This window comes from Myxococcaceae bacterium JPH2, from assembly GCA_016458225.1.
Taxonomy (GTDB): domain Bacteria; phylum Myxococcota; class Myxococcia; order Myxococcales; family Myxococcaceae; genus Citreicoccus.
Genome location: JAEMGR010000001.1, coordinates 340918 through 398130, shown reverse-complemented (window position 1 = coordinate 398130; position 57213 = coordinate 340918). Strand labels below are relative to the sequence as shown.

The 57213-nt window shown below is 69.2% G+C and carries 46 protein-coding genes (2 of these 46 cut by a window edge); 21 read left to right on the top strand and 25 right to left on the bottom strand.

From position 1 onward, the window contains the following. Both JGU66_01715 and JGU66_01710 read right to left on the bottom strand, forming a co-directional pair. Positions 1-125, bottom strand: partial view of a DoxX family membrane protein gene (locus tag JGU66_01715; GenBank protein ID MBJ6759460.1) — the start only. 343 nt of this gene lie to the left of the window's left edge; 125 of the gene's 468 nt are visible here — the first part of the coding sequence; it begins with the start codon at positions 123-125; the stop codon falls past the left edge of the window. 7 nt (positions 126-132) lie between these two features. Beyond that, positions 133-582, bottom strand: coding sequence for a cupin domain-containing protein (locus tag JGU66_01710; GenBank protein MBJ6759459.1), 450 nt, complete (start codon positions 580-582; stop codon positions 133-135). Positions 583-683: 101 nt separating this feature from the next. Here JGU66_01710 and JGU66_01705 point away from each other — a divergent pair, with 101 nt between their 5' ends. Beyond that, a complete protein-coding gene (locus JGU66_01705; GenBank protein ID MBJ6759458.1) occupies positions 684-2123 on the top strand; it encodes a PLP-dependent aminotransferase family protein in 1440 nt (479 codons plus the stop codon). 10 nt (positions 2124-2133) lie between these two features. On the opposite strand, the gene JGU66_01700 is transcribed toward JGU66_01705, so the two are convergent. Continuing rightward, positions 2134-2559 (bottom strand): hypothetical protein, encoded by a 426-nt coding sequence (locus JGU66_01700; GenBank protein MBJ6759457.1) that lies wholly within the window; start codon positions 2557-2559, stop codon positions 2134-2136. A gap of 245 nt (positions 2560-2804) precedes the next feature. On the opposite strand from JGU66_01700, the gene JGU66_01695 reads away from it, so the two are divergent. Next, complete coding sequence (locus tag JGU66_01695; protein MBJ6759456.1) at positions 2805-3074, top strand: hypothetical protein; 270 nt, start codon at positions 2805-2807, stop codon at positions 3072-3074. 78 nt (positions 3075-3152) lie between these two features. Here JGU66_01695 and JGU66_01690 read toward each other — a convergent pair whose 3' ends face one another. The 4 genes from JGU66_01690 to JGU66_01675 all read right to left on the bottom strand — a co-directional run bounded on the left by JGU66_01690 (position 3153) and on the right by JGU66_01675 (position 8018). Then, entirely contained in the window at positions 3153-4202 is a 1050-nt protein-coding gene (locus JGU66_01690) for a helix-turn-helix domain-containing protein (protein ID MBJ6759455.1), read from the bottom strand. A gap of 49 nt (positions 4203-4251) precedes the next feature. Beyond that, positions 4252-5109, bottom strand: a complete 858-nt coding sequence (locus JGU66_01685) for an AraC family transcriptional regulator (protein ID MBJ6759454.1) — start codon at positions 5107-5109, stop codon at positions 4252-4254. A gap of 48 nt (positions 5110-5157) precedes the next feature. Continuing rightward, entirely contained in the window at positions 5158-6267 is a 1110-nt protein-coding gene (locus JGU66_01680) for a hypothetical protein (GenBank protein MBJ6759453.1), read from the bottom strand. Positions 6268-6407: 140 nt separating this feature from the next. After that, positions 6408-8018 (bottom strand): PKD domain-containing protein, encoded by a 1611-nt coding sequence (locus JGU66_01675; protein ID MBJ6759452.1) that lies wholly within the window; start codon positions 8016-8018, stop codon positions 6408-6410. A 208-nt stretch (positions 8019-8226) separates the two neighbouring features. Between JGU66_01675 and JGU66_01670 the strand changes: the two genes are divergently transcribed. The 5 genes from JGU66_01670 to JGU66_01650 all read left to right on the top strand — a co-directional run bounded on the left by JGU66_01670 (position 8227) and on the right by JGU66_01650 (position 12581). Then, positions 8227-9414, top strand: coding sequence for a GNAT family N-acetyltransferase (locus tag JGU66_01670; protein MBJ6759451.1), 1188 nt, complete (start codon positions 8227-8229; stop codon positions 9412-9414). A gap of 87 nt (positions 9415-9501) precedes the next feature. Beyond that, positions 9502-10497, top strand: coding sequence for an NAD-dependent epimerase/dehydratase family protein (locus JGU66_01665; protein MBJ6759450.1), 996 nt, complete (start codon positions 9502-9504; stop codon positions 10495-10497). A 61-nt stretch (positions 10498-10558) separates the two neighbouring features. Continuing rightward, positions 10559-11413, top strand: coding sequence for a WGR domain-containing protein (locus JGU66_01660; GenBank protein MBJ6759449.1), 855 nt, complete (start codon positions 10559-10561; stop codon positions 11411-11413). Positions 11414-11442: 29 nt separating this feature from the next. Continuing rightward, positions 11443-11868 (top strand): hypothetical protein, encoded by a 426-nt coding sequence (locus tag JGU66_01655; GenBank protein MBJ6759448.1) that lies wholly within the window; start codon positions 11443-11445, stop codon positions 11866-11868. After that, on the top strand, positions 11865-12581 hold the full coding sequence (locus JGU66_01650; GenBank protein ID MBJ6759447.1) for a hypothetical protein: 717 nt from the start codon (positions 11865-11867) through the stop codon (positions 12579-12581). The genes JGU66_01655 and JGU66_01650 overlap by 4 nt, the downstream gene beginning before the upstream one ends. 1 nt (position 12582) lies before the next feature. Here the strand turns inward: JGU66_01650 and JGU66_01645 are convergent, their stop codons facing one another. Further along, positions 12583-13443, bottom strand: coding sequence for a hypothetical protein (locus JGU66_01645; GenBank protein ID MBJ6759446.1), 861 nt, complete (start codon positions 13441-13443; stop codon positions 12583-12585). A gap of 227 nt (positions 13444-13670) precedes the next feature. Here JGU66_01645 and JGU66_01640 point away from each other — a divergent pair, with 227 nt between their 5' ends. The 3 genes from JGU66_01640 (at position 13671) to JGU66_01630 (ending at position 17423) form a co-directional block, all read left to right on the top strand. Then, the gene (locus tag JGU66_01640; GenBank protein ID MBJ6759445.1) at positions 13671-15371 is read left to right on the top strand and encodes a substrate-binding domain-containing protein; all 1701 of its coding nucleotides are present in this window, start codon (positions 13671-13673) and stop codon (positions 15369-15371) included. Positions 15372-15432: 61 nt separating this feature from the next. After that, positions 15433-16242: a hypothetical protein gene (locus JGU66_01635; protein MBJ6759444.1), complete on the top strand. Its 810-nt coding sequence runs from the start codon at positions 15433-15435 to the stop codon at positions 16240-16242. Further along, positions 16239-17423, top strand: a complete 1185-nt coding sequence (locus JGU66_01630; protein ID MBJ6759443.1) for a substrate-binding domain-containing protein — start codon at positions 16239-16241, stop codon at positions 17421-17423. Before JGU66_01635 ends, JGU66_01630 begins: the two co-directional genes overlap by 4 nt. Positions 17424-17480: 57 nt before the next feature. On the opposite strand, the gene JGU66_01625 is transcribed toward JGU66_01630, so the two are convergent. From JGU66_01625 to JGU66_01610, 4 genes are all read right to left on the bottom strand, one after another. Further along, entirely contained in the window at positions 17481-18083 is a 603-nt protein-coding gene (locus JGU66_01625; protein MBJ6759442.1) for a TetR/AcrR family transcriptional regulator, read from the bottom strand. Between the two features lie 172 nt (positions 18084-18255). After that, entirely contained in the window at positions 18256-18771 is a 516-nt protein-coding gene (locus tag JGU66_01620; protein MBJ6759441.1) for a hypothetical protein, read from the bottom strand. A gap of 28 nt (positions 18772-18799) precedes the next feature. Next, positions 18800-19783, bottom strand: coding sequence for a HEAT repeat domain-containing protein (locus JGU66_01615; protein ID MBJ6759440.1), 984 nt, complete (start codon positions 19781-19783; stop codon positions 18800-18802). A 5-nt stretch (positions 19784-19788) separates the two neighbouring features. After that, positions 19789-21006 carry a hypothetical protein gene (locus JGU66_01610; GenBank protein MBJ6759439.1) on the bottom strand — a complete coding sequence of 406 codons (1218 nt, stop codon included), beginning with the start codon at positions 21004-21006 and terminating at the stop codon, positions 19789-19791. A gap of 194 nt (positions 21007-21200) precedes the next feature. Here JGU66_01610 and JGU66_01605 point away from each other — a divergent pair, with 194 nt between their 5' ends. Then, positions 21201-21635 carry a GFA family protein gene (locus tag JGU66_01605; protein ID MBJ6759438.1) on the top strand — a complete coding sequence of 145 codons (435 nt, stop codon included), beginning with the start codon at positions 21201-21203 and terminating at the stop codon, positions 21633-21635. A 7-nt stretch (positions 21636-21642) separates the two neighbouring features. Here JGU66_01605 and JGU66_01600 read toward each other — a convergent pair whose 3' ends face one another. From JGU66_01600 to JGU66_01585, 4 genes are all read right to left on the bottom strand, one after another. Continuing rightward, complete coding sequence (locus JGU66_01600) at positions 21643-22758, bottom strand: ankyrin repeat domain-containing protein (protein ID MBJ6759437.1); 1116 nt, start codon at positions 22756-22758, stop codon at positions 21643-21645. 12 nt (positions 22759-22770) lie between these two features. Then, the gene (locus tag JGU66_01595) at positions 22771-23583 is read right to left on the bottom strand and encodes a hypothetical protein (protein ID MBJ6759436.1); all 813 of its coding nucleotides are present in this window, start codon (positions 23581-23583) and stop codon (positions 22771-22773) included. A 103-nt stretch (positions 23584-23686) separates the two neighbouring features. Beyond that, positions 23687-24136: a periplasmic heavy metal sensor gene (locus JGU66_01590; GenBank protein MBJ6759435.1), complete on the bottom strand. Its 450-nt coding sequence runs from the start codon at positions 24134-24136 to the stop codon at positions 23687-23689. 122 nt (positions 24137-24258) lie between these two features. Next, positions 24259-25188, bottom strand: coding sequence for a LysR family transcriptional regulator (locus JGU66_01585; protein ID MBJ6759434.1), 930 nt, complete (start codon positions 25186-25188; stop codon positions 24259-24261). Positions 25189-25271: 83 nt separating this feature from the next. Between JGU66_01585 and JGU66_01580 the strand changes: the two genes are divergently transcribed. The 3 genes from JGU66_01580 to JGU66_01570 all read left to right on the top strand — a co-directional run bounded on the left by JGU66_01580 (position 25272) and on the right by JGU66_01570 (position 28284). Further along, positions 25272-26507, top strand: a complete 1236-nt coding sequence (locus JGU66_01580) for an acyl-CoA dehydrogenase family protein (GenBank protein MBJ6759433.1) — start codon at positions 25272-25274, stop codon at positions 26505-26507. A gap of 107 nt (positions 26508-26614) precedes the next feature. Then, positions 26615-27532 (top strand): hypothetical protein, encoded by a 918-nt coding sequence (locus JGU66_01575; protein MBJ6759432.1) that lies wholly within the window; start codon positions 26615-26617, stop codon positions 27530-27532. After that, positions 27529-28284, top strand: a complete 756-nt coding sequence (locus tag JGU66_01570) for a hypothetical protein (protein MBJ6759431.1) — start codon at positions 27529-27531, stop codon at positions 28282-28284. The genes JGU66_01575 and JGU66_01570 overlap by 4 nt, the downstream gene beginning before the upstream one ends. Before the next feature lie 80 nt (positions 28285-28364). Here the strand turns inward: JGU66_01570 and JGU66_01565 are convergent, their stop codons facing one another. The 4 genes from JGU66_01565 to JGU66_01550 form a co-directional block, all read right to left on the bottom strand. Next, on the bottom strand, positions 28365-29267 hold the full coding sequence (locus tag JGU66_01565; protein ID MBJ6759430.1) for an acyl dehydratase: 903 nt from the start codon (positions 29265-29267) through the stop codon (positions 28365-28367). A 15-nt stretch (positions 29268-29282) separates the two neighbouring features. After that, complete coding sequence (locus JGU66_01560; protein ID MBJ6759429.1) at positions 29283-32966, bottom strand: efflux RND transporter permease subunit; 3684 nt, start codon at positions 32964-32966, stop codon at positions 29283-29285. Beyond that, the gene (locus tag JGU66_01555) at positions 32963-34084 is read right to left on the bottom strand and encodes an efflux RND transporter periplasmic adaptor subunit (GenBank protein ID MBJ6759428.1); all 1122 of its coding nucleotides are present in this window, start codon (positions 34082-34084) and stop codon (positions 32963-32965) included. Before JGU66_01555 ends, JGU66_01560 begins: the two co-directional genes overlap by 4 nt. 130 nt (positions 34085-34214) lie before the next feature. Beyond that, on the bottom strand, positions 34215-34850 hold the full coding sequence (locus JGU66_01550; GenBank protein MBJ6759427.1) for a hypothetical protein: 636 nt from the start codon (positions 34848-34850) through the stop codon (positions 34215-34217). 136 nt (positions 34851-34986) lie between these two features. On the opposite strand from JGU66_01550, the gene JGU66_01545 reads away from it, so the two are divergent. The 6 genes from JGU66_01545 to JGU66_01520 all read left to right on the top strand — a co-directional run bounded on the left by JGU66_01545 (position 34987) and on the right by JGU66_01520 (position 49250). Beyond that, positions 34987-35691 (top strand): TetR/AcrR family transcriptional regulator, encoded by a 705-nt coding sequence (locus JGU66_01545; protein ID MBJ6759426.1) that lies wholly within the window; start codon positions 34987-34989, stop codon positions 35689-35691. Positions 35692-35953: 262 nt separating this feature from the next. Next, a complete protein-coding gene (gene dnaE, locus JGU66_01540) occupies positions 35954-39502 on the top strand; it encodes a DNA polymerase III subunit alpha (protein MBJ6759425.1) in 3549 nt (1182 codons plus the stop codon). Next, a complete protein-coding gene (locus JGU66_01535; GenBank protein ID MBJ6759424.1) occupies positions 39502-40323 on the top strand; it encodes a crotonase/enoyl-CoA hydratase family protein in 822 nt (273 codons plus the stop codon). The genes dnaE and JGU66_01535 overlap by 1 nt, the downstream gene beginning before the upstream one ends. Positions 40324-40380: 57 nt before the next feature. Beyond that, entirely contained in the window at positions 40381-41184 is an 804-nt protein-coding gene (locus tag JGU66_01530) for an SDR family oxidoreductase (GenBank protein MBJ6759423.1), read from the top strand. Positions 41185-41312: 128 nt separating this feature from the next. Beyond that, positions 41313-47087 carry an Ig-like domain-containing protein gene (locus tag JGU66_01525; protein MBJ6759422.1) on the top strand — a complete coding sequence of 1925 codons (5775 nt, stop codon included), beginning with the start codon at positions 41313-41315 and terminating at the stop codon, positions 47085-47087. A gap of 210 nt (positions 47088-47297) precedes the next feature. Next, the gene (locus JGU66_01520) at positions 47298-49250 is read left to right on the top strand and encodes a Zn-dependent oligopeptidase (GenBank protein MBJ6759421.1); all 1953 of its coding nucleotides are present in this window, start codon (positions 47298-47300) and stop codon (positions 49248-49250) included. A 54-nt stretch (positions 49251-49304) separates the two neighbouring features. Here JGU66_01520 and JGU66_01515 read toward each other — a convergent pair whose 3' ends face one another. Then, positions 49305-51812, bottom strand: a complete 2508-nt coding sequence (locus tag JGU66_01515) for a glycogen/starch/alpha-glucan phosphorylase (GenBank protein MBJ6759420.1) — start codon at positions 51810-51812, stop codon at positions 49305-49307. A 261-nt stretch (positions 51813-52073) separates the two neighbouring features. Here JGU66_01515 and JGU66_01510 point away from each other — a divergent pair, with 261 nt between their 5' ends. Further along, a complete protein-coding gene (locus tag JGU66_01510) occupies positions 52074-52658 on the top strand; it encodes a DUF2378 family protein (protein MBJ6759419.1) in 585 nt (194 codons plus the stop codon). A gap of 25 nt (positions 52659-52683) precedes the next feature. Here JGU66_01510 and JGU66_01505 read toward each other — a convergent pair whose 3' ends face one another. The 4 genes from JGU66_01505 to JGU66_01490 all read right to left on the bottom strand — a co-directional run. After that, positions 52684-53868, bottom strand: coding sequence for a peptidoglycan DD-metalloendopeptidase family protein (locus tag JGU66_01505; GenBank protein MBJ6759418.1), 1185 nt, complete (start codon positions 53866-53868; stop codon positions 52684-52686). Between the two features lie 96 nt (positions 53869-53964). Continuing rightward, positions 53965-55458 carry a SpoVR family protein gene (locus JGU66_01500; GenBank protein ID MBJ6759417.1) on the bottom strand — a complete coding sequence of 498 codons (1494 nt, stop codon included), beginning with the start codon at positions 55456-55458 and terminating at the stop codon, positions 53965-53967. 35 nt (positions 55459-55493) lie between these two features. Beyond that, positions 55494-56603 carry a DUF444 family protein gene (locus tag JGU66_01495; GenBank protein MBJ6759416.1) on the bottom strand — a complete coding sequence of 370 codons (1110 nt, stop codon included), beginning with the start codon at positions 56601-56603 and terminating at the stop codon, positions 55494-55496. Between the two features lie 24 nt (positions 56604-56627). After that, positions 56628-57213, bottom strand: partial view of a serine protein kinase gene (locus tag JGU66_01490; protein MBJ6759415.1) — the end only. 1478 nt of this gene lie beyond the right edge of the window; 586 of the gene's 2064 nt are visible here — the last part of the coding sequence; its start codon lies off the right edge, out of view — the gene reads right to left on this strand; it ends in the stop codon at positions 56628-56630.

Below are 57213 nucleotides of genomic sequence, written 5' to 3'. Positions count from 1 at the left end.
GCCACGCCCAGGGCGATGCGCGCGTAGCGGATGGCCCAGCGCTCCAGGGTGTCCTCGCGGGTGGAGGTCGCTGGAGCCGATGCCGAAACAGAAGCGGAGGAGGAGGAGATCGCGGTGGTCGTCATGGCGGGCTTACTCCAGGGTGGCGAGGAACTCGGCGCCGTTCGTCTCGCACCAGCGCCGGTAGGTCTCCAGCCGGTCATCCGACGTCACGCGCTTGGTGACCGCTCCATCCGGGCCCATGTACTCGATGGCCCCGAAGATGGTGATGAGGATGACCACGGGCTCGTCGCCCACCGCCATCCAGCTGTCGACATTGCCGACGGGCTCGTAGACGTACGTGCCCGGGCCCACCACTTCGCCGGTGTCGAGCAACTGGCGCTTGCCCACGAGGTTGAAGGCATGCACCTCGCCCGTGTGGCGGTGGCGCGGGATGACGGTGCCCGGCTCGACGCGGAACATGTACGTCCAGCCGCGGTTGTCCTTGTAGAAGCGCAGCGGCTTGAACGAGAGGCCCGGGGGGCCCATCGGAATCCAGGGGATGCGGTCGGAGTGGACGGGGAGGGAAGCGAGGGCGGTCATAGGTTTCTCCGTGGGAAGTGACGGCACTGTGCGCCCGATGCTGGCCCGATGGGAGAGCCAGGATTGACGAATCTCACTGGGCCAATCTATGGGCAGGGTCCATGGACCTTCACGTCAACCTCCAGGACCGCCGAGACCTCGCGGGGCAGATTTACCGAGCGTTGCGGGCGGCCATACTCGATGGCCGGCTGAAGCCTGGGGAGCGGCTCCCTCCCACGCGTGACCTGGCCCGGAGCCTGTCGGTGTCCCGCAACACCGCGAGCGTGGCGTACGAGTGGCTGACCGCCGAGGGGCTCATGGCGGGGCGCACGCGCGCGGGGAGCTTCGTGCAAGGGGCCGCCGCCTCTCCGGGCGCGAGCGCGAAGGCGGAGCCCGGAGTGCACCTGCGCGCGCGGGACATCTGGAGCACGCTTCCCCCCGAGCGTGTCCGTGAGGCCGCCGTACCCTACGACTTTCGCGTGGGCGTCCCCGACACGCGGGCCTTCCCCTTCGAGGCGTGGCGCCGGCTCATGGCGCGCCAGTTTCGCGCCACGACCCGGTCCGAGGGCTACGCCGAGACCGCCGGCCTGCGCGGCCTTCGCGAGGCGGTGTCGCGCCACGTGGGGCTCGCGCGAGGTGTCCGCGCCAGTCCCGATGACATCCTCATCACGAGTGGAGCCCAGCAGGCGTTGGATCTCATCGGCCGCGTCTTCATCGAGCCGGGGGACTGCATCGCGTTGGAGGAGCCCGGCTATTCACCAGCGCGCTTCCTCTTCCAGTCCATGGGCGCGCGCATCGTCCCCGTTCCGGTGGACGCCGAGGGGCTCGTGGTGAGCGCGCTCCCGGACTCGGCGCGCCTCGTCTATGTGACGCCCTCGCACCAGTTCCCGCTCGGCATGGCCTTGTCGCCCGCGCGCAGGCTCGCGCTGCTGGAGTGGGCGAAGCGGCGCGACGCCGTCGTCATCGAGGACGACTACGACAGCGAGTTCCGCTTCGGTGGCCGCCCGCTGGAGACACTGCACGGATTGGATCGCTCGGGGCGAGTCTTCTACGTCGGCTCGTTCTCCAAGGTGATGTTGCCGGAGCTGCGGCTGGGATTCCTGGTCGCTCCGCCGTCTGTGCAGGGCGCGCTGCGCGCGGCGAAGCGGGTAACGGACTGGCATACCCATCTGGCTTCGCAGGCGGCGCTGGCTCGCTTCATCGACACGGGCCTCCTCGCGCGGCACATCCGGAAGATGCGTCGCGAGTACGAAGACCGCCACGAGCGCATCCTGGAGGAACTGGACCGCGCAGGGGGCGAGTGGCTCCAGCCGTTGCCCTCGACCGCCGGTCTGCACCTGAGCGTGCTGCTCCGGAAGGGTGGCTTGCGATTGGAGCGCGACGTCACGACGCAGGCGCGCGAAGCCGGCGTCGGGATTGTGAACCTCTCGCGTTACTTCCTGGGCAAGCCCGCGCGCCCAGGTTGGGTGCTGGGCTTCGGCACGCTCCCCGCGGAGCGCATTCGCGAGGGCGTGCGTCGTCTGCGCGGCGTCCTCGAGTCCTCCGTGGCCACCGACGATTGAGGTCGGCCCGTCAGATGTCGCCGCACGCCAGCACGCGGCCACTCGCGTCGGTGGAGCTGTCTCCATACGCGTGGACCGCGAAGGCATGGTTGTCTTGAAAGGCGTCCAGGTGCTCCAGGTGGAAGGAGTGCCCTTCTCGCGTGGCGTAGGCCTGGCGCAGGAAGCTGTCGGGCTCAAAGCCCTCGGTGTGCTCGTGCATGCCCAGGTTGGCGCAGCTTCCCTCGTGCACATATCCAATCGTCTTCACGCCTTGGGGGTTGTCCAAGGTGAAGGCGAAGCGGACCTCGCCGAGTCCGGCCTTGCCCTCGGTCTCCTCCACCGTGAGGGTCCCCGAGATGCCCGAGTCCTCGACGGGGAAGAGAGACACCGTGGCGGACTCCTCCTGGCCGCAGCCCATCGCGCACAGCACGAACACCAGCCAGCTTCCCTTGCGCATCGTGAATGCTCCTCCCGGCACCGAAGGGGGGTGCGATATCACGGCTCGGTGTCATGACTCATGGCCCGGTGAGGAATCACACCCGCCCTGGTTCCAGTCAGACCTCATTTCGCGGTGCCCGCAGGGGGCGCCAGGAGGTGAGAGGTCCGAGTCATGGGTCTGTCGTGCCTCGGATTGCCAGCGAGACATTGACTCTTTTTATTCTCGCGCCGCCGTACAAGCTCAACACAGGAACCGGAGCGTTCATGCGCAAGCAGATCATGGGTGGATGCATTGTCGTGGGGCTGTTGGCTGGATGTGGAGGGGCCGCGGTCGAGGAACCGACGGATTCGTCCAGCATCGGCGCTCGCCAGGATGCTGTCGCGTACTGCTCCGGTGACTTCAAGATTGTCTATTACAGCGATGCGTCCAAGACGGTCGAGGTGGGGAGCACGACCTGTTACTGCCACGCCCCCGTCATCGTGCGAGGCCACCAGACGCCGTACTGGTCCGAGCTCTACAACGAGTCGTGCTGACGGGCTCCGAGGGCGGCTCTTGCCGCGCCTCGGCTCACTCCACGGCCGGGTCAATGGCTCCGAGCCGTGGAGAACCTCTCACCGGGCGCGCCGGCAGACGAAGTTGCTGTAGAAGCCGTTCGCCGTGGGGCGGACCTGCTCGACGCGCAGCTCGGCCCGCTCCAGGAGCGCGGTGAACTCAGCGGCGGTGCGCTCGCGTCCGCCTGTGTTGACCAACATGTTCAGGTCGCTGAACGCGACGATCCACGCGAAGGCCGGCGGCACGGACGCGCCCGCGGGCTGTGCGGTGGGCTCGATGACCACGAGGGTTCCGTCGTCGCTCAACGCCTCACGGCAGCGCTGGAGAATCGTGAGCGAGCGCGCATCGTCCCAGTCGTGGATGACGCTCTTCATCAAGAGCAGGTCCGCCGTGGGGGGCCGCTCGCGGAACAGGTCTCCCGCGCGGAAGCTGGCTCGCGTTGACAGTCCACGACGCGCGAGGAGCGCGGTGGCGCCGGGCTTCGCATGCGCCAGGTCGAAGACCTCGCCGCGCACTTGGGGATGCGCCTCGAGGGCCGCGCACAAGAGTTCGCCGTGCCCACCGCCCACGTCCACGATGTTCCGGACGCCTTTGAAGTCCAGGGCCGCGATGATGTCCGGAGCCACGCCGCGCGTGCCGTCCGCCATGGCGCGGTGGAAGACCTCGGCGGCGACGGGGTCCTCCGCCAGCGCATCGAAGGTCTCGGTCTCCGAGGTGCGCCGTTCTCCCGCCGCATATGCGGGAGCGCCCGTGCGCACGCAGTCGGTGAGCTTGCCCCAGGCGCGCCACACGGAGTCACCCCCCATGAGCCGAGCCCAGGCGCGCCGCGACTTGGGTGAGTCCGAGCACAGGAACGCCCCCTGCTCGGTGAGCCCGAAGGTTCCATCGCTCACGCTGACGAGGTCGAGCACGACGAGCGCGTTGAGCAGGCGATGCGTGGCATCCGCGTGGAGGCCGAGTCGCTGGGCCAACTGCGCGGGGGTGGCGGGGCCTTGCGCGAGCGCATCCGCGAGGCCCAGCTCCGCCGCCGCGTGGACGGCTTGGGGCACCCACAGGCTCATCATGTGGCGGCCAATCTGATACTCGGAGACAGGTTTGGGTTCGAGCATGACGGTCGTGTACCGCCGGGGCTCTCGGACCGTCTTGAACGAATGTGACCTACGGCAACGGCTCGGCGAAGGGCCCCGCCAACAGGGCGCGCGCCTCGGTGGGCGAGACGCCCGCGAAGCGGCGCACCTCGCGCGACAGGTGGGCCTGGTCCGCGAAGCCCAGGTCGAACGCGAGCGTGGCCCAGGACTCGCGTGCGCCTGACTTCAGTCGCTGCGTCAGCGACTCGAAGCGCACCAGCTCCGCGTACAGCTTGGGCGACAGCCCGACGTGTTCCTGGAACAGCGTGTTGAGGTGCTTGCGGCTATAGCCGAGCGCCTCGGTGAGCGCGCCCACGCGCACGCGCCCCGTCGTGGCTTCAATGCGTTGCACCGCCCAGGTGATGGGCGCGCAAGGCGTTCGCGCCGAGTCGAGCCGTGCCAGCAAGGCCTGCTCGACCGCATCCAGGCGCGCGTCCCAGGACGGCGCGTTCGCGAGGCGGTCCGCCAGTCCTCGCTGTTCCCGGAGCACGTCGGGCAATGCGACCACCCTTCGCGCCAGCTCACGCATGGGCACGCCGAGCAGCAGCCTCCCGCCCAAGGGCGTCAGGTTGACCTGGACTCCCGCTTGCCGGCCGTCGTGTTCGGTGACGGTGAAGCTGTCATCCACCCCGGCGATGAACCCGCCCGCGTGGTGCTGGACGCAGGCTTCGGAGCCGCTCGACGACACGCGCAGCGGTGGGCCGAACTCGAAGATGACGACGACCTGCGGGGCGGGCAGCTCGCGCCGCCGACTCAGGAGGGGCGCGGACTCGGAGTAGCCGAGCCACGAGCGCACGTAGGGCCGCAGCCGGAGGGAGATGGGGCGCCGGGCCAGCTCCCAGCAGGAGGACCCGTCGGTCCCCAAGGTGACGGATGTCTCCGGTGGCACGCGGCGAGCCTAGCAGGTCATCGCTCGCGCGCGCCGAGGCAAGGCGCGTCAGTAGTAGAGCTGGAGCTGCGCGGTGCCCGCGATGCCCGTGCGCGCCTGGGAGATGTCGCCCTGCCAGGACACGGCGACCTCGGTCTTCAGGTTGAAGGTGTGTTGGTTGAACCAGAGGTTGAACCCGGGGCGCAGCGCGAGCAGGTCCCTCGCGTCGACGCGCGAGGCGAAGTACTCGGCGGAGAAGAGGGGCTCGACGATGCCGTGGCGCCAGCCCAGCTCCGCGAAGAACCCCGTGCCGCTGCGCGGGTTGTCGAAGCCCTGCTGCCACGACAGCACGTCGGTCTGGAAGATGAGTTCGTCCTGCTCGCTCCAGGGAACGTCGACGAAGACATCCGCCGCGAGCGCCAGCGCGTCGTGCACGCCGGAGGCTGTCGCGACAGAGGCGAACTGGTAGTCCGTGCCCACGCCCACGGACACGAGCGGCGCCTTCGCGAAGTAGATGCCCTTGAGGAACATGTCCTCCTCGCGGCCGAGGAAGTTCCAGCGCGCCATGCCCACCACGCGCGGCAGGTCGTCCGGGTTGACGGTCTGCCCGGAGTCCAGCACCGCGCCCTCCACGCCTTGGAGGATGGCGGCGCGGAAGGACAGCGGCCCGACGAGGCCGCGGACCTGGACGCCTGCATCGCGCAAGGCTTTACCCGCGGTGGGCGGGTAGCGGATGAGGTCGGCGTGGAGGTCGAGCGTATTCAGAGACGCGGCGCCCTGGACCGTGTGGTGGGCGAGCGGTACGAGGAAGAAGCCTGTGTCCACCCAGACCTTCTCGGTGAACTCGTAGGACACAAAGGCATCCTGGATGAAGAACGCAGGGTTCCAGTCGCCGTTCTTCCCGAAGTTGGGCTGCTCCGTCTCGACGAAGAACGACAGCTTCTTCGTGAGCGAGCCTCCCACGATGAGCCGCACCCGACGCAGGAAGAAGTCGGTCCCCACGTGGCCCACGGGGGCGCCGTCCTTCGTGAGCTGCAGTTGCGGCTGAATCAAGACGCCGACGTTGAGGTTCGCGTCGTCGCCCAGGGGAATCTTGGCGGCGGACGCGGACGCGAGAGGAAGCAGGACCAGGGCCGTGAGCACGGCCACGCACGACGAGCAGAGAGGAGAATGCGCCATGGCTCCTATCGAGCGCAGTCGTCCTTCCCCTCCCAGTCACGCGCTTTCTCGCGCCGTCGTGAGGCGCGCGCGCCCGAGCGTCAGGTCCTCGACACTCTCGGGCGGCGAATCCCTCTCATATATGGCGGTGGAACGGCAGGTCAGGGGCCCTTGGCGCCCGCGAGGATCCACGAGCGCACCCGGACGAGGTCGCCCGGCTGTGTGTCGAAGAGGGTGGGGTTGTTCTTCGCCATGCGGTCACCGCAGGTCGTGCCCGACATCTTCCGGATGAGCACCGAGTTGTTGGGATCGCCAGCGCTCACGCGCGCCAGGGTGTTGCAGTTCGGGTTGCGTGCGGTGATGCCCACGAGGTTGGTGTGGCTGCTCCCGGCCGCGAGCACCAGTCCGTTGGTGCTCTGCGTGTCGTGACATCCCATGCAGTTCTGCGTCCACACGCGCTGCACGTCCGCGTACGTCGGCACGCGCACGGGCACGATGACGGTGCGCTCCACGGGGGCGCTCTGCCCATCGGTGACGGACACGCTGAAGGTGAACGACGTCTCGGTGCTCAGGTCGGGAGAGAACCACTTCGCGCTCGCGCCGCTCGTGCCCGCGACGAAGTGTCCCTGGCTCGCGGGGGCGGTCTGCGTCCACGCGTAGGTGAGCGTGTCCCCGTCTGGATCCGTGGCCGCGATGTCGAGCGTCGCGGTGTCGCCCGCCACGAGCGAGTCCGGCGCGGTGATGGCCGGAGCCACGGTGGGCGGCCGGTTCAAGTCCCGCACGCTGACGGTGACGTCGCCTTGAGTCACTCCGCCTCGGCCATCCGTGACGGAGACGCGCAGCGTGTACGTCGTGGTGCTGCGCACGAGCGGCGCGGTCCACGTCACGTGGTCGCCGAACATATTCGCGAAGGTGCCCGTGGGACTGGCGGGTGACACCTGGGTCCAGAAGTAGGTGAGCACATCGCCATCCCCATCCGTGGCGGCGGCGGACAGCGTCACGGCCTTGCCCTCGTCCACGGTGGCCGCGCTGGCCACGGGCGCCTGACTCAGCGTGGGCGAGGTGTTGCCGGCCACGGGCGGCGTCACCTCCACGTCCACCACGCCTTGCGTGCTGCCGCCCCGTGCGTCGGACACCACGACCTTCAGGGTGAAGCGCTGAGCGGTCGTGACGGCAGGCGCGCTCCAGGCCGGGGCGGGGACGTGCGTGTCGGTGAAGCTCCCCGCGGGAGTCGCCGGCGCTTGCGTCCAGGCATAGCTCAACGCGTCTCCGTCCTCGTCCGAGGCCGTGACGCCGAGCACGACAGGCGCGGGGCCCGCGACAGAGGTCACGCTGCCGCGAGGTCCGTCCGTGATGCGAGGCGGGCGGTTGACGATGGGGGCCGCGTGGACCAGCACCTTCACGGAGCCTTCCACCGTCCCGCCCTTGCCGTCCGACACCGACACCGCGAGGACGAACGAGGTGTCCTGCGTCACGGACGGCGCGGACCAGGTGGGGCCCGCCTCCGTCGTGCTGCTGAACGTCCCCGCGGGTGCGGCGGGCTCCTGGGTCCACGCGTACGTGAGCGTGTCGCCTTCCTGGTCCGTCGCGGTCAGCGACAGCGCCACGCGTTCGCCCGAGGCAAACTCATCCGAGGGTGCGGTGGGACCAGTCAGGCGCGGGGCCGAGTTGGCGGGCTGCGGGGGCTTGTTGTTGTCACCACAGCCCGTCGCCACGAGCCCCCCAACAACGAGTGCCGCGACGAGCCAGGGATGGACCGAACGAGGGTGCATGTCGCCTCCGACGAGGTGTCGCCTTAAAGTGGAAATTCTTGAAAAGCCTCGAAGTCAAGTTCGCACGCGGGAGTGCACGCGGGCAAGCGGCGGGGTGGGTGGTTTGCCCGATGGCGAACGGCCGGAAGGCAGCGGCGTGGTGGGCTGACCCTCCGGTGGCGCCGTGCTAGGCAGGTGGCGGCGTGGGACTGCCGTGAGGAGGCGGGTCGTGGAGCAGACGCAGGCGGATTTCAGTCCACCTCGGGATGAGCAGGAGCAGGCCGCGGTGGCGGACATCGTGGCGCAGGCGTTCGCGATGTCTCCGGCGGACTCGCTGGCGCTGGTGCAGCGCGTCGGCGCCGCGGGCTATCGCGTGCTCCGCGAGGGTGGCAGCGTGGCGTCCACGCTGTCGTATCTGCGCATGGGGCAGTGGCTGGGCGGGCGTTCGGTTCCCATGGTGGGCGTGGGCTCGGTGGGCGTGTCCCCCGCGCACCGAGGTTCGGGCGTGGCCACGCGGATGATGCAGGCGCTGCTGCGCGAGGTGCGCGCGGAGGGGGTGCCCCTGTCCGTCCTGTACCCCGCGACGCAGCCGCTGTACCGGCGCGTGGGATACGAGCTGGCCGGCTCTCGCTTCGAGGTTCGCGTGCGCGCTGGCGACCTGGAGCTGGGCGAGCGGAGCCTGAGCGTGCGCCCCGTACGGCCCTCGGACGAGGCCGCCATCGTCGAGTGCTATCGCCGCGTGGCCCGGCACCGACAGGGCTGGCTGGATCGAGGCGTGAACGCGTGGAGCCGGGTGCGGCAGCCGCGCGGTGAGGTGGCGTACGGCTACGTGGTGGAGGGCGCCTCGGGTGTGGAGGGCTATGTCTATCTGGTGCGTCGCGCGCCGCCTCCTCCGCTGCTCCGACAGGAAATCTTCCTGACGGACCTGGTGGCGAGCACGCCCGAGGCGGCTCGGCGGTTGCTGCGCTTCCTGGGCGACCACCGCTCGCTGGTGCACGAAATCGCCTGGTTCGGCGGGTCGAATGATCCGCTCCTGATGCTGCTGCGCGAGCAGACCTATCAGGTGAAGCTGCACATGCACTGGATGCTGCGGCTGGTGGACGTCCGAGGGGCGATGGAGGCGCGCGGCTGGCCCGAGGAGGTCTCGGGCGCGCTGCACCTGGAGGTGGAGGACGACGTGTTCGCGGAGAATCGCGGGCGCTTCGTGCTGGAGGTCTCCGGAGGGAGTGCGCGCGTGCGCGCCGGAGGGGAGGGGCGCATGCGGCTGCACGTGCGCGACCTCGCTTCGCTGTACACCGGCTTTCAGTCAGCCGAGGCCCTGCGTCAGGTGGGGCTGGTGCAGGCGGATGACGGCTCGGTGCGGACGGCCTCGGCGCTCTTCGCGAGCGTCGCGCCGTCGCTCTGCGACATGTTCTGATTCACGGGAGAGACTGAGCGGCGGAGACCGGCGCGCCGCTCGGAGTCGTTCCATCGCTGGGGGCTTCACGGCAGGAAGGACCAGGACGTGCGCGCGTTCATCACCGGCGGTTCAGGCTTCGTGGGCAAGCACCTCATCGCGGAGCTTCAGCGGAAGGGGACGCCCGCGCGTGCGCTGGCCCGCTCTCCGGCGGCGGTCGAGGCCGTGCGCGCGGCGGGCGCGGAGCCCTTCGAGGGCGACCTGTCCGACGCGGACCGCCTGCGCCAGGGCATGGAAGGCTGTGACACGGTCTTCCACTCGGCGGCCTACGTGAAGACGTGGGGTCCTCGCGCGGACTTCTTCGAGGCCAACGTGCGCGGCACCGAGCGCGTGCTGGAGGCCGCGCGCATGGCGGGCGTGAAGCGGCTGGTCCACGTGGGCACGGAGGCCGTGCTGCTGGATGGCGAGCCGCTCGTGCGCGTGGACGAGACGCGACCCATCCCGGAGCGCCCCATCGGGAACTACGCCTCCACCAAGGCGGAGGCGGAGCGGCTGGTGCTCAGCGTCAACTCCGCGGAGCTGACCACGGTGGTGGCGCGCCCCCGCTTCATCTGGGGGCCTGGGGACACGACCGTGCTGCCGGGCTTCGTGGAGGCGGTGCGCACGGGGCGCTTCAAGTGGATCGACGGCGGGCGCTACCTCACCTCCACCTGCCACGTGGAGAACTGCGTGGAGGGCTTGCTCCTGGCGGCGGAGAAGGGGCGCGGGGGGCAGTCCTACTTCCTCACGGACGGCGAGCCGGTCGAGTTCCGCGAGTTCATCACCGCGCTCCTGAAGACGCAGGGCGTGGAGCCGGGGACGGGCTCGTTCCCGGGGGCGCTGGCGGCCACGGTGGCGCTGCTGGGGGACGTGACGTGGAGCTTCCTCGGGCTGTCGCGTCCGCCGCCGCTCAGCCGCACGGAGTACCTGCTGGTGGGGCGCGAGGTGACGGTGAGCGACGCCAAGGCCCGGATGGAGCTGGGCTACGAGGGGCGGATGACGCGCGAGGCGGGCCTGCGGGGCCTGACGGCGGAGGTCCGCGAGCAGGCCCCGAAGGCCGCCTGAGCCAGAAGGGCCCGTCGTGCGGTAGCCTGGAGTTCACGAGGTTCGCGGGAGGAAGCGCGGCATGCGCAGGTTCGAGTTCGTCGAGGGCAGCAGCTCCAAGTTCTGGGAGCCGGAGCAGGCGGGCAACGTCTTCACGGTCACGTTCGGTCGCATCGGCACGGCGGGCCAGCGCAAGGAGAAGGCGTTCCCCGACGAGGCCAGCGCCCGGCGGGAGTACGAGAAGAAGGTCGCGGAGAAGCTGCGCGAGGGCTACCGCGAGGTGTCCGGGGACGGTGCGCCCGCCGCGCCGCCCGCGCCCGCGGGGCCGCCGCCTCGGCCTGCGTTGCCTCGCCGCGTGCCCGCGCTCACCGCGCGTCCGGAGCAGGTGGCCGCCGCCGCCGCCGCGCTCATCGGGTTGGACAAGAGCCTGGGCCGGCGAAGCTGGCGGGTGACGCGTGAGGCCCTGCGTGCGCGCAGGACGCTGCGTGCCCTGGGCGGCGTGGACCCCGCCGCGCACGCCGAGCTGTCGGGCCCGTTCGCTTCGCTGATGGAGCGCGTGGTGGCCACGGGCCGGGCGCGGCTGCCGGTGCGCCATGCGCTGGCGCTGCTGTCGGCGGTGGATGTGGCGGCCTTCGTGCGCACGCTCGATGTCTGGCGTCGCGCGGCCACGCCGGTGCCGGGTGCCAGCGTGGTGGTGAAGCAGGCGGACGCCCTCTCAGAGCCCGAGCTGGCGCTGCGCGTGGGCACGCTGCTGGTGGAGCGGCCGGAGCTGCGGGGCAACTCGGAGGATCGCTGGGGCAAGCGCTGGACCGAGCTGCGCCCGCACGTGGAAGCGCACCTGACGGACGCGGGTGGCTCGTTCGCCACGTGGCTGGGGGCGCTGGATACCCAGGGTGACGCGCACGTCGCCAAGCGTCGGACGCGCCTGGAGGCGTGAGCCCGGGCCCAGTGCTAGCCTGGGCGGGCATGAACATCTCGTCACGAGGGGGGCTGGCGGCGCTGTGCGTGCTGCTGGCGACGGTGGGCTGCGCATCCCGGAGCGCTGGGCGCAACCCGAACATGGCGTCCGACGCGAGCATGGAGAAGCGCGCGGACGCGCTCGAGGAACGCAACCAACAGCTGCGTGAGGAGCTGCGCCGCAAGGAGGCGGAGGTCGAGCAGTCCTTCGCGGCGGTGACTCGCGCGGAGGATGCCGCGCAGCTCGGCACGCTGGGCTGTGCGGGTGCGACGCCCGCGGCCTCGCCCGCGCGCGGACTGCCTCGCTCTGGCGCGGTGCACGCGAAGCTCGCGCTCCAGCGCCAGAGCTATCGCGTGACGACTTCCTTCACGCCCGCGCGCACGGTGGGGACGTGGAAGGTGTCCCAGGGCACGTGCCAGGTGGCATCGCCATGAGGGCCGCGAGTCGCTGGAGCGCGATGGGACTGGCCGCGTGGATGGGGCTGGTGGGCTTGGGCTGCGCGTCGGATCCGCGCGCGCGCATGATGGCTCTTGAGCAGGAGAACGCGCGGCTTACTCAAGCCGCGAAGGCGGCCGATGAGGCCGTGCGCGCCTCGGCGGAGTACACCGAGGAGCTTCAGTCCCCGGCGAAGGCGGGCAGCACCTTCTCGCTGTACTACGCGCCCGCCACGCTGGAGCAGGCGGCCTCGCGGATGGTGCCGTACCGGATGCCGGGTCGGGACTTCCACAGCAAGCTCACCGGCGACATCGTCGTCGAGCGCCTGACCGACTTCCGCCCGCTGTCACGCAACCGGCTCGCCTGTCGCGCCCACCTGCGCGGCGACAACGTGCGCTACACCGGCAAGGTGCCGTCCTTCGCCAAGGGGCAGGTGCGCGACTTCGAGCGCGCGGTGGCCGCGGGCGCGGTGGCCGACCTGGAGGTGCAGCTCACGCTGGAGGGGTCCACCGTGCAGGCGCGCGCGCAGGCGGTGCAGGCCCGCTTCAACTCCAAGGAAGGCGCGGGCTACGAGCGGCAGCTCACGGACGAGATGAACCAGCGCGCGCTGCGCCTACCGCTCGTGTTCGACCTGGCCATCCAGGGCACCTCGGCGACGCCCCGACGGCTGATGGTGACGGGCAACCACGTCATCGTCACCTACACGCCTTGAGTCAGGGCGACTCGAACGGCGGGGCGGGCTCCTGGGCGGCGGGAGCCTCCGGAGTGGGCGCCTCGGTCTTTGGCGCCTCGGCGGGCACGGTGCGCGGCGGCCGGTCGATCTCCTCGGACGGATAGTCGCGCGCGGCCTCCAGGTAGCGCTGGGCCTGGATGCGCTTGCGCTCCTGGCGGCTGAGTCCATCGGGGCTCACCAACTGCAGCGCGCCGTCCTCGCCCTGCTCCACGCGGTGCCCGTCGCAGAAGAGCCACTCGATGCGCTCGTTGGCGGCCAGGTGCGCGAAGTAGAGGTCCGGCTCGCCCATCTGCGGCTTCTTCGAGCACCAGGTGCGCCGGGCCGTGGCCTCGCGGTCCGGGGACTCGTCCCGCCACTTCTGTCGGGCCTCGCTCAGGGCCGCCGCCGCCGCGGCTTGGGGGGCCTGGGCCAGCCGCTCCTGGGACTCCTTCACCAGGGCCGCGCCACGCTGGGCGATGTCCGGGAAGGCTCCAGCGCGCCGGAAGCGGCACTCCTGCAGCTTCATGAGGTTGCGCTGGTGCACCGTGAGCACCGAGGGCAGGGTGCGCGCGGCCTCCTGCAGGAGCGCCAGGTGCTGGGGATGCTCCACCGCGTCCGGGTGCGTGGCGTCCGCGGTCTCCTGGAGGAAGCGCGCCAGCATCCCGTTCACCGCGGACAGCTCGTCCGACAGCCACCGCGGTTCGGCCTTGCAGAGATTGGACTTCGCCGCCGCGTAGTCCCGGTAGTCCACGCGCGCCATGCCCAGGGAGTACCGCTGGACAGGGGGCGCGGGGGTCGTCGCGCAGGCACCCAGCGCCGCGCCCAGGCCCAGGAGGGCCATCCGCCGCCAAATCACCTTCATCGAGCCACTGTGCCAGCCGGTTGGAAGGCAAACCAACGACGAGGAGCCTGCGTGGAGGTCGAAATTCACCCACACCCCGTATGAGCAAGCGGGCACGACTGCCACGGACAGGTGACGCCCGTGTGACGAGGGGGTGAGAACGGCAGCGGAGCCGGGGGGCCGGCTTGTGGCGCGACGGCGGGGCCTTTCACAGTGGGCAGCGACTCACCGAAGGGGGAGAAACGTCGATGCGGAAGGTCCACATCGGGATGCTGGCGCTGGTGCTGCTGAGCGCCTGCAAGTGCGGGACGGGCGAGGGGACCCAGGGCGAGGCCACCGCGCGCGCCTCGGCCATGCCAGACCGCGCGCTGGTGCTGACCGTGGCCTACGGCAGCGAGAAGAAGACGTGGCTGGAGGAGCAGGCCCGGGCCTTCGAGGCCAGCAGCGGCGCCGTGACGGCGAGCGGCCGGCCCATCCGCGTGGTGGGCAAGGCCCTGGGCTCGGGTGAGGCGGTGCAGGAGATTGCGTCCGGGCGGCTCAAGGCCCACGTGTTCAGCCCGGCCTCGACGGCGTACCTGCCGCTGCTCAACAGCGCGTGGATGGCCACGTCGGGCCGCACCCAGCCGCTGGTGGGGCAGGGCGAGCCGGTGCTCCTGTCCCCCATCGTCATCGCGATGTGGAAGCCCATGGCGGAGGCGCTGGGCTGGCCCGGCCGGCAGCTCGGCTGGGCGGACCTGCTCAAGGTGGCGGCCAGCCCGCGCGGCTGGGCCGACTCCGGGCACCCCGAGTGGGGAAGCTTCAAGCTGGGGCACACCCATCCCGAGTTCTCCAACTCAGGGCTGTTGGCCGTGCTCGCCGAGGCCTACGCGGGCGCCGGCAAGACGCGCGGGCTGACGGCGCAGGACGTGGGCTCGGACGCGACGCGGGCGATGCTCCAGCGCATCGAGTCCACGGTGGTGCACTACGGCAAGTCCACCGGCTTCTTCGCGGACAAGATGCTCCAGCGTGGCCCGGGCTACATGTCCGCCGCCGTGCTGTACGAGAACCTGGTCATCGAGTCCCAGGGCAAGGCCTCCGATGCGCCGTTCCCGCTCGTCGCGCTCTACCCGGTGGAGGGCACCTTCTGGTCGGACCACCCCTACGCGGTGCTGGACGCGGAGTGGGTGGGACCGGAGGAGCGGGCAGCGGCCGGGGCGTTCCTCGCGTTCCTCAAGGCCCGCCCCGCGCAGGAGCGGGCGCTCGCGCTCGGCTTCCGTCCGGCGGACCCCGCCATCGCCATCACCTCGCCGGTGGACGCCGCGCACGGCGCGGATCCCCGCCAGCCTCAGACGCTCCTGGAGGTCCCCGAGGCGAATGTGCTGGAGTCGCTGCTCGCCACATGGCGCCAGACGAAGAAGGCCACCGACATCGTCTTCGTGTTCGACAAGTCCGGCAGCATGAAGGGGCGCCCGCTGGCCGAGGCGAAGGTCGGCGCTCGCCGCTTCCTCGAGACGCTCTCCGACCGGGACGAGGTGGCCCTGCTCTTCTTCGACAACAACGTCTATCCCGTGGTGGGGCCGCGTGTGCTCGATGCCGCGGGGCGCGCGGAGCTGGGCAGCCGCATCGACCTGGCGCTCGCGGATGGTGGCACGGCGCTGTACGAGGCCACGCTGGCCGCATACCGGGCCTCCCAGGCGCGAGCGAAGGTCGCGCCCGGTCGCATCCACGCGGTGGTGGTGATGACGGACGGTCGGGACGAGAGCAGCGTGCTATCGCTCGCGCAGCTCAAGGCGGGGCTCACGGGAGACGGCGAGCGGGAGTCCGCGGTGCGCGTCTTCACCATCGCCTACGGCAACGACGCGGAGGGGCAGGTCCTGGAGCAGATCGCCGAGTCGGGCAAGGGCTCGTTCTCTCGCGGCAACGTGGAGGACATCGTCCAGGTATACCGGGACGTTGCCTCGTTCTTCTGACCATGCCTCGTTCTTCTTCCACCGCCGACTCTTCCACGGCCGACCTCTGGGAGGCGCCTCGATGGCCGAGCGCGGCGTGAGCACCTTGCTGCAGCACCTGCCCCGCGTGCTGGGGCGCGCGGCGGCGGCTCCCCTGAACCTGGGGGTGGCGGGGGCTGGAGCCCTGGGTGCGGCGGCGCTGCACTCGTGGCCGGTGCTCGCGCTGGGCGGCGCGGCCTACGCGGCCATGGTGGCGTGGGACCTGGCCTCGCCCGACTTCTGGCGCGGGGTGCTGTCCAGCCCGAAGGGCGCGCGGGCGGGCGGTCCGCTGGACGCGCGGGCCTTCGTGGACCCCCGGGTGCGCGAGGCGATGCTCGGCATGCTCGGCGCGCGGCGCTCGTTGGAGAACGCGCTGGAAGATGCGCCCGAGGGCGTGCGTGCCCACCTGGGGCTGGCGCTGACGTCGCTGAAGGAGCTGGAGGAGCGGGCGTGGCGGCTGGCTTCGCGCGGCGACGAGCTGTCCGCCTTCCTGCGCGCGACGGATGCCCAGGCGGTGCGAGAGGCCGTTCGCGTCACCTCCCAGCAGGCGACGCAGGCGGGGGACGCCGAGGCGCGGGCTCAGTATGAGAGCGCCCGGGCGGCGCACGAGGCGCAGCTTAAGGCGCTGCGGGACATTGGCGCGGCGTATGAGCGAGTGCTGGCCAACCTGACGCGCATCGCGGCGACGATGCAGGGGCTGCCCGCCCAAGTGATGCGCCTGCGCGCGTTGGATGCGCAGGCAACCGAAAGCATGTACGGGGACCTCAACGAGGAACTGGGCCGGATGAACGGCGAGCTTGGTGCCTTCGAGGAGTCCCTCCAGTCGTTCCAAGCGGTGGGAGTCGCGTCATGAAGCCCAAGGTCCTCATCATCATCGGATTCCTCGCCGCAGTGGGCGGCGTCTTCTACCTGACCTCCAAGCGGGGGGACGAGGTGCCGGGCGCCAGCACCGCGAGCGCGGCGACGCCGTCTCGGGACGTGACGGAGATCTCCTTCCTCTACAGCACGGAGAAGAAGGACTGGGTAGAGGCCGCGGCGGCGGGCTTCCAGCAGGAGCACCCGGACATCAAGGTGACCTTGGTGGGGCGGGGCTCGCTGGACGCGGCGCAGGCCATCCTGGATGGGCGAGAGAAGCCCACGGTGTGGAGCCCGGCGGACAGCGCGGTGTTGCGGATGCTCTCCTCGGACTGGGCCACGGACCCCTCGCGAGGTCCGCTGTTCGCCACGGATGGAGACGCGGCGCCGCAGCCGCTGGTGATTACGCCGCTCGTCTTCGTCGTATGGGAGGACCGCGCGCAGGTGCTCCAGAAGGCGAACGCGGGGCAGGGCGTGTCGTGGAAGACGCTGCACAAGGCGGTGGCGAGCGACCAGGGCTGGCCCGCGATTGGCGGCAAGGCGGACTGGGGTTTCGTGAAGCTGGGCCACACGGACCCCACGCGCTCCAACTCGGGGTTGCAGGCGTTGTTGCTGGCGACGATGGAGTTCTACGGCAAGCGCACGGGCCTGACGGTGGGGGACCTCTTGGACCCCAAGTTCCAGGACTGGGTGAAGCAGTTGGAGAAGGGCGTGACGCGCTTCGAGCCATCCACGGGCACGTTCATGACCGACATGGTCCGCTTCGGGCCGTCCAAGTACGACGTGGCGGTGGTGTACGAGAACCTGGCGATTTCGCAGATCGCCAACGCGCAGGGCCGATGGGGAAACCTCAAGGTGTATTACCCGTCGTTGACGCTGTGGAGCGACCACCCCGCGGCGGTGTTGCAGGCGAGCTGGGTGACGCCGAAGCAGAAGACCGCGGCGGCCGAGTGGCTGCGATATCTGCACAGCCGTCCGGTGCAGGAGCGGGCGCTGGCGTTTGGTTTCCGTCCGGCGGACCCCTCGGTGCCGTTGAAGACGCAGGACCCGGCGAACCCCTTCACACGGCTGGCGGAGCAAGGTGTGCAGGTGGACGTGCCCCCCGTGGCCGAGATTCCCGAAGGCCCCGTGGTCCGCAACCTGCTCACGCTGTGGACGCGCCTGATGTCCAGCCGGTAGTCGCAGGCGCGCAGTGCGGATGTGGGTTGGGGGCCGTGGCCCGACAGCCGTGCTTCGCTACGCGGCGGACGGCGGTGTGCGCAGGCCTTCGAGCATGATGGCGAGCAGTCGGTCCGCGCGGGCGGGATCCACGGGGGATTGCTCCGCGGCCCAGGCCACCGAGTTGGCGAGTGCCATCACATCCGGTGCGCTGACATCCGCGCGGATGACTCCCGCCGCTTGGGCCCTGGCGAGCACGCGCTGTCCTGCTTCGCGCATGTCGTGACACGCGCTGGTCAGGTCCTCGTCCGCGCACAGCAACTGGAGCATCGGCCCCGCGAGCCCTCGGTAGGTCGCGCTGTGCTGGACGAGCGCTCGCAACCAGATGGCCAGCGCCTCGGCGGGTGAGGGCGACTCGAGCAGCTCGGTCGCTCGCTGTCCCAGCACGCGGAGCCGGTCCTGGAGCAGCGCCGCGAGCAGCGCGTCGCGCGTGGGGAAGTGGCGATACAGCGTTCCAATGCCCACCTCGGCGCGGCGGGCAATGTCCTCCAGCGAGGCGTCCGTGCCGCGCTCGACGAAGGCGGCCTCGGCCGCGGCCAACAGGCGCTCGAAGTTGCGCCGCGCATCCGCGCGCGACGGGCGGTGGTCCGCTGAACGGGGGGAAGAAGTCTGTGGGCTCATCGGGGCTTCATCGCGGGGCTGGGGAGTACAGCGGGCGCCTTCGCTTCAGGAGCGAGGGCGTCCGCCGGGGCTGGGAGCGGGGCTCCGGAGCGACAGCGAAATGAACCGTAGCACGGGGGCCAGGGGTCTCCTCGCGGGCGCGCCGGATGGCGCTCGACGTCACGACACAGAGCTAGCGAATGCTGCCCACGTTCGTGCTGCGGTTGACACTCTGGCCCTTCGACACGCTGTACCAAGACGTGACGTTGGTCCCGTAACGGTCGTACTGAAGGTGGGCGTGCGGGCCCGTCGCGTTGCCCGTCCCGCCAATGTTGCCCACCTGGCAGCGGTCACACGTGCGGTCGTAGGAGTCGCTCGTGTTGATCCAGTGCCACTGACGGAACGTGTAGCCATCCGACCAGGCGTGCTTCGCCTCGTTCTGGTTGCCGCTGCCGTTGCCGTTGCAGACAACGCCCGTGGTGCGGATGGAGACGTCCCACGACAGGGTGGCCACCACGCCCGTCTCGGCGCCCCAGTAGTTGCAGCTGCTCGCGCCGATATCCACCGCGCCGTGGAACGTGCCGGACGAGTAGTACGTCGTGGCCGTGACGGTGCCAGGGAAGGGCGAGCGGACGCTGTACGCGCTCGAGGCCGTGGGAAGGAGCGCCAGGGACGTCAGCGCCGCCAGCATCATCGTCGTGTTGCGCATCGTGGTTCCTTGTTCCTTTCGGGTCGTTTCACCGAGCCTGACTCAACCGCTGCTTCTCCCTCAGGAGCAGGCTCCACTCCTGGAGGCCCATGCCGAGCACCCGCGTCCAGGCGTCCACCTCGGGCGCCAATCGTGGGTCCACCTCTCGCAAGCGCTGGAGGTCGGGTACCGCGCCGGAGAACCCCAACCGGGCGATGCTCTGAAGAATGGCTTTGCGCACCCCGGGGTCCTCCTCCTCGCGATACATGGCGAGCAAGGACTCCCGAGAGGTCTTCATGCCGGAGGCGGGAACGCCCCCCAGCGCGGTGACCGCGGCCGCGCGCACGCTGGCGTCTCCACCGCGCAGCATCCGCTGGAGTCGCGCCTGCGAGTCCGCGCTGATGGCCTCGGTGGACACGGTGCCGAGGATTCGCGCGGTGAGGCTCGGATCCGTCGAGCCCACCGCCGCCGCCACGGCCGCGTCCGCCGCGGGGCCGTGGTGGCCCGAGTAGACGAACTGGTTGTCCTCGATGAGGTTCGTCGCCGCCTCGCGCCGCACCTCGGGCGAGGCATCGCGCATCAATCGCTCGTACATGTCCCCGGTGCGCTCCAGCGCGCTGCTGCGCCGCATGGCGCGCACGGTCGCGGCGCGCACCGCGGGGTCGGCGTCTCCCAGGGCTCGCTCACGGACCGCGTCCAAGGCGCTCGACTCCAATCCGCGGTCGGTCCTCGCCACCAGCGCGGCGGCCAGGTGCTCGACCATGGCCGGGTCCCGCTCACGCGCGAACGCGTCGCGGAGCTGCGCCTCCGGGAGCGTGACGGCGGTCTCCCGCAGCAGCGTGCGCAGATAGCTTCGATAGGCCTCTGACTTCGAGCCAAGGCCCCGGCGGATGGAGTCCATCAGCCCGTCGAGCGAACACGTCTCGGCCTTCAGCGCCGGAGGCGAGGACGTCTGCGCGTGGGCGCCTGCGAAGGGGGAGAGCATCAGCAGCAGCCCGGCGACGCTGGCTCGACAGGAGTGGGGGACGGTCATGGGGCTCACTCGTCGTGGTGGAGGCAGCCGAAGGGGTCCTGGGTGGAGAGGCTCAGCCACACGCGCTCGAAGTCGAGGACGCCGCTGGCGTAGATGCGCTCGAAGTCCTGGTACGTCGGCTGGAAGCGCGGATCGACGAGCGCCATGGTGGCCATGACAGGCAGGGCGTCGCGGCCCGCGGCGCGCGCGGCGAAGCGGAAGATCGCCCAGCGCACGCAGACGTTCTGCTCGCCAGGGAAGGCCTTCGCGTAGAGGTCCAACACGTGGGCCTTGTCCTCGGCCAGCGAGAGGTCGTGCGCCGCCGCCTGCCGTCCGTCCTCGCTGCCCTCGGAGGTGAGGATGCGCGCGTAGCGCTCGGTGCTCTTCGCGTCGAGCACGGGGTCCGCGTGCAGCGGCATCGTCAGCGCGAGGTAGCGGATCTGCTCATCGGGGGACTCGGTGCTCACGGTGAGAAGGCTGTCGAGATACGGCCGGACCTCGCCCGTGCGGTGCGCGTCCTCGGCCATCACCGTGCCCAGCGTGCGCGTGGCCACCCAGCCCGCCTCGCCCGAGGCCGGGTCCTTCGCGAACGCGGTGAGCCGCGTGAGCACCGCGGGCTCGAAGTGGCGCTGCGTCTCCAGCGCGAGCAACAGGCCCGTGCGCCGCTCGGCCTCCAGGCTCGCATCCAGGCTCATGGCCGTGAGGCGCGCGGCGACCTGTGGCAGGTGCACCGCCTCGCTGTCCTTGAGTCCAGACAGCAGCACCTCCAGCTCGTCGGTGGGGGCCTCGCGTGCCCAGTCGAGCACCTCGCCGGCTCTCGCCGCGTCGCGACCAATGAGCTCCGCGAGTCGTGCCTGGAGGTACTCGCGCACCAATGCATCTCCCGAGCGCAGCATCGGTGCGGCCCACTCGCGGAACGTGCCGAGCGTCACCTCCGAATTGAAGCGCTCCAGGTCCTGCCAGCAGGGCGGTGCATCGAACCGGCGCGGCGCGGCGGTGGCTGAGGTCTCCGCGAGCACGTTCCCACCCGCCCCGGCCCGATGTGTCTCGCCGGGCTGTGCAATCACCGCGGGACTGGACTTGGCCGAGTGCTGCGCGGAAGACGGGTGGGGCTCGCGCCATGCCCACCAGCCCACACCTGCCACGAGGAGCGCCGCGCCCAACACCCCTGCGCGCCACGCCGTGCGTCGGGCCGGACGGTCTTCCCGAGCTGACTCGGGGCGGGGAACGGAATCGGGCGGCATGGGGGAACCTGGGGGGAAGGCCTTCCACGTAGAGGAGGGCGGGCCTCCGCCGGGATCCCAGAATTAGCGACTTTTCGTGCGCGGCGCCGGGGGACTCGTGGGGATGCTGGGTCGCCTGGAAGAAACCTGACAAAAGGCTGTCATCTGACGCAGATAGAACCATCCCATCGCAGCGCACACACCGGAGACACACGATGAGCCAGACCGATTCGAAGGCGACGAGCAACGAGAAGACCTACACGGGCAAGTGCATCTGCGGCGCAGTGCGGTTCGAGGCGCGGATGGACCTGAGCCGGGGCGCGAGCCGGTGCAACTGCACCTACTGCACGAAGTTCGGCGTGACCTCCGTGGGGATGAAGCCGGACGCGTTCCGGCTGGTCGCGGGTGCCGAGCACCTGGGTGAGTTCCGCAACGAGGGCAGCCCGAACAGCCGCTCCTTCTGCAAGCACTGCGGCGTCCAGTGCTTCGGCGCGGGCGACGTCGAGGAGATTGGCGGTGCGTTCGTCTCCGTCAACGTCAACTGCATCGACGAGGTGGACGTGGGTCAGCTCACCATCGGGTATTGGGACGGTCGCCACAACAACTGGGCGGCCGGTCTGCGCAGCACGCCGTGGCCCGTGTTCGCGTGAGCGCGGCCTACCACTTCTTCATCTTCAGCGCGGCTGCGAGCGTCCCTGTCAGCTCCGAGGGGACGGCGCCGCGCTCGCGGAAGTGGCGCTCCACCCGCAACGTGCCCGCTTGGATGACGTGGTCGAACTGGAGGATCGTGGGCGCCTCCAGGGTTCCGCGCACCGTGGCGCCGTAGTCGTTGTCGGCGCCGGCGAACACCGTGTCCGCGCGCAGGTCTCCGCCCACCCACAGTGGGCCCTCGCTCCAGGCGGACTCCACCTTCAGGTCTCCGCCCACGCACACGAGCGCCCCCTCGTAGTTGGACAGCAGTCCCTTCACGGTGAGGTTGCCCGTGACGATGAGGTTCACCGCGTTGCAGTCGCCCTCCACCTCCAGGTCGCCGATGTGCGCGAGCGTCAGCCGCTTCGTCCGAGTCGTCTTCGGCTGAACCTTGGCGGTGCTCGCGCGCTGCACGATGCGAATCCCCGCCGCGAGCATCGCGCCGTCCTGATGCTCGGCCAGCTCCAACAGGAAGTCCTTCGCCTTGCCTCCGGCGTACTCGGTGAAGAACGCGGCCACGGCGCGTTCGAGCGTCGTGCGCGTCGCCGGAGACAGCTCGGCGGCGAGTTCCGGGAGCAGGGCGCGGACCGGGTCCGCCAGCAGATCATCCGTCCGTCGCGCGGGCTGTGGCTTGCATCCCTGGGCCTGCATCAGCTCAATCAGCCCGGAGACCGCGTTCGCACCGTGCCTCCAGGCGCGCGCATGGTCCAGGGGCGTCCGATTGCCCCCATCGCGCACATCCGCGGGCACGCCGCGCGCCACCAGCATCTGGATGACGCCCAGCCGGCCAAAGGAGGCCGCGCGGTGGATCAACTGTCCGTCCCCACCTGCCTCATGGTTCAGCGGAACGCCATGGTCGAGGAGTGCCGCGAGCGGCGCGCCATCCGCGCACGTGGCCGCGGTAAAGGCGGCGTCACGCCCGCCCGGTCCTAGGAGGGCCTTCCAGTCCGCGCCTTGCGCCAACGCCTCGCGCAGGGCCTGCATCGCGGCCGCGTCTTCGTGCTCTGCGTTACGAAACTCGGCGAGCCGAGAATAGTTGTGGATGGCTTTGAAGAGCGCCTGGGTTGCCGGACTCGAAGTCATGCCACATCCGTATCACGGCGGCGCTCCGGGCCTCACGCCCGCGGCCAGGTCGATGAAGCCGCGAATCCAGATGAGATTGACCGCGTGGCACGTCTCCAGGGGCGTCACCGTGGTGGTCTCCAGCGTCGCCGCCCAGGGGACACCTTGGCGCATGTACCAATCGGTGACGCTGCCGTCGTGGAACTCGATGAGTCCGTCCGCGTCGGTGACGTTGTTCTCGTCCACCTTGCGCTGTCGCAGCACCGCCACGCGGGCCGCGCAGGCCGCGACCAGGGGCCGGTACGCTGCCTTGTCTCCGAAGGTATAGGCATACGTCGCGGGACCCGGCAGGTAGTTGTCCTGATGGATGTCCAGCGCGGCGTCGGGCGGAGCGAAGCGCGCGAGGTCCGTTCGCACCGCGCGCGTCTCCTTGGGCCCTCCGTCGTAGAGCGCCCACCGCAGGAAGGGCGGCTCTCCGTTCAGCTCGCCGCGCCACTCACCGGGGGCGACCTCGTAGCGCAGGAAGTCATTGTTCGGCTTCTCGCCGCTGCGGTTGTAGCGCGTGCCGTCCTCGAAGCCGGAGGGGTTGATGCATGGATAGATGCGCAGGCCCACGCCGCGCGCCTTCGCGTGGGCGATGACCTCGGGCAGGTGCTCGGCCAGCGTCAGCGGGCCCGCGGGCTCTTCACCGTGGAAGCCCGATGTGAGCACCAGCCAGCGTTTGCCCGGAAGGACGAGCCGGAAGAGTGGGTACTCGCGACCCCCTTCGAGGACCTGGCCATACTCGGAGACGTCGGCCAGTGAAGCGAAGGAGCGGATGCGCCGGGCATAGTCGGTGTAGTCCACACGAAAACGATAGGTGTGGCCCTCCACGGTGCCCACCTGTCCTTCTCGCCGCCCGTTGAGTGCGTCACGGAGGCGGAAGGCGCAGGGGGCTGTTGGCTGCCGCTCACTTCTGGCCGGTGTGCTCCCGGTACTCCGAGGCCAGCTCCTGACGCTGGGCGGGCGTCAGGGTGCGATGCACCTCCAGGGCCGCGTCCGTGATGCGGTGCGCGAAGGCACGCATCGCGTCGATGCGCGCATCCACGAGCGCGTGGAGCTTCTGCGCGTCGGGAGCGTCCGACTCGAGCTGGGTGACCACCTCGTCGCGCACGGCCCGCTGGTCCTCCATGAGCTGCTTGCCGTCGTCAAAGACGCGGTCCTTGATGGCGCCGATGGACTGGCGCTGCGCGGGCGTGGCGTTCAGGTCGTCCAGCTTGTCATTGAGGCGCCAGGTCACCATCTGCCGCATGCGCTCGGGGTCGCGGCCCCAGCCCGGATGGCCTCCGCGCATGGCGAAGCCGGTGAGGAGCACGAAGGCGGCGACGGCGGTGGTGGCAATGGCGATTCGCTTGATCATGGGTTTCTCTCAGTGAAATGGGGCACCTGGCCCGCGGGCACGTCACGACTTCGACGATGCCCAATGTGCGGGAGGGCCATTGCGCGCGCTTGTATGGCGCGTGAAGAAACATGAAGCCGGCCCTACCGCGTCCGCTCGCTCGGTGCGGTGGTCTCCAGCGCCAGCAACTCGGAGCGCAGCCATTGGTTCAGGGGCTCACTGTCCACCTGCCGGTGCCAGTAGAGGTGGAACTCCACGGGAGGCAGCGCCACGGGCATGGGCAGCAAGTGATTGCCGAGCGGGGCGTTGATGGCCTTGGCGCGATGCCGGGGCATGGTCAGCAGGAGGTCGGAGTCCGCGACGATGCGGCACGCGGCCTCGTAGTGCTGGCAGCGCACGGCGAGGTCTCGCTGATAGCCCAGCCGGCTCAGCACCAGGTCCTCGATGGCCAGCCCCGTGCGCCGGGATGACACGGTGATGTGGCGCGCGGCGAGGTAGCGCTTCACGTCCAGCGTGCGGCGGCGCGCGCTCACCACGCAGAAGCGGTCCTTCCGCAGCACGGCGTGGCGCAGGTGTGGGCTCGTCGCCTGCGCCACGTCGATGGCCAGGTCCAGTCGTCCTGACGCGAGGTCTCGTTCGAGCTTGCCCCGCTCCAGCCGCACGCTGGTGACACGCGCGAGCGGCGCACTCTGGCGGAGTCGTTCGAGCAGGGGCGGCAGGAGCGCGGGCTCCAGCTCATCGTTCATGGCGAGCGTGACGTGGACGGCGTCGCGCGCGGGGTCGAAGTGGCGGGTGCGGTGCACCGCCTGCTGGAAGAGGGTGAGCGCCTCGCGAATCTCGGGGGCCACGCGCTCGGCGAGCGGGGTGGGCGTCAGGCCGCGGCCCTCGCGCACGAACAGCGGCGCGCCCAGTTGTTCGCGCAGTCGAGCCAGCGCGTGGCTCACGGCGGACTGACTGAGGAAGAGGACCTCGGCGGCCCGCGTGAGGTTTCCCTCGCGCAGGACGACATCGAAGACGCGGAAGAGGTTGAGGTCGAGCTGGCTCAGCCTCGGTGTCTCTTGAACGTCCTTCATGTGTACAGATGACCAACATTCACTGGATTCATCAATGGTGACGACCCGAGGATGGTCGCCTTCCTCCAAGCGGGAGCGCCGAGATGCACTTCGAACCGAGCGACAAGGCCAAGGACTACCTGGAGCGGGTGCGGCGCTTCATGCGCGAGCACATCGAGCCGGTGGAGTCCGAGTACTGGGCCGAGGTGCAGGCGAGCAGCGCGGGCCCGGACTGGCGGCAGTGGAAGGTCCCCGCGCGCATGGAGGCGCTGAAGGCCCGAGCGAGGGCCGAGGGGCTGTGGAACCTCTTCCTCCCCGACCCGGAGTTGGGGGCGGGACTGAGCACGCTGGAGTACGCGCCGCTCGCGGAGGCGATGGGGCGCAGCCTGATGGCCCCCGAGGTCTTCAACTGCAACGCGCCGGACAGCGGCAACATGGAGGTCCTCTGGCGCTACGGCTCCGAGGCGCAGCAGCGCCAGTGGCTCGCGCCGCTGCTCGCTGGGGAGATTCGCTCGGTGTTCTGCATGACCGAGCCGGACGTGGCCTCGTCGGACGCCACCAACATGCAGGCCACCGCGGTCGTCGAGGGCGACGAGGTGGTCCTCAACGGTAAGAAGTGGTGGACCTCGGGTTTGGGGGACCCTCGGGCGAAGGTGGCCATATTCATGGCCCGTACGCCCGATGCGTCCGCGGACCGGCATCATCAGCACTCGATGGTGCTGGTGCCGCTGGACGCGCCGGGGGTGAGCATCCAGCGGATGCTCCCGGTCTACGGTGACCTGGATGCGCCTCACGGCCACGGCGAGGTCCACTTCCGCGACGTGCGCGTGCCGCGCGACTTCATCATCGCGGGGCCCGGCAAGGGCTTCGAGATTGCCCAGGGGCGACTGGGCCCGGGCCGCATCCATCACTGCATGCGCTGCATTGGCGCGGCGGAGCGGGCGCTGGAGTTGATGATCGACCGAGGCATGTCGCGCACGGCGTTCGGCAAGCCGCTGCTCAACCTGGGTGGCAATCGAGAGCGGGTGGCCGAGGCGCGCATCGCCATCGACCAGGCGCGACTGCTGACGCTCTATGCCGCGTGGAAGATCGACGCGGTGGGCGCACTGGCGGCGATGACGGAGATCTCCGCCATCAAGGTGGTGGCGCCCAATGTCCTCCAGCGCGTGGTGGATGACGCCATCCAACTGCACGGAGGGGCGGGCGTGTCGCGCGACACGCCGCTCGCGAACTTCTTCGCCCAGGCACGCAGCCTGCGGCTCGCGGACGGGCCGGACGAAGTTCACAAGGGCGTCATCGCCCGCATCGAGTTGGCGAAGCGCGGCTTCTCACGAAGCTGAGGCTCGGACGCGGAAACTTCTGGCCCAGCGGCTCAAGTCATGGGGCCGCAGGAGGAAAGTCGGCGGGCGGAGATTGCAGCACCGTGGCGATTGGGAATGATGCCGCGATGCGCTTTCGAGCCTGCCTCGCGGTGCTGATTCTCGTTTCTGCCTGCGCGACGTCGACACCGTCTCCCAGTTCGCACGGGATACGAAGCCAAAGGGCCGCCAACCTTCAGCGCGCGGCGAAGTTGCCGTGGACTGATGGCGGGCGGTGCGTCGTTCGTGAAGCCTCCCAGCCTTGGCCTGTACTCGTGGAGCGGTGTTACTCCGCGCTGGACCACGACCGGGTCGAGTTCCACGACACCACGGGCCGGTGCACGGTCGCCTCCGCGGACGCCGCGGCAGTGGGGCTCGGGGTCTGCGTGCTGGCGGCTCCCGAGATTGTCCTGGGAGCTGTCATTGTGCTGGGAGTGGTGGTCGTCGCTGTCGCGATCAAAGAAGAGCTGGATGGGTATGAACTCCGCCACCAGCTTCCCGAGGAAGCCTCAGCGGCCAAGGGCGCGAAAGGGGCATCCCGAGAGGCCATATCGAGGCGGGAGCCGAATCTGGACCCAGAGACCGCGGGACAAAACTGGCAGCCCCCGATGCCGCCTGGGGCCAGGGACCGGACGCGCCCCGCCAGTTGTGAGCCCGTCCCAGTATCTCACGCGGGCGGAGACGCGATTCACAACGCGTGCGCCGACACATTTCCTCCGAACCGCTACCCCGGCAAGGATGTGCTCGTTGGTGGGAAGCGTTTTGATGCGCTGCAGGTGGGCGCGCGCATCCTGTGGGAGATCAAGACCGACCAATTTGCTACGTACTCCGCCTTTCTCAAGAGGCAGGTGATCAAAGGGCAGGTGGCAGAGATGCTGGAAGAGCGCGACATCGCACAGGCATGCGGATACGGCTTCGTCGTTGGAGTGAGCACCGCTGCGCATAGAGTCGCACTGGAACTTGCGGAGCCTACTTTGAAGTTCGTCGTCACGGGGTGCGCCCGATGACGACGCATGAGGCCCTCGCCATCATCGTCTACGCCCCTTCGCTGCCTGCTCATGACAAACGCGCGCTTGAGATCGTTCAAGGAATGGAGCGGTCTCTTCCTGGGCTGCGACTCGATTGGACGGTTGCTGAGGACGGTCACCTCATCGCATTGCCCCAGCGCGATACGTGGCTGCTCAAAGGGAGCAAGGACGGAGGCTTTCCGCTCGTGTGCAATGGCGACGAGAGTTTCCCTGTGACGATTTTTGGATTGCGCATGCGCCCACGACAAGCGCCGGGCGGGCAGCCCGTGCTCGATGTCCATGCCGAACTGCCACTGACCGATTTGGTCTTTGCCGCCTCAGTCGATGTGCTTGCTTTCGTGGCAGAGAGTGCGCGTGCGTTCTGGGGCCATGCGACGCCATTTCGCGCGGGCGTCGAGATTGCACGGCAAACACGCGATCCGATCCACAAGCCAGGAGCTCCTCCCCTTGGACTACCGGCACTCAAGTTCGCAGAGAAGCTCCGTTCCCCTGCGATTCCGCATCGCCTTGGATGGTTGAACTACTGGTCCGCCGCCGCCGCGCTTGCCATCGGGTTCCCGGATCCAACCCGTGATGCGGAGCTGCTGAAGCGGGCACGGCGCACGGAGACGGGGAGCTGGGTTGTACAGCTCACCGATGCGCCACTCGACCTCGACAACCCCGCCCACCTCGAAGTGCTCAAACGGACCTACGAGCGCTTTCCGGAAATCGGCGGACGCGCATCACCCTGACCCGTTTTCTCCGCCCACGGTTTCTGGCCCGCTCTCGGGGCGCACAGTCACCATGGGCTTGAGGCCTCCGCGGTCTCTCCTCAGTTCCGAGCGGTGGGCGCGGCGTCCGTCGGCTTCAGCTCGCCCTGGAGGTGCGGCGTGCCGTCCTCCGAGGAGACTCGGAAGGCCACGGCCCCCTCGGTGCGCGTGGTCTGGAAGCGGACGCTCGAGCCCAGGAACAACGGTCGACGGAACTCACAGGTGAGCGTGAGGGCCGGTGCCTCGGCGGCTTCGCCCATCTCCGCCACGCAGCGCGCCAGCGTCCACATGCCGTGCGCAATGGCTCTCGGGAAGCCGAACAGGCGCGCGGACAACGCATGCAGGTGGATGGGGTTGTAGTCCCCGGAGGTCTTCGCGTAGCGCCAGCCCGTGTCGAGTGACACCTGCCACGGGGCGGGGCGGCTCTGCTGGAAGGGATCCACGTCCTCCGTCTGCGGTCCACGCTCCTTGCGTGCGGCGGCCTCCTGGCCCGGGAGCTTGCGCAGCATGGTGGTGACGGCCTCCCACGCCAGGACGCCTTCGGTCTCCACGCGCGTGTGCAGATCAATCTCTCGCCCGAGGCGCGCCTCGCGTTGCTCGCCCAGAGTGCACGTGATGGACAGCGGCGCGGTGTCCGCCAGCCGCTGGTACTGCCGGATGACATTGCGGACGTGAATCATTCCGAGCAGGCGATAGGGGAACTCGGGCCGGTTGAGCAGCGCGATGTGCAGCGGCGTGGCGAGCACCTGGGGAAACGTCACGGGCAGGAAGCCGTCCGCCTCGAAGCCGCACACCTCGCGGTAGCGCGCGAGCTGCTCGGCGCCCGGGACGACTCGGGCCACGCGCATCCCCAGACGCGGGAACTCGGCGGCGCGCGAGGGCTTGCGGGTCACCGCCGCGCGCAGGAGCTGCGAGCCGAGCGAGGGCAGGAGGGGAAGTTCGAGAGTCTGCGAGGTGTCGGACATGATGGCTTCCTGGAGCTACGAGGGCGGGTGAGGCGGCGGGGGCGGAGTCCCCGACGAGTCGGTTGCGTGGGACGGAGCGACATCCCAGCGGATCCACTTCAGGTCGCGCACGACCATCGTATACAGGACGGGCACCAGCAGCAGCGTCAGCACGGTCGCCACCGTCAGGCCGCCTATCTGCGCGTAGCAGAGCGGCTGCCACAGCGGGCCACCATGCAGCGCGAGCGGGAACAGGCCGAGCACCGTCGCGCCCACCGTCACCAGCACGGGACGCAAGCGCATCATGCCGGCGTCCAGCAGGGCTTCGCGCAAGGGCTCTCCGCGCTCATGCATCTCCTCGATGTAATCGAAGAGAACGATGATGTGGCTGACGATGACACCCATCAGGCTGATGACCCCGAGGAAGGCCATGAAGCTGAACGGGGCGCCCATGACGACCAGGGACACCAGCGCCGCCGCCGCGCCGAAGGGGAGGGCCGCGAAGACGATGAGTGGTTTGACCGCGCTCTTGAACTGGATGACGAGCGCCATGTAGATGGACACCAGCAGCATGATGAGGACCAGCCGCATGCTGGAGAAGCTCTTCACCTGCTCCTCCGCCTCGCCGCCCACCTCCAACGTGTAGCCCAGGGGCAGGGTGCCGCCGAGCGCATCCAGTCGGGGCTTCGCCGCCTTCATCACCTCGGAGGGCAGCACGCCGGACTGTGGGAACGTGGCCACGGTGATGGTGCGGAATTGATCCCTCCGTCGAATCTTCTCCGTCTGAAGTGAGTACGCGATGCGTGACACTTGCTGGAGCGGCACCTTCTGCGGCCCGTTGCGCGCGCTGACATAGAGGTTCTCGATGTCACTGAGCTGCGCGCGCTCCTCGCCGCGCAGGCGCGCCACGATGTCGATCTGATGGTTGCCCTCGTTGAGCTGGCCCACCGTGACGCCGTTCATGGCGATGGCCGATGAGGTGGCCACATCCAGGTTGGTGACGCCCGCGAGGTTGGCGCGGTCCGGGTCCACCTCCAGCTTCACGGAGAAGGTGTCGCTGCCCCAGTCATCGCGGGTGCGCGCGCCGCCCGGTGCCTCGCGGAAGATGGTCTTGGCTTCGTCCGCCAACCGGCGCAGCTCCGGGATGTCCTCGCCAGACAAGCGGATGGACACGGGGATGCCCACGGGCTTGCCGGTCTCCAGCTCCCGCACGTCCAGGCGGGCGCCCGCGACCTGGCGTGACAGTCGCTCCTGGAAGAGCGGGACGAGCGCGCGCGTGTCCTCTTTGTTTCGCACCTGGATGACGAGCTGCGCGTAGTTGAGCTGTTGTTGCTCGGGCGCCACCGAGAACCAGAAGCGCGGCCCGCCTCCTCCCACGAACTCCGTGACGGACTCGAGGATGGTGCGCGGCTTGCCGTCGGAGTCAGGGTGGGCCTTGCCGTACTCGGCGGCGACCTCCTGGATGACGGCCTCGGCCTGGCGCGAGACTTCCTTGGTGGCCGCGAGCGTGGCGTCCTCGGGCAGCCAGACGTCCACGTAGGACAGGTACGACAGGTCCTTGGGGAAGAACGCCGAGCGCACGCGCGAACCCACGAGCGCGGCGAGCACCAGGATGACGAGCGCCAAGCCAACGACGAACAGTCGGTGGTCGATGGCCCAGCCCACCACCTGGTGATAGCGCCGCGCGAAGCCTCGTGAGCGCCGCTCCTCCGGCGTGGGCTCCGGCTTGGTGGGCGCGCGCAGGATGGTGGAGGCGAGCAGGGGGATGAACGTCATGGACACGATGCGCGAGGAGACGAGCGACAGCGTCAGCACGATGGGCAGCGTGTGGATGAACTTCCCTGTGTCTCCGGGCAGCGTGAGGAACGGCAGGTAGGCGGCGATGTTGGTGATGGTGGCGAACAGGATGGCCGTGGCCAGCTTGGTGGGCCCCAGCCACGCGGCGATGCGTGGCTTCCAACCCAGCGCCAGCGAGTGCTTGATGGCATCGCTGGCCACCACCGGGTCGTCCACCAGCAACCCCAGCGCGATGATGAGCGACGCGATGGAGATCTGCTGGATGTCCACGCCCACCACGTCCATCAGTCCGAACGTCATCGCGAGCGTGATGGGAATGGACAAGGCCAGCAGGAGCGCGGTCCGCCACTCCCAGAAGCCCACCAGGGCGACGAGCACCACCAGGATGATGGCTTCATAGAGCGACGTCATGAACAGGCTGACGTTCTCCTTCACCTGCAGCGGTTGGTCCGACGTGCGGCGGATGATGAGGTCCTCGGGCAACACGCGCTGCACATTCGCGAGTTCCGCGCTGACATCCCGGCCGAACTCCCCAATCTGCGCGCCCGGCCGCATGTTGATGGCCAGGGTGATGGCGCGCGAGCGGAGGAAGCGCCCTTGCGCGTCGCGGGCGACGAGGAAGTTGAGGAAGCGCGCGGGGCTCTGATAGTCGCGCCGCACGTCCACCAGGTCGCGCAGGTACACCGGCGCGCCGTGGGCGCTGGTGGTGACGACGACGTCGCCCACCTGCGTCTCGCTGGTGAACTCGCCGGACGGGTCGATGGTCACGCCCTTCTCGCCCACCTCGATGATGCCGCCCGGCGTGGTGATGTTGCGCGCCGACAGGATGTTGGCGAGCCCGGAGTTCTGGAGGCCGTAGGAGGCGAGCCGCTCCTGCGAGTACTCCAGGAAGATCTTCTCGGGGAGCACGCCCGTGCGAGTCACCTTGGAGACGATGGGCAGCCGCTGCAGGTAGCGCTGGATGGTGTCGGTGAAGTCGTCGAGCTGGCGGTAGCTGTAGCGATCGCCCGCGCCTTCCTGCAGGCGGGCCCGCGTGTCCGCGGGGTCGCGCACGACGATGGGCGGCCAGACGTCCGGGTGCAGCTCGGAGAGGCTCAGGTGGTCCTGGGCGAACGTCCGGAGCTGCGCGAGCAGGACCTCGTCGGTGAGCGTGGTCTCCATGTCGACCCCGATGAAGCCCGGGCTCTGGAGGAAGCGCGCGTTGCGTGTGTTGGGGAGGGTGTCGAAGAAGCGGCGAGCCCGGTCGCCCATGCGCTGCATGGACGCGGCATTGATGGAGGGCGGGAAGCTCACCACCAGCGTCGCGTGGGGTGGGCCGGGCGGTATCCCCGCGCGCACCGCCTCGATGGCGCGGGCGACGGCGCGTGAGCGCAGCTCCAGCTCGATGTCGTCCGCCTTGGGGCTCGCCACCGTGAGCATGAGGGTGGCGGTGTCTCCAAAGTCCTTCAGGAAGTTCACCGGGCCCGTGCCCGCGGGCAGGTCGCGCAGCGTGCTCAAGCGGCCCTGGATGTCGTCGAACTCCTTGGCTCGGTCGTTCACGTCGTCCTTCAGCGTGACGTAGACGACGGAGATGCTCGTGCGGCTGATGGACTCGATCTTCTCGACGGAGGCGTTCTCGGAGATTTTCTGTTCGATGCGCCGGGTGACCAGTTGCTCGATCTTCTCCGCCTCCGCGCCGGGCCACAGGCAGGTGGCCACCGCCACGCGCACCGCGATGACGGGGTCCTTCGCCTTGGGCATGCGGAAGTAACCAAAGACCCCCCACAGCAGCGTGAAGGCGAGGAACACCCACGCTACCTGCCGCGTCTCCGTGAAGTAGCGGGCCGTGTTGTGCTGGTGGTCCACGCGCGCCTGGTCTCGGGCGCGCTCCTTCTCTTCGTATGACGGCGTCGCCCCGCCGCCCTCCGGGCCGGACGCGCTCAAGGAATCACCTCCACCGCCTCGCCATCGGACAAGAGGCTGGCGCCCGTGACGACGATGCGCTCTCCGGCCTTCAGCCCCTTCTTCACCGGGATGACGCGGCCCAGGTATTCGCCCAACTCGACCTCCCGAGCCCGGGCCACGGGTTTGCCTCCAGACTCGTCGAGCACGAACACCGCGAAGGACTGGGGATGACCGGGCGCGCGCACGATGGCCGCCAGCGGGATGAGGAGTTCCTCCGGAATGGGGGCCCCCGCGCCCAGGGACAGCGCGGCCACCATGCCGGGCTTCAGTCGCTGGTCCCCGTTGGCGATGGAGATCTCCACCTCGAACACGCGGCTCTTGGGGTCCGCGGACGGCGCGATGCGCGAGATGCGCCCCTCGAACTGTTCACCGGGGAACGCCTGCGTCGTCACCGCCTGCGTCGCGCCCAGCCGGACTCGGGGCAGGACGGTGTCGGGCACGCCGAAGATGACCCGCACGCTCTGGGTCTCCGCGACGGAGAAGGCCACGGTGCCGGGCGCGGCCAGCGCGCCGACCTCGATGTTGCGCTGGAGCACCACGCCCTCCAGCGGTGAGCGCAGCGTGGTGTCCGCCAGGGACGTGCGGGCCTCCTCCACGCGGGCTCTCGCGGCGGCCACCGCTCCGGCCGCGCTGTCTCGCTGCGTGCGCGCCGTGTCGAGCTGCGCGGGCGTGGCCACCTGTCCCTCGACGAGCTTGGAGGTCCGCGCGAAGTTCAGCTCCGCTTGCTCCGCGGCGGCGCGTGCCTGGGCCAGCGCGGCCTGGGCCTCGGCGAGCCGCTGCGCGTAGTCCGTCCTGCGCAGCGTGGCCAGCTCGGTGCCCGCGCGCACCGCGTCCCCCGCCTGCACGAGCCGAGGCTTGCCCTCCACGTCGCGCACCTTGGCGATGGACTCCACGTAGCCGCCGACCTTGAACGCGAGGTCCACGCGCGTGGCGGGTTGGATCTCCGCCGAGTAGCGCGCCTGTGCGCCCGTGCCGGCTCGCTCCACGGTCGCCACCTTCACGGCCGTGGGAGGTTGGGGAGGGGGCGCGTGCCCACCGCACGCGAACAATGTGAAGGACATCACCCCCAGGGCGAGGGCTCCGCGCTGCATCCACATGGTGCCAACTCCTGTGTGGCGCATGGTCGACGACAGACGGCGGCGGAGCGTGGTGGCACTCCCCGCTGAAATCCACCCGGCCCTGACTCAGGTGGTGACTATCCGCCTTCCCGCGGGCGCGGCGATTCGTTCACAGGACAACGAGCAGGCTCAGCGACGCGCTCGGATAGACGGAGCGCAGCTTCAGCGTGCCGCTGCCGTTGCCCACCTCCAGCTCGCGCACGTCGGTCGTGGCGAAGCCGGGGCCCACGCGCGCGGACAGTCCGAGCCGCCCCGCGCCGGGGCGCCACATCGCGCCCACCGAGGGCTCCGCGAACAGCGCCGTGGTGTAGCTGCCCAGGTCCTCCGCGCTCGCCCGCGCGTGGAACTCCTCGGCGCCCAGTGTCAGCCCGACGAACGGCTGGAATGTCCCGCCCGCGAACGACGCCAGCGTGTAGCGGCCTTCCGCGCCCAGCGCGTAGTTGAGCTTCACGTCGCCCGAGTTCGTCCCGATGAACCGGGCCTTCGCCCCGAACTGGCTCCATCCGCCCGTGCGCGCCACCAGACCGAAGGCCCACGGCGCCTCGCGAGACGGCGACAGCTCCAGGCGGATGCCCACGAGCGAGTCATCCAGCGCCGGCGGTTGCACCTCCACCAGCAGCGCGCCCGGCAGCGGGCGCTCCATTCCCATCGCCGCGTCATCGGCAAGCGCGGGGACCGCCGTCAACGCCGCCGCCACCCCCAGCCACTTCGCCCACTGCGCGCGCTTCACGGAATCGGTACGCATCGTCTCTCCCTTTTTAGTCGTTCGACTAAATTAGTTACACGACTAACTAAGGGTCGAGCGGCCGCATGTCAAGCCAACCGGCCGGGCACGCGGGCCGTGGCTTGCGGGTGGGAATGCGGTGCCCTATGTGGGTTGGATGGCCCGACCCCGCGGCACGCCCGAGCCCACGACGCCTCCGGAACCCGACGCGCGCGAGCGCCTCATCGCCGCGGGCTATCGCGTCCTGTCCGAGCGGGGCTACGACGCCACGACGGTGAAGGAGGTGGCGCGCGAGGCGGGCGTGAACCAGGGCCTGGTGCACTACTACTTCGGCAGCAAGGACGGGCTCTTGCTCGCGGTCACCGCGGAGGCGCGGCGGCAGTACGAAGTGGAGCTGAAGCGGCTGCGCGAGGAGATGCCCCTGGAGCGGCTCGCGACGGCGAGCTTCTCCTGGGGCGAGCGGTTGATGGCGGAGCGGCCGGAGCAGGTGCGCCTGCGCCACGAGCTGTACGCGCTCGGGCTGCGCAACCCCGAGCTGAAGCTCCCGGTGGCCCAGCTCCTGGATGAGAGCGACGCGACCATCGCGCAGACCGTGGCCCACGTGCGCCACGGCGCGGGCTCGACTCCGGACGCGGTGGATGTGCAGTACGCGGCCATCGTGCGCGCGTGCTTCGACGGGCTCTCGCTGCACCACCAGTTGGACTCGCGGTTCGACCCCATGCCCGCCTTCGCGCTGTTGCGCCGCATCGTGCTCGCCAGCCTGGGTGGCGGGCCGGAGGGCGCGAAGCCTCCCGCGCGCAAGGTCAAGGCCCGGTCGGGGGGGGCGCCCGCGCGGCCTCGGTCTCGCGGTCGCTCGCGGTAGGCGCGGCACCGCCACTTGGAGTTCCCCTGACCCCGGCCGGCGAGTGTGCGCGGCGTGCGCTCTGACGACGGCACGTGCGCGAGCGCCCGGCGGGTCCCCGCGTTACTCCTTCACCCCCACCGGTGGGTCTGGCACAAGAGGCCCGCGGGGCCGAATTTCTGGCTCCGGCGGCGCGGCGGGCGCGGGTCCATGACACTGGACTGGCGAGCAGGAGACCGCCGCCCTAGTGTTCCGGCGTCACACTGAACGGACCCTCACGCCTATGTCATTTACCCACCTCCACCTGCACACCCTCTATTCGCTCCTCGATGGGGCGATCCGGATGAAGGACCTCATCAAGACGGTGAAGGAGAAGGGGATGACGAGTGTCGCCGTGACGGACCACGGCAACATGTTCGGCGCCATCGACTTCTACAAGAAGGCCAAGGACGCGGGCATCAAGCCCATCCTGGGCATCGAGGCGTACGTCGCGGGCCCGAAGGGGCGCGAGGACCGCTCGGAGAAGGTGGCGCACCACCTCATCCTCATCGCGAAGAACGCGGAGGGTTACGCCAACCTGCGCTACCTGTCCTCCACCGCGTACATGGACGGGTTCTATTACCACCCGCGCATGGACAAGAAGGTGCTCGCGGACCACAGCAAGGGCCTGTTCGCCCTCACCGCGTGCCTGGGTGGCGAGGTCACCAGCGCGTGCTTCCGTGGGGACATGGACCACGCGCGCCGCGCGGCCCAGGAGTACAAGGACATCTTCGAGCCCGGGCACTTCTTCCTGGAGGTGCAGTCCAACGGGATGCCCGAGCAGGACAAGGCGAACGAGAACCTCAAGCAGCTCTCGCGCGACCTGGACATCCCCCTGTGCGCCACCGCGGACGCGCACTACATCAAGCGCGAGGATGCCCGCGCGCACGAACTGCTCATGTGCATCGCCAGCGGCAAGACGCTGGCGGACAACAAGCGCATGAAGCACTCCACGGACAAGCTCTACGTCACGAGCCCTCAGGAGATGATCGAGGCGTTCCGCGACATCCCCGAGGCGGTCCACAACACCCAGCGCATCGCCGAGCAGTGCAACCTGGAGCTGAAGCTGGGCAAGCCCATGCTGCCCACCTTCAAGGTCCCGGACAGCCACACCCCGGACAGCTTCATGGCGGAGCTGTCCTTCCAGGGCCTGCGCGAGCGCTTCGAGGAGCTGCACGGCAAGTACCCCATCGACCGGGAGGCGTACCTGGCGCGCCTCAACCTGGAGCTGGGCGTCATCCAGAAGATGGGGTTCAGCGGCTACTTCCTCATCGTCCAGGACTTCATCAACTGGGCGAAGAAGCAGAACATCCCCGTGGGGCCGGGTCGTGGCTCGGGCGCCGGTTCGCTCGTGGCCTACGCGCTGCGCATCACGGACCTGGACCCCATCCCGTACAACCTCCTGTTCGAGCGCTTCCTCAACCCGGAGCGCGTGTCGATGCCGGACTTCGATATCGACTTCTGCCAGGACCGGCGCGACGAGGTCATCAAGTACGTGGGGCGCAAGTACGGCGAGATGAACGTGGGGCAGATCATCACGTTCGGTTCGCTCAAGGCCAAGAGCGTGCTGCGCGACGTGTGCCGCGTGTTCGGCCTGCCCTTCAGCGAAGGTGACCGCATCGCGAAGCTCGTCCCCGAGGTGCTCAACATCACCCTCAAGGAGGCGATCGAGATGGAGCCGCGCCTCAAGGAGATGTTGGAGAAGCCGACCAACATCGGTGAGGTGGAGGGCAAGCCCGTCACCACCAAGGACGTGCTGGAGATCGCCCTCGCGCTGGAGGGCCTGCACCGGCAGGCCGGCATGCACGCGGCCGGCGTGGTCATCGCGGACAAGCCGCTCTGGGAGTTCGTGCCCGTCTATCAGCCGCCGGGCGAAAAGATCCTCATCACCCAGTTCGCCAAGGACGAGGTCGAGGCCGCGGGCCTCGTGAAGTTCGACTTCCTCGGCCTCAAGACGCTCACCGTGATTCAGCACGCGCTGGACCTGGTGAACCGCAATCACAACAAGGAGATCCTCCGCCACGAGATTCCCCTCACCGACGACAAGGTGTGGGAGTTGATGGCGAAGGGGGACACGGCCGGCGTGTTCCAGATGGAGTCGAGCGGCTTCACCGAAATGGTGATGAAGCTCAAGCCGTCCTGCTTCGAAGACGTCATCGCCGCCGGCGCGCTCTACCGCCCGGGCCCGCTCGACTCCGGCATGGTGGACGTCTTCATCAACCGCAAGCACGGCCGCGAGCCGGTGACGTATCCGCACCCCGCGCTGGAGCCGGTGCTCAAGGACACCTACGGCGTCATCGTGTACCAGGAGCAGGTGATGCAGATCTCGCAGGTCCTGGGTGGCTACACCCTGGGCCGCGCGGACCTGCTTCGCCGCGCCATGGGCAAGAAGAAGGCCGAGGTCATGCAGGCCGAGCGGGCCGGCTTCCTCGACGGCTGCAAGGCGAACAACGTCGACCTGAAAGTCGCCGGCGAAATCTTCGACCTGATGGAGAAGTTCGCCGAGTACGGCTTCAACAAGAGCCACTCGGCGGCCTATGGACTCGTCACGCTGCACACCGCGTGGCTGAAGGCCCATTACCCGTGCGAGTTCATGGCGGCCCTTCTCACCAGCGAGAAGGACAACACCGACAAGGTGGTGAAGCACATCGGTGAGGCGCGCGAGTCGGGCCTCCAGGTGCTCCCGCCGGACGTGAACCAGTCCGACCTGGCCTTCGGCGCGGTGGAGGGGAAGATCCGCTTCGGACTGGGCGCCATCAAGGGCGTGGGCGAGGGCGCCATCGAGTCCATCCTGGATGCGCGCAAGGACGGGTCCTTCAAGAGCCTGTTCGACTTCTGCGAGCGCGTGGACAGCCGCCGCGTCAACCGCAAGGTGCTGGAGGCGCTGGTGAAGGCCGGCGCGTTCGACTTCGAGAAGCGCCCGCGCCGGCAGATCTTCGAGACCATCGAGAAGGCGCTCAACCGCGGCTCCGCCAGTCAGAAGGACAAGGCGGCGGGGCAGAGTTCGCTGTTCGGAATGCTGGCGGGTCCGGCGACGGGCGGCGGAGGCGGCCTGAAGGACGACTACGTCGACACGGAGGAGTGGCCGGAGAAGGAGCGCCTGGCGCTGGAGAAGGAGGCCATCGGCTTCTACGTGTCAGGCCATCCGCTGCACCAGTACGACAAGGAGCTCAAGCGCTACGCGCGGCCCCTCACCGCCGTGCAGCGCGCGCGTCGGGACGAGAAGATCACCGTGGCCGGCATCATCACCACGCTGCGCGAGCGGCCCACCAAGACGGGCAAGCGCATGGCCTGGGTGACCATCGAGGACCTGTCTGGCTCCATCGAGCTGGTGTGCTTCCCCGGCAAGGACGGCACGCGCAACGTGATGGGCAAGGACGGCAAGTGGGCCAAGCAGGGCCCCAAGCCGGGCTTCGAGCACTGGGAGTCGCTGCTCAAGTCGGATGACCCCATCCTGGTGACGGGCTCGGTGCAGATTTCCCAGCGCGACGAGGATGCGCCCACCGCGGAGCTCATCGTCGAGGACATCCAGAGCCTCAAGGCCGTGCGTGAGAAGCGCACCAAGCGCCTGGAGCTGCGTGTGCCAGTGGACCTCCTCACCGAGGACCGGTTGACGAAGCTCAACGAGCTGGCGAAGAAGTACGCGGGCGCGACGCCCGTGGCCGTGAGCGTGTTGTTCCAGGGCGAAGCCGAGGCGTACATCGGCGGCACGTCGCTGAAGGTGCAGGTGACGGATGACCTGCTGCTCGCGGTGGACAAGCTGTTCGGCCTGAGGGTCGTGGAGTTCGGGTGATGGACTTCCAATCGCTGCGCATCGAGCAGGCGGACGGCGTCGCCGAGGTGGTGCTCATCGGGCCGTCCAAGGGCAATGCCCTGGGACCGGACTTCTGGCGGGAGATGCCGGAGGCCATCCGCGCGCTGGAGGCGGATGACGCCGTGCGCGTGGTGCTCCTGCGGGGGCAGGGGAGCCACTTCTCCTACGGGCTCGACCTGATGGGGATGATGGAGTCGCTGGGGCCGCTGGTCGCGGGCGACACCAACCTGGCCCTGGAGCGCACGAAGCTGCTGCGGCTCATCGAGGCCATGCAGCTGGCCACCGAGGGGCTGGCGCGCTGTCGCAAGCCCGTGCTCGCGGCGGTGCACGGCTGGTGCATCGGTGGCGGCATCGACCTCATCGCGGCGTGTGACTTCCGCTACTGCTCCCAGGACGCGAAGTTCTCCCTGCGCGAGGTGAAGCTGGGCATCGTCGCGGACATGGGCGCGCTGCAGCGGCTGCCGCGCATCATCGGCGAGGGGAACACGCGCGAGCTGGCGTACACGGGCGGCGACATCGACGCGAATCGCGCGCTCCAAATGGGGCTCGTCAACCGCGTGTTCGACACGCCCGAGGCGCTGCTCGCGGAGGCGCGCGCCACGGCGCGGCGCATCGCCGACAACCCGCCCCTGGTGGTGCAGGGCGCCAAGCAGGTGATGGAGTACTGCTCGGACAAGTCCATCGCGGACGGCCTGAAGTTCGTGGCGGTGTGGAACTCGGCGTTCCTCCAGTCGCTGGACCTGGGCGAGGCCTTCGCGGCCTTCGCCGAGCGCCGCCCGCCCCGCTTCCAGGGGCGCTGAGCGGCTGGCACTTCTACCGGCGCCCGCGAGCCGGGCGCCTTCACGAGGAACGAACTCATGGCGGATGGCGTGTTCAAGGACGGGCTGCTGGCGGGCAAGGTGGCCTTCATCTCGGGCGGAAGCAGCGGCATCAACCTGGGCATCGCCGAGGGCTTCGTGAAGGCGGGCGCGAAGGTGGCCATCAACGGCCGCAACGTGGAGAAGCTGGAGGCCGCCGTGAAGGGGCTCCAGGCCCACGGCACCGCGATGGGCGTCGCCGCCGACGTGCGCGACTACGCCTCCGTCGAGGCCGCGATGAAGACGGTGCATGACGCCTATGGCGACATCGACGTGCTCGTCTGCGGCGCCGCGGGCAACTTCCCGGCCCCCGCGCTCGGCATGTCGTCCAATGGCTTCAAGGCGGTGATGGACATCGACGTGCTCGGCACCTTCAACGTGTCGCGCGCGTCCTTCGAGTACCTGCGCAAGCCCGGCGCCGCCGTCATCAACATCTCCGCGCCCCAGGCCTATCTGCCCATGGCCATGCAGGCCCACGTGTGCGCGGCCAAGGCTGGCGTGGACATGCTCACGCGCGTGCTGGCCATCGAGTGGGGCGGCACCGGCGTGCGCGTCAATGCCATCACCCCGGGCCCCATTGACGACACCGAGGGCATGCGGCGGCTGGCCCCCAGCGCGGACTCCCGCGAGCGCATCATCCAGACGCTGCCGCTTCAGCGCTTCGGCACCACCCAGGACATCGCGCGGCTCGCGCTCTTCCTCGCCTCGGATGCCGCGTCCTTCATCACCGGCTCCATCATGGTGTGCGACGGGGGACAGTCCCTCCTGGGTGGCGGCGCACTCATGAAGGCCATGGGGATGTGACCCAGCCGTTTCAGTTGAGCTGAAAATATCCGCCCTGGCATTCCGGGGGGCTGGGATTGTCTGGTACAAAGCAATGCCTCGCGCCTGGCTGCTTGCCGCGCGAGGTCTGCTCGCTGGCCGGAGAAACCATGCCTCCACGTCTTGTGCCGCTCGCCCGATGCCTCGGGTTGGGTGTGTTGTTGCTGGGTGTGTCCCTGGGTTGTGGCGGTGACAACGTGACGCCGCAGCCTCCGGCGCCGAAGCCCATGCCGGATGCGGCGCGCTCCACGGTGGTGGTGGACCGCTCGGCGGACGTGCTCGCGGACGGGCAGGCGGTGGTGGGCATCACCGTCACCGTGATGCAGAAGGACGGCACGCCCATGACCGGGCGCACGGTGCACGTCGAGGTGTCTGGCGAAGGCAACACCGTCACGCAGCCTGGAGCGAAGACAGACGCGCAAGGCGTCACGCACGCCTCGGTGGTGTCCACGCGCGCGGGGGTGAAGACGGTCACCGCGTCGGTGGATGCGGAGGGCGGCGCGGTGGTGCTGGGCGCGCATCCCACGGTCACCTTCGTCGCGCCTCGCGCCGTGTCGCTGGCCTTCACGGCCTCGGCGCTGTCCGCGACGGCGGGCGGGTTGATGAGCGGGCTGGAGGTGGCCGTGCGCGACGCGCAGGGCCGCACGGTGGTGGGGGCCACGGATGCGGTGACGCTGTCGCTGTCCGCGGGGCCGGGCGGCGCGGCGCTGGAGGGCACGCTCTCCGCGCACGCGGTGGATGGCGTGGCGCGCTTCTCCGAGGTGCTGCTGAAGAAGGCGGGCACGGGCTATGTGCTCAAGGCCGAGGCGACGGGATTGACGGCGGCCACGAGCCCCTCGTTCGAGGTCGCTCCAGGCGCGGCGGCGAAGCTGGTGGTGACGGATGTTCCGGCGGTCGTCACGGCGGGCGCCGCGCAGAGCGCGCGGGTGACGCTGCGGGACGCCTACGACAACGTGGCCACGAACTACGTGGGCACCGTGGGCGTGAGCAGCTCGGACGCCGGGGCGTCACTGCCCGCGGCGCATGTGTTCACCGCGACGGACGCGGGGCAGTTCACCTTCACGGGCATCGTCCTCAAGCGCGCGGGTGAGCAGAACCTCGCGTTCCGCGACGCGGCCCTCTCGGCGCTGGTCTCCGTTCAGGACGTGCGGGTGTCGTCGGGCCCGGCCGCGCAGCTCGCGTTCGCGCATGTGGCCTCGCAGGTGTCGGTGCACGCGGCGCTCGGGTTGGTGGAGGTGGTGCTCCAGGACGCGTATGGCAATCGGGCCGCGGCCAGCACGCCCGCGGTGACGCTGGCGCTCGCGCAGGCAGGGGGCTCGCTGGGCGGTGTCGTCACGGTCGCGCCGGTGGATGGAGTGGCTTCGTTCACCACGCTCTCGATTCCGGACGAAGGCCGCTTCCAGCTGCGCGCCACGGCGCCGGGTCTCCAGGCCGCCACCAGCGCCGAGGTCGTCGTGGTGGATGACGTGCCGCCTTCTCGGCCGGTGCTGGCCCTGGCTGGATCCACCACCACGTCCGTCACGGTGACCTGGACGGCGGTGGGAGATGACGCGGATCAGGGACGGGCGACCTCGCAGGAGCTGCGCTATTCGACGGCTCCCATCGACTCGGCCGCCGCGTTCAACGCGGCCACGCCGGTGGCGGTGGGCGCTCCCGCCGCGGCGGGCTCGGCGGAGTCGGCGGTCATCTCGGGCCTCACGGCGGGGCAGAACTACCACGTGGCCTTGCGCGTGACGGACAACCAGGGTCTGTCCGCGCGCTCGGCCAGCCTCGCGGTGTCCACGCAGGATCCGCAGGTGTCACAGATCGCCTTCGTGACGCAGCCGGTGGACGGCACGTCGGGAACGGCGTTGGCGGATGTGCGCGTGGCCCTCCAGGACAGCTCCGGCGCCACCGTGACGAAGGCCACCTCGGCGGTGACGCTGTCGCTGACGGGGCAGTCGTCCTTCCCGGCGGTCACGCAGACGGCGGTCAATGGCGTGGCCACGTTCTCCGGGCTCCGCGTGGACACCGCGGGCTCGTACACCTTCACGGCCACCTCGGGCTCTCTGCCGGCTGTGACGAGCCAGTCCTTCACCGTTCGCGCGGGCGCGGCCGTGAGCCTCTCGCTCGTGGGCCTCGTGGCGCCGGTCATCGCGGGTGCTTCCCAGAGCGTGGAGGTCACCGTGAAGGACGCGGCGGGCAATGTCGCCACGGGCTACACGGGCACGGTGCACTTCACGTCCACGGACGCACAGGCGGTGCTGCCCGCGAACTTCACCTTCAGCTCCGCCGACGCGGGGCACAAGGTGTTCTCCGGCGTGACGCTCAAGACGGCGGGTTCGCAGACCGTCACCGCGACGGACACGGTGAACGCGGCGCTCACCGCCTCGCTCACCGTGGAGGTGTCGTCGTCCGGGGGTCAGTCGGTGACGCTGGAGGGGCTGCCGTCCACCGTGGTCGCGGGGAGCGCGCGGTCGCTCACCGTCACGGTGCGGGATTCGTACGGCAACATCTCCTCGGACTACGCGGGCACGGTGCACTTCACGTCCACGGATGCGCAGGCGGTGCTTCCGGCCGACGCGGCCTTCATGCCTGGGGACGCGGGGCGGAAGGTGTTCCCGGGCGTGGTGCTGAAGACGGCGGGCAGCCGCGCGGTCACCGTGACGGACGTGGCCAACGCGGCGCTCTCCGGCAGCGCGAGCACCGTGGTGGAGCCAGGGCCGGCGGCGTCGCTGACCCTGGCGGTGGCCAACGCGTCGCCTGTCTCGGGTGCGCCGGTCTCCGCGACGGTGACCGCGCGTGATGCGCACGGCAACGTGGCCACGGGCTATGTGGGCCGGGTGGCCTTCACGTCCACGGACGCGCAGGCCCAGCTCCCGGGCGACTATCTGTTCGTCGCGTCCGATGCGGGGGCGCACGTCTTCTCGGTGACGTTCCTCACCGCGGCCCCGGGCTCGCTGACCGTGACGGACACGGCGCAGTCCACGCTCACGGCCAACGTGGCGGTGACGCCGGTGGCGGGCCCCGCGGCGACGTTCTCGGTGCAGGCCGAGGCCGGCCCCTACGTCGCGGGCGCTCCCGTGAGCTTCGACCTCACGGTGCGCGATGCGCACGGCAACGTGAGCACGGGCTACGTCGGCACGGTGCATGTCAGCGCCTCGGATGCCCAGGCGGTGCTGCCCGCGGATCAGACCTTCAGCGCCGCGGACAGTGGGCGTCACACCTTCTCGGTGGCGTTCCACACGGCGGGTTCCCAGACGGTCACGTTCACGGACACAGCGGACGCCTCGCTGTCCGCCTCGCACACGGACGACGTGGGCCCCGCGGCGGCCACGGTGCTCGTCTTCACTTCCGCGCCGACGACGGGACAGGTTCGCCAGCCGCTCGCGGACGCGGACGTTGTGCTGCGCGACGCCTATGGCAACCGCGCTCAGGCCAATGGGCCGCAGGTGACGGTGTCGCTCGTGGGCGCGGCGCTCCTCGGTGGGACGACCACGCGGACGCCTTCCTCCGGGCAGGTGACCTTCTCGGGCCTGACGGTGGACGGGGAGGGGACCTATCAGCTCCGCGCCACCGCGAACGGCCTGAGCGACGCCACCAGCGGCAACCTCGTCATCAGCGACACGACCGCTCCGGGCGTGGCTTCGGACCTCGCCGCGAGCACCCTGTCCGCCACGAGCATCAAGGTGAGCTGGACCGCCACGGGCGACGATGGAAGCCAGGGCACCGCGCAGTCGTATGACCTGCGCTACGCGACCTCCCCCATCTCCGAGGCCAACTTCGCCTCCGCGACGCCGGCGTCGAGCCTGCCGGCTCCCCAGGCTCCGGGCGCGGCCGAGAGCGTCAGCGTGTCGGGACTGGTGGCGGACACCCTCTACTACTTCGCCCTGCGCGTGACGGACAACGCGGGCAATGGCAGCGCGCTGGCGTTCGCGAGCGCGACGACGGGCAACCCCTGCACGAACTTCACCTGCACGCCGCCTTCGCCTGCGTGTGGCGCGGATGGCGTGTCGCGCGTGACGTATGCGTCCGCGTGCGAGGTGCAAGGCAACCAGCCCGTGTGCGTGAACACGCCCACTAGCAACGTGTGCCCCGGCGCGGGAGGCGTCTGCTACGCGGGCGCTTGCGGCACGGCGTCCAGCGCGGCGGCGGGTGAGCTGGTCATCTCCGAGGTGATGCACTCGCCGTCGGCGGGCACCACGGAGTACGTGGAGCTGACCAACGTCAGCACGAAGCTGCTCGACGCGGCGGGCCTCACGCTCAGCTACGACAACGGCGCGGGCTCGGTGGTCAGCTACACCCTGGACGCGGGCCCGGGCGCGGCGGTGCCGGTGGGTGCCTCGCACACGCTGGTCGTCGCGCAGGACAAGAGCCTGGGCACCAACGGCGGTGTGTCCGCGGACCTGGCCTATGGCTCGGCGCTGACGCTCGGGAGCACGGGGCGGCTCACCGTCAAGAAGGGGGCCACCGTGGTGGATGACCTCACGTACACGAACAGCTATCCGCAGACGGTGGGGCGCGCCATGACGCTCGCGTCGAGCCTGGTGGGCACGCCCGCCAGCGCCCGGCCCTGGTACTGGTGCGATGCCGTGCAGGACATCATCGCGGGGGGAGACCGGGGAACGCCCAACCGGGTGAACGACACGTGTGGCCTCAACGTCACGCCGCCCGTGGACTGGTGCGCCATCCAGTACCCGAAGACGTTCCCCGTGGCGGGAGACGCCAACTACCCGGCGACCATCCTCACCACGGACTCGAAGACCATCACCTCGCGCTTCTATGACATGGACGTCACCACGCGGAACCTCGCGGGCAATGACTTCTATCCGCGCATCGAGGCCGAGCTGGGCTACGGCACGGACGTCGCGCACCCCGAGGCCTGGACCTGGACGTCCGCGGCCTTCAACCCGAGCTACGCGGGCGCGTCTCCGAACGACGACGAGATGCAGGCCACCCTGCACATCCCCACCACGGGCACGTATCTGTATGGCTTCCGCTACCGGTTCCAGGAGCCGGGCCAGCCGTGGACGTACTGCGACCAGACCGGCATCGCGGTGCCTCCGTCGGGGACCTACGGCTCCGTGGTGGTGGCGTCGCCCGTACAGGGGCCCGCGGTCAGCTCCGCCGCGCCGGGCGTCATCGCTCGGGGGGCGCGCTTGATTGTCACCGGCGTGCGCTTCACCGGCACCACGTCCGTCACGGTGGGTGGCGTGGCCCAGACGTTCACGGTGGACTCGGACACGCAGCTCACCCTCGCGAGCCTCGCGGACGCCACGCCCATCGCCGCGCAGCCCATCGTCGTCACCTCGCCCAACGGGAGCAGCGCGCCTCAGAACGTCACCGTCATCGACCTGCTCATCTCCGAGCTGGATGCGGATCAGGTGGGCACGGACACGAAGGAGTTCGTGGAGCTGTCCACGGGCGTCCCGGGCGTCAACCTCTCGGGCTACGTCCTGGTCTTCTACAACGGTGCCAACAACCAGTCCTACCTGGCGGTGGACCTGAACACGACGACGGACGCCGGAGGCCGGGTGGTGGTGGGCAACACCGGGGCGATGACGCCCGCGCCCCTGCTCACGTTCGCCAACGGCCTGCTCCAGAACGGCGAGGATGGCGTGGCCGTCTACCAGAACACGGCCGCAAGCTTCCCCAACAACACCGCGGTCACGGCCACCCGCCTCATCGACGCGCTTGTCTACAACAACGCCGCGACGCCTCTTGCCACGGGGTTGCTGAACGCCCTGCTGTGGCCGGTGGGGGATGCGCGCCGCGTGCAAGCCAACGAGAACGCGACCAGCTCCAAGGACACCGTGTCCATCCAGCGCTGCGGCGCGGGACGCCGTGACGGTCGCGTCTTCAGCGTGGCGGTCCCGACGCCGGGCGCCGCCAACACGTGCCCGTAGCCTCGCACGGCTGAAAGACTCGCATTGAGAACAGGGCCGCTCCGGAACGCACCCCGGGGCGGCCCTTGTCGTCTCCGAAGACCCGGGGCACGGCGCGCGGGGCGTTCGCTGGGCGGCAACTCACGCGTTCTCGCTCACGTCGCTGATGCCCTGGCGACGCGGGCGCATTACCTTGGCGGTCCTTCTTTCCCCAGGCCCAGGAGCCTCCCCGTGTCCGAGTCCCTCACCCCCGTCGCCGGCCGCTACGTCACGTGCCCGCCGGATGAATTCCGTCGCGCGTGCGAGGACGCCATGGCCGCCGCCCGCGCTGGCATCGAGCGCCTCAAGTCCATGCCGCTGCCCCGCGATACCCGTCAGGCCCTGGAGACGCTCGACGAGGCCGGCGCGGCCCTGGATGACGCCTCCGCGCGCGCCAGCGTCGTGCGCCACGCCCACCCGAAGGCCGAGCTGCGTGAGGCCGCCGAGGCCGCCGAGCAGGCCATCGAGACGCTGGCCAACGACATCCGCATGGACCGGGGCATCTACGACGTCCTCGCCGCGCTGGACCTCTCCCGCGAGGACGCCGCCACGCGCAAGTGGATGGAGAAGGTGCTGCGCGACTTCCGCCGCGCTGGCGTGGATCGCGACGAGCCGACGCGCGCCCGCGTGAAGGCGCTTCAGGAGGAGCTGGTCCGCATTGGCCAGGACTTCAGCCGCAACATCAGCCAGGACACCCGCTCGGTGGAGCTGATGCCCGAGGCGCTCGACGGCCTGCCCGAGGACTACGTGCGGGCCCACGCCCCCGGCGCCAACGGGAAGGTGCGCATCACCACGGACTACCCGGACCTCATCCCCTTCATGACGTACGCGCGCGACGGGAAGGCGCGTGAGCTGCTCTGGCGCGCCAATCGCCTGCGCGGCTACCCGGCCAACGTGGACGTGCTCAACAAGCTGGTGTCCAGCCGCCACGAGCTGGCCACGCTGTTGGGCTATGCGTCCTGGGCGGCCTACGCCACCGAGGACAAGATGGTCCGCAGCGCCGAGGCCGCCTCGGACTTCATCCAGAAGATTGCCCAGGCCTCCGAGGCGCGCATGGGCCGCGACTACCAGCAACTGCTGGCACGCAAGCGCCAGGACGAGCCCGGCGCCGCGCGGGTGGACCCATGGGACTCGGGCTATCTCGATGACCGCGTGAAGGCCGAGCAGTACGCCTTCGACTCGCAGTCGGTCCGTCCCTACTTCGAGTACACGCGCGTGAAGCAGGGCGTGCTGGACCTCACCGCGCGCCTGTTCAGCGTGACGTACCGCCACGTCCCCGACGCGGCCGTGTGGCACCCGGACGTGGAGGCGTATGACGTGTACGAGGGGAGCACGCTGCGCGGGCGCTTCTTCCTGGACATGCATCCGCGCGCGGACAAGTTCAAGCACGCGGCCCAGTTCGTCCTCACCAGCGGCAAGGCCGGACACCGGCTGCCGGAGGGGGCGCTCATCTGCAACTTCCCGAAGCCCGGCACCGAGCCCGCGCTCATGCAGCACAGCGACGTGGTGACGTTCTTCCACGAGTTCGGCCACCTGCTGCACCACATCTTCGGCGGCCACACGCGCTGGGCCGGCGTGTCGGGCGTGCGCACGGAGTGGGACTTCGTCGAAGCCCCGTCGCAGATGCTGGAGGAGTGGGGCCGGGATGCCACGTGCCTCCAGACGTTCGCCCGGCACTTCCAGACGAACGAGCCGCTGCCCGCGGAGCTGGTGGCGCGGATGAACCGCGCGGACGAGTTCGGCAAGGGCCTCTTCGTGCGGCAGCAGATGTTCTACGCGAAGCTCAGCCTGGAGCTGTACCGCCGCAGCCCCACGAACCTGGACCCCACCGAGCTGGTGCGCGAACTCCAGTCGCAGTTCATCCCGTTCCCGTACCAGGAGGGCACGTACTTCCACCTCTCCTTCGGGCACCTGGATGGGTACTCGTCCAACTACTACACGTACATGTGGTCGCTCGTCATCGCGAAGGACCTCTTCACCGTGTTCGAGAAGAAGGGCCTGCTCAACCCGGAGCCCGCGCAGTCGTACCGCCGCGCGGTGCTGGAGCCGGGTGGCTCGGATGATGCCGCGCACCTCGTGCACCGCTTCCTCGGGCGCGACTACGACTTCCGTGCCTACGAGGCGTGGCTGAACAAGGCGGCGTGAGCGTGAGCGGGTGGGGCGTCCATGCCAGGGCGCCCCGCCTCGCGTCGTGGAGGGCTACTCCACCTGCGTCTTGCGCACGCGCCAGATGTCCTGGGCGTACTGGTGGATGGTGCGGTCCGAGGAGAAGATGCCCGCGCGCGCGACGTTGATGATGCACTTGCGCGTCCAGCCGTCCGCGTCCTGATAGGCGCGGACGACCTCCTCCTGCTTGGCCATGTACGCGCCGAAGTCCGCCAGCACCAGGTAGCGGTCCTCCTCGAGCAGGCTGTCCACCAGCGGGCGGAACAGGTTCTTGTCCTCCGGCGAGAAGAAGCCCGTGGAGATGAGGTCCAACGCCTCGCGCAGCTCCAGGTTCGCCTGGTACTCGTCGCGCGGCCGGTAGCCCGCCTTCTTGCGCGCGATGACCTCGTCCGCCGTGAGGCCGAAGAGGAAGAAGTTCTTGTCGCCCACCGCGTCGCGAATCTCCACGTTGGCGCCGTCCAGCGTGCCCAGCGTCAGCGCGCCGTTGAGCATCAGCTTCATGTTGCCGGTGCCGGACGCCTCCATGCCCGCGGTGGAGATCTGCTCGGACACGTCCGCGGCCGGGATGATGCGCTCGGCGAGGCTCACGCGGTAGTTGGGCAGGAACATCACCTGCAACCCCGTGGTGCCCGCGTCGCTGTTGACCACCTCGGCGATGCCGTTGATGAGGCGGATGGTCAGCTTGGCCAGGTGATAGCCGGGGGCCGCCTTGGCACCGAAGATGAACGCGCGCGGGTGGACGATGGAGGACGGGTCGCGGCGTGCCTTCATCCACAGCGCGACGATGTGCACCGCGTCCAGGAGCTGGCGCTTGTACTCGTGCAGGCGCTTGATCTGCACGTCGAAGATGGCGTCCGGATTGAGCTGCACCCAGCGCAGGTCGCGCACGTGCCGAGCCAGCTCCTCCTTGTTGGCGCGCTTGACGGCGCGGAAGGCCTCGCGGAACGCCGGGTCCTCGGCGTGCGGCTCCAGCTTGCGCAGCTGATCCAGGTCACACGTCCACCCATCGCCGATGCGACTGGTGATGAGCTTGGACAGACGCGGGTTGCACCACGCCAGCCAGCGGCGCGGCGTCACGCCGTTCGTCTTGTTGTTGAAGCGCTCGGGGAACATGGACGCGAAGTCCGGCAGCACGTCCCGGCGCAAGAGGTCCGTGTGCAGCGCGGCCACGCCGTTGATGCTGTGGCTGCCCACCACGGCCAGGTGGGCCATGCGAATCTTCTTCTCCGGCCCTTCCTCCACCAGGCTCATCCGCCGCAGCTTCTCCACGTCGTACGGGTAGCGGATCTGCACCTGGCGCAGGAAGCGCTGGTTGATTTCGTAGATGATCTCCAGGTGCCGGGGCAGCAGCCGCTCGAACAGCGTCGCCGGCCACTTCTCCATCGCCTCGGCCAGGAGCGTGTGGTTCGTATAGCCAAACACCGCCTGGGTGATGTCCCACGCCTCGTCCCAGGTCAGACGCTTCTCGTCCACCAGCACGCGCATCAGCTCGGCCACGCCAATGGCCGGATGCGTGTCATTGAGCTGGATGGCCACCTTGTTGGGGAAGTCCCTGAAGTCCGTGTGGTTCTTCAGGTAGCGCCGGACGATGTCCGCGATGGAGCACGCCACGAAGAAGTACTGCTGCTTGAGGCGCAGCTCCTTGCCGGCCTGGAAGGCGTCGTTGGGGTAGAGGACCTTGGAGATGACCTCCGAGTCGTTCTTCTCCACCACCGAGCGCTCGTAGTCGCCCGCGTTGAAGAGGAGGAGGTCGAACTCCTCGCTCGCACGGGCCTGCCACAGCCGCAGCGTGTTGACGGTGTTGTTGCCATAGCCCGCGATGGGCGTGTCGTACGGGACGCCAATGACAGTCTTGCCGCCCACCCAGCGCGCCACGGGCCGACCATCCGGCCCCTGCTGGTGCTCCACGCGCCCGAAGAAGCGCACCGGCACGGCCTTCTCCGGCCGGACGATCTCCCACGGGTTGCCGAACTTCAGCCACTCGTCGGCGCGCTCGACCTGATAGCCGTCCACGATGTCCTGCGTGAAGATGCCGAACTCGTAGCGGATGCCGTACCCCATGCCGGGGTAGCCGAGCGTCGCCAGCGAATCCAGGAAGCACGCCGCCAGTCGCCCCAGGCCGCCGTTGCCCAGGCCCGCGTCCGGCTCCATCTCCAACAAGTCCGTCAGGTCCGTGCCCACCTCGCGCATGGCCTCGGCCGCGGCCTCGTACATGCCCAGGTTCAGCAGGTTGTTCCCCAGCGCGCGGCCCAGCAGGTACTCCGCGGAGAGGTAATAGGCCCGCTTCACGTCCTGCTCGTAGTACGCGCGCGCCGTCTTCACCCACCGGTCCGTCAGCCGGTCGCGCACCGCCAGCGACAGCGCCATGAAGCGGTCATGCGGCGTGGCCGTCTCCGGGTTCTTCCCGCGCGAGTAGCGCACATGCTCGAGGAAGCCTCGGCGCACGCTCGCCGCGTCCAGCCCGGTGCGGCCGCTGTCTTCGGGAGGGCCCACCGACGAGGACGGGGACTGCGCGGGGGGCACGGAGGCGGGAGGGGCCATGGTTCGAGTGTCTCGGGGGCCAGGAGGGTGGACAGGCCGCGGACGCCTGGGTCCGCGCGGCCCGCGAGGCTACCGTGCCCGCACCCCCCTGGCATGGGAAAGCGTGGGTGCCCCGCCTGGACTGCTCACTCGGACAACCCGGGGGCAAGGGGGCTCCCGGGACTTCGTGACGCGGCGCGTGCCCTCTGACACGGTAGGTGTGTCTTCTCAGGTTAATGTGAGGAGTCGTTTGAAGCCGGAATTGGAGTAGAACGCGCCATCATGGCGCGCCTTGACAGTGACCTGGAGCAGCGGATCGCCATGTCCCGGCCGGGGGACACGGTCCGGGGCCTGAGCTTCTCGGCGGTGCTGGCGCTGGTGGAGCGCAAGCAAGGGCTGGAGGCGGCGGAGCGCCTGCGGGGGCTCTTGTTCTCCCGCCCCCCGGTGGACTTCTTCTCGTACCCGGTCGTGGACTTCCTGCGGCTCCTGTACGGCACGGCGGAGACGCTGCGGGCGCACTACGCCTCGCGCGACGAGGCCCTGCGCGCGTGCGGGGACGCCATCGCGAAGGGCTTCTTCGAGTCCGCGGTGGGGCAGACGCTCCTGCGCCTCATCCAGGGGACGGACCCCAAGCGCATCTACTGCAACGCGCCCGCGGCGTACTCCACGTCGGTGAGCTACGGGGAGCGGGACTACCAGCCGCTGGGCGAGCGGAAGATTCGCCTGCACTTCCGAGGGGACATGCTGCCCCTGCCGGTCCACGAGGGCATCCTGGCCGCGGCGCTGGCGGCCCTGGGGCGCGAGGGCCGGGTGGTGGGCACGGCCCTGGGGCTGGCGGAGTTCGACTTCGTGATTGAGTGGACCTAGCCGCGCGCTACCTGCCAGCCGCGCGCTATTTGGCGGTAGGGGCGGGCGCCTGGCCGGCCACCGCGGCCACGGAGACGGCCTGGAGCTGCTGCGCCAGCTCGTGCGTCTTGGCGAGGAAGTCCGGCAGCTGCGCCTTGGGCAGCGGGTCCGCGCGAGGGAACTTCTGGGTGAGCGGGTTGGTGTACTGGCCGCCGCGCTTGAGGCCGAAGTGCAGGTGCGGTCCGGTGGAGCGCCCGGTGTTGCCCGAATAGGCAATCACCTGCTTCTGGGACACGCGCAGGCCCGCGCGCACGCCCTGCGCGAAGCCGGACAGGTGCATGTACTGCGTCTCGAAGCCGTTGCTGTGGCGCAGGACGACCATGTTGCCCGCCGCGCCCGCGTTGCCCGCCTGCACCACGGTGCCGTCCGCCACGGCCCACACCGGCGTGCCAATGGGCGTGCCGTAGTCCACCCCGTTGTGGTTCTTCACGTACTGGAGCACCGGGTGGAAGCGCGAGCCGTAGCCGCTGGTGACGTGCGCGTACTTCAGCGGGCTCTTGAGGAAGGACTTCTTCGCGCTCGCGCCGTCCTCCTGGAAGTAGTTGGCCTGCCCGTCCGGCGTCACGTAGCGGAACACCTTCTTGTTGCCCACGAGCCCGCCCTCGTACGTGGCCGCCAGCACCTCGCCGTAGCGCAGCACGCGACCCTTGGAGACGAACTTCTCCACCAGGGCGCGCGCCGTGTCGCCCTTGCGCACGTCGCGGTAGAAGTCGATGTCCCACGCGAACACGTCCGACAGCACCAAGCCGATGGCCGGGTCCTCGCCCGCCTCCAGCGCCGCCTCGTACAGCGACGTGTTGATCTCCAGCGCGACGAGCGACACCTGCTTCTCCACCTCGATGGAGCGCTTGCTGCCCACGTACTTCTCGCCGTCGCGGCGCACCTGCCACTCGTCCACCGTGCTCTGGCGGTAGTCGAAGAAGTCCAGCTCGCCGTCGCGCATCACCAGGCGGAACTGGTCGCCCACGCGCGACTTGCGGAAGTCGAACACGCCCTCCAGCGCCGCGATGACGGCCTCCACCTGCGCGTCCGGCAGCGCCGCTTCATGCAGCGCGCCCGCCAGGGTCTGCCTCGGCTGGATGCGCCGGTTCTTGATGTCGTAGCGGATGGCGGCTTCGGAGGACGAGGCCACCAGCAGGGCGAGCAGACAGAGCAGGGCAGAGGTCTTCATGAGCAAGGGGCGCGAGTGTAGTGGACACCCGCGCCCTCGCCCAACTCCTGACTGGGAAACCTCTCAGGCCCGCCTGGCTGGCTGCTTCGGGTGGGCCTACAGCTCCACCTTCTTCTCGGAGTGGTTCTGCCCGTCGAAGCGCAGCATGGCGCCCTTGGCGTCGTAGCGCGTGATGATGTTCACGGGCCGGCGCCAGAGGGACTGGAGGTTGCGCAGCGTCTCGCGGGCGTAGTCGCCCTTGAGGTCCTGCCCGTCGTGCTTGTGGGCCAGGAGCATCTCGCCGCGGTTCTCGAAGTTGCCGTCCACCACCTCGATGATGGGCTGGCCGAAGTTGGTGAGGCCCTGGAGCAGCTTCGCCTTCACCTTGCGGAACTCGCGGTTGAGGATCTCCCACGAGTTGCGCTTGTCGTTGAACCCATACACGAAGAGCTTCTGCTCCAGCGCGAACTCGGGCGTGAGGAACGTGTCGATGAAGGTGATGTCGTTGTAGTGCTTGCGGACCTCGAAAATCTTCTCGCGGCCGGCGCCCAGCTTCTTGTCCCACGCGTGGCGCGCGCGCAGGTCATCGCACTCGTCCCACTCCTTGCCGAACTTGCCCTTGTTCCACCGGTCCTCGATGTCCCGCCACAGCTCGATGCCCAGCTTGTAGGGATTGATGGCGCCGGGGCGCGTGCCCATGGTGCCCGAGTGGTGGTCCGCGTAGTCGATGATTTCATCGTCGCGCAGGGCCCGCCGGGTCATGATGGTGGAGTGCCAGTAGCTGGCCCACCCCTCGTTCATGATCTTCGTCTGGCCTTGGGGCGCGAAGTAATAGGCCTCGTCGCGCAGGATGGCGAGGATGTCCGCCTCCCACGGCTCCAGCGGCGCGTGCTCCAACAGGAACATCAGCACATCGCGCTGGGGGCGCTCCGGGAAGCGCTTCGCCCGCTGCTTCTCGTCCTCCACCTTGCGCCGCTGTGAGTCGAGGAACTCGGAAGGGTTGATGTAGCCGCGCATGTACTCGCGGCCCACCTTGAAGCCCTCCACGCCCTCGTTCGCCTTGCGCTCGTCCTCCACCCGCTTGGGGTCCGGATTGCGGCGGATGTGAGGCGAGTGCTGGTCAATGAGGTTCTCCAGGCTGAGGGCCCGGTCGATGAAGTCCTCCACCTTCTCCACGCCCAGCTTGTCCACCCAGCGGCGCACCCGCGTGGCGTGGTTGGCCATCTCGTCAATCATCCGGCGGTTGGTGTGCCGGAAGGAGAAGTTGTTCTTGAAGAAGTCGCAGTGACCGTAGACGTGGGCCATCACCAGCTTCTGGTCCACCTCCGGGTTGCTCTCCATCAAGTACGCGTAGCAAGGGTCGTTGTTGATGACGAGTTCATAGATCTTGCTCAGGCCGTACTCGTAGCCCTTGGCGAGCTGCTCGTACTCCATGCCCCAGCGCCAGTGCGGATAGCGCGTGGGGAAGCCGCCGTAGGCGGCCACCATGTTCATCTCGTCGTAGCTCACCATCTCGAAGACGGTGTCGAAGAAATCCAGGCCGAACTCCTTGGCGTGGCCATGGATTTCATCCCGGAGCTGGGCGAGGCGGGGTGTGAGGCTCTTGGGCATCGGCGGGTGCTCCGGCATGCCCCGGTGGGACCGCGTCAGCGGCCCTTGCCGAGGAAGTCCTTGATGGAGGCGTAGATGGCGTCCTTGTCGGCGATCTCGCTCAGCGCGACGTTGGGGGTGTCTCCCACCGCCTCGCGCAAGTCCTTGATGAACTGGCCGCTGCCATAGGGTGACTCCACCTGTCCGTAGGCGAACTGGTTGACGTTGGGCAGCACGTCGTTGCGGAGCATGTCGATGCACTGGCGCGTGTCATCCGCGCTCCAGTTGTCACCGTCGCTGAAGTGGAACGGGTAGATGTTCCACGCGCTCTTCGGGTAGTCCGCCAGGATGATGTCCCGGCAGAGCTTGTAGGCGCTGGAGATCATCGTCCCGCCGGACTCGCGCGTGTGGAAGAACGTGTCCCGGTCCACCTCGCGCGCCACGGCGTCGTGGATGATGTAGCGCGACTCCAATCCCTTGTATTGGTGGCGCAGCCACGTATCCAGCCAGAAGCTCTCGATGCGGACGATCTCCTTCTGCTCGTCACCCATCGAGCCGGACACGTCCATCATGTAGATGATGACCGCGTTCGTCTCCGGCAGATCCTGCAGCTTGTAGCTGCGATAGCGGCGGTCCTCGCGCGTGGGGATGATGACCGGCATCTTCGGGTCATACGTCCCGGTGGCGATCTGCCGCTTCAGGGCCTGCTTGAAGGTGCGCTTGAAGTGCCGCAGGGACTCCGGGCCGGTGGTGTTGACCCCCGTGTAGCGGATGCGCTGGGTGATGAGCCGCTCGTTCTGGCGCCGCTCGATGTTGGGCAACTGCAGCTCCTCGCCCAATATCTGCGCCAGCTCGTCCAGGGTGATGTCCACCTCCAGGGCGTGGTCTCCCTCGCCCTGGCCGGCCTGGTGTCCGTCCCCGGGCTCGACAGCCCCGGGGCCCAACTGCTGGCCCACCTCGCCCTCGCCCTGTCCGACGCCGCCTTGCTCCTTGTGGCCATACTTGAAGCGCGGAATGTCGATGAAAGGGATGGGGATGCTGATGGCATCCTTGCCCTTCTTGCCGATCATCTCGCCCTTCTGCACGTAGCGGCGCAGGTTGGCTTTGATCTTCCCGCGGACGATCTGTTTGAAGCGCGAGTGGTCCTGGTGGATCTTCAAGGTCACGACGGGTCGCCCCTTCTGTGGGTGTTACTCCTTCGCGTCGCCGCGGGCGAAGATGCTGGCCACGAAGTTCAGCACGTCCGTGGAGCAGATCTCGCAGTACCCGTAGTTCTTCATCATCCGGTCCTTCACCAGGTCGATCTTCTCCTGGGTCTCCTTGTCCACCACGGAGGAGACAAGGTTCTTGAGCTTGATGCTGTCCTTCTGGTCCTCGAACAGCTTCAGCTCCAGCGCCTTGTGCAGGCGCTCGTTGGTCCGGTAGTTGAAAGTCTTTCCCTCCACCGCCAGCGCGCCGATGTAGTTCATGATCTCGCGGCGGAAGTCGTCCTTGCGGCTCTCGGGGATGTCTATCTTCTCCTCGATGGAGCGCATGAGGCGCTCATCGGGCTCCTCGTAGAGGCCGGTGTACTTGTTCTTGACCTTCTCCTTCTGGGTATAGGCCTTGATGTTGTCGATGTAGTTGCCGCACAGCTTGCCGATGGCGTCCTCGTCGGCGCTGATGGCGCGCTGGACCTCGTTCTTGACGATGTCCTCGTACTCCTGCTTCACCGTGGTGAGCAGCTCCTTCATGCGCTTGCGGGCGTCCTCGCTGTTGATGAGCGAGTGCGTCTTG

What these genes read in the sequence shown, in the direction of transcription:
- JGU66_01710 (MBJ6759459.1), bottom strand. Translation starts at nt 582, where the DNA reads ATGACCGCCCTCGCTTCCCTCCCCGTCCACTCCGACCGCATCCCCTGG.
- JGU66_01705 (MBJ6759458.1), top strand. Translation starts at nt 684, where the DNA reads ATGGACCTTCACGTCAACCTCCAGGACCGCCGAGACCTCGCGGGGCAG.
- JGU66_01700 (MBJ6759457.1), bottom strand. Translation starts at nt 2,559, where the DNA reads ATGCGCAAGGGAAGCTGGCTGGTGTTCGTGCTGTGCGCGATGGGCTGC.
- JGU66_01695 (MBJ6759456.1), top strand. Translation starts at nt 2,805, where the DNA reads ATGCGCAAGCAGATCATGGGTGGATGCATTGTCGTGGGGCTGTTGGCT.
- JGU66_01690 (MBJ6759455.1), bottom strand. Translation starts at nt 4,202, where the DNA reads ATGCTCGAACCCAAACCTGTCTCCGAGTATCAGATTGGCCGCCACATG.
- JGU66_01680 (MBJ6759453.1), bottom strand. Translation starts at nt 6,267, where the DNA reads ATGGCGCATTCTCCTCTCTGCTCGTCGTGCGTGGCCGTGCTCACGGCC.
- JGU66_01675 (MBJ6759452.1), bottom strand. Translation starts at nt 8,018, where the DNA reads ATGCACCCTCGTTCGGTCCATCCCTGGCTCGTCGCGGCACTCGTTGTT.
- JGU66_01660 (MBJ6759449.1), top strand. Translation starts at nt 10,559, where the DNA reads ATGCGCAGGTTCGAGTTCGTCGAGGGCAGCAGCTCCAAGTTCTGGGAG.
- JGU66_01655 (MBJ6759448.1), top strand. Translation starts at nt 11,443, where the DNA reads ATGAACATCTCGTCACGAGGGGGGCTGGCGGCGCTGTGCGTGCTGCTG.
- JGU66_01650 (MBJ6759447.1), top strand. Translation starts at nt 11,865, where the DNA reads ATGAGGGCCGCGAGTCGCTGGAGCGCGATGGGACTGGCCGCGTGGATG.
- JGU66_01645 (MBJ6759446.1), bottom strand. Translation starts at nt 13,443, where the DNA reads ATGAAGGTGATTTGGCGGCGGATGGCCCTCCTGGGCCTGGGCGCGGCG.
- JGU66_01640 (MBJ6759445.1), top strand. Translation starts at nt 13,671, where the DNA reads ATGCGGAAGGTCCACATCGGGATGCTGGCGCTGGTGCTGCTGAGCGCC.
- JGU66_01635 (MBJ6759444.1), top strand. Translation starts at nt 15,433, where the DNA reads ATGGCCGAGCGCGGCGTGAGCACCTTGCTGCAGCACCTGCCCCGCGTG.
- JGU66_01630 (MBJ6759443.1), top strand. Translation starts at nt 16,239, where the DNA reads ATGAAGCCCAAGGTCCTCATCATCATCGGATTCCTCGCCGCAGTGGGC.
- JGU66_01625 (MBJ6759442.1), bottom strand. Translation starts at nt 18,083, where the DNA reads ATGAGCCCACAGACTTCTTCCCCCCGTTCAGCGGACCACCGCCCGTCG.
- JGU66_01620 (MBJ6759441.1), bottom strand. Translation starts at nt 18,771, where the DNA reads ATGCGCAACACGACGATGATGCTGGCGGCGCTGACGTCCCTGGCGCTC.
- JGU66_01615 (MBJ6759440.1), bottom strand. Translation starts at nt 19,783, where the DNA reads ATGACCGTCCCCCACTCCTGTCGAGCCAGCGTCGCCGGGCTGCTGCTG.
- JGU66_01610 (MBJ6759439.1), bottom strand. Translation starts at nt 21,006, where the DNA reads ATGCCGCCCGATTCCGTTCCCCGCCCCGAGTCAGCTCGGGAAGACCGT.
- JGU66_01605 (MBJ6759438.1), top strand. Translation starts at nt 21,201, where the DNA reads ATGAGCCAGACCGATTCGAAGGCGACGAGCAACGAGAAGACCTACACG.
- JGU66_01600 (MBJ6759437.1), bottom strand. Translation starts at nt 22,758, where the DNA reads ATGACTTCGAGTCCGGCAACCCAGGCGCTCTTCAAAGCCATCCACAAC.
- JGU66_01590 (MBJ6759435.1), bottom strand. Translation starts at nt 24,136, where the DNA reads ATGATCAAGCGAATCGCCATTGCCACCACCGCCGTCGCCGCCTTCGTG.
- JGU66_01585 (MBJ6759434.1), bottom strand. Translation starts at nt 25,188, where the DNA reads ATGAAGGACGTTCAAGAGACACCGAGGCTGAGCCAGCTCGACCTCAAC.
- JGU66_01580 (MBJ6759433.1), top strand. Translation starts at nt 25,272, where the DNA reads ATGCACTTCGAACCGAGCGACAAGGCCAAGGACTACCTGGAGCGGGTG.
- JGU66_01575 (MBJ6759432.1), top strand. Translation starts at nt 26,615, where the DNA reads ATGCGCTTTCGAGCCTGCCTCGCGGTGCTGATTCTCGTTTCTGCCTGC.
- JGU66_01570 (MBJ6759431.1), top strand. Translation starts at nt 27,529, where the DNA reads ATGACGACGCATGAGGCCCTCGCCATCATCGTCTACGCCCCTTCGCTG.
- JGU66_01565 (MBJ6759430.1), bottom strand. Translation starts at nt 29,267, where the DNA reads ATGTCCGACACCTCGCAGACTCTCGAACTTCCCCTCCTGCCCTCGCTC.
- JGU66_01555 (MBJ6759428.1), bottom strand. Translation starts at nt 34,084, where the DNA reads ATGTGGATGCAGCGCGGAGCCCTCGCCCTGGGGGTGATGTCCTTCACA.
- JGU66_01550 (MBJ6759427.1), bottom strand. Translation starts at nt 34,850, where the DNA reads ATGCGTACCGATTCCGTGAAGCGCGCGCAGTGGGCGAAGTGGCTGGGG.
- JGU66_01545 (MBJ6759426.1), top strand. Translation starts at nt 34,987, where the DNA reads ATGGCCCGACCCCGCGGCACGCCCGAGCCCACGACGCCTCCGGAACCC.
- dnaE (MBJ6759425.1), top strand. Translation starts at nt 35,954, where the DNA reads ATGTCATTTACCCACCTCCACCTGCACACCCTCTATTCGCTCCTCGAT.
- JGU66_01535 (MBJ6759424.1), top strand. Translation starts at nt 39,502, where the DNA reads ATGGACTTCCAATCGCTGCGCATCGAGCAGGCGGACGGCGTCGCCGAG.
- JGU66_01530 (MBJ6759423.1), top strand. Translation starts at nt 40,381, where the DNA reads ATGGCGGATGGCGTGTTCAAGGACGGGCTGCTGGCGGGCAAGGTGGCC.
- JGU66_01525 (MBJ6759422.1), top strand. Translation starts at nt 41,313, where the DNA reads ATGCCTCCACGTCTTGTGCCGCTCGCCCGATGCCTCGGGTTGGGTGTG.
- JGU66_01515 (MBJ6759420.1), bottom strand. Translation starts at nt 51,812, where the DNA reads ATGGCCCCTCCCGCCTCCGTGCCCCCCGCGCAGTCCCCGTCCTCGTCG.
- JGU66_01510 (MBJ6759419.1), top strand. Translation starts at nt 52,074, where the DNA reads ATGGCGCGCCTTGACAGTGACCTGGAGCAGCGGATCGCCATGTCCCGG.
- JGU66_01505 (MBJ6759418.1), bottom strand. Translation starts at nt 53,868, where the DNA reads ATGAAGACCTCTGCCCTGCTCTGTCTGCTCGCCCTGCTGGTGGCCTCG.
- JGU66_01500 (MBJ6759417.1), bottom strand. Translation starts at nt 55,458, where the DNA reads ATGCCCAAGAGCCTCACACCCCGCCTCGCCCAGCTCCGGGATGAAATC.